The 54,827-nt window shown below is 60.9% G+C and carries 56 protein-coding genes, 1 other RNA gene and 2 pseudogenes (2 of these 59 cut by a window edge); 22 read left to right on the top strand and 37 right to left on the bottom strand.

Features of this window, described 5'->3' with window-relative positions:
- The 6 genes and pseudogenes from KGB28_RS07755 to KGB28_RS07730 form a co-directional block, all read right to left on the bottom strand.
- On the bottom strand, nt 1-3 hold the beginning of the coding sequence (locus KGB28_RS07755; protein ID WP_223443907.1) for an extracellular solute-binding protein. Its footprint begins 1,002 nt before the window's first position; the window shows 3 of its 1,005 coding nt (coding positions 1-3); the start codon lies at nt 1-3; its stop codon lies off the left edge, out of view.
- A gap of 248 nt (nt 4-251) precedes the next feature.
- Nucleotides 252-1,469 (bottom strand): 2-octaprenyl-3-methyl-6-methoxy-1,4-benzoquinol hydroxylase, encoded by a 1,218-nt coding sequence (locus KGB28_RS07750; protein WP_223443936.1) that lies wholly within the window; start codon nt 1,467-1,469, stop codon nt 252-254.
- Between the two features lie 9 nt (nt 1,470-1,478).
- Nucleotides 1,479-1,602: pseudogene (locus KGB28_RS07745) on the bottom strand (tetrameric acyl-CoA thioesterase); the annotation flags it as partial.
- Nucleotides 1,603-1,629: 27 nt separating this feature from the next.
- Nucleotides 1,630-2,817: a 2-octaprenyl-6-methoxyphenyl hydroxylase gene (gene ubiH / locus KGB28_RS07740; RefSeq protein ID WP_223443905.1), complete on the bottom strand. Its 1,188-nt coding sequence runs from the start codon at nt 2,815-2,817 to the stop codon at nt 1,630-1,632.
- Nucleotides 2,814-4,148, bottom strand: coding sequence for a Xaa-Pro aminopeptidase (gene pepP / locus KGB28_RS07735; protein WP_150724960.1), 1,335 nt, complete (start codon nt 4,146-4,148; stop codon nt 2,814-2,816). Before pepP ends, ubiH begins: the two co-directional genes overlap by 4 nt.
- 27 nt (nt 4,149-4,175) lie before the next feature.
- Nucleotides 4,176-4,733 carry a YecA family protein gene (locus KGB28_RS07730; protein WP_150724959.1) on the bottom strand — a complete coding sequence of 186 codons (558 nt, stop codon included), beginning with the start codon at nt 4,731-4,733 and terminating at the stop codon, nt 4,176-4,178.
- Nucleotides 4,734-4,945: 212 nt separating this feature from the next.
- On the opposite strand from KGB28_RS07730, the gene KGB28_RS07720 reads away from it, so the two are divergent.
- The 4 genes from KGB28_RS07720 to KGB28_RS07705 all read left to right on the top strand — a co-directional run bounded on the left by KGB28_RS07720 (nt 4,946) and on the right by KGB28_RS07705 (nt 6,370).
- On the top strand, nt 4,946-5,155 hold the full coding sequence (locus KGB28_RS07720) for a TIGR02449 family protein (protein ID WP_007982902.1): 210 nt from the start codon (nt 4,946-4,948) through the stop codon (nt 5,153-5,155).
- Entirely contained in the window at nt 5,152-5,469 is a 318-nt protein-coding gene (locus KGB28_RS07715; RefSeq protein ID WP_223443904.1) for a cell division protein ZapA, read from the top strand. Before KGB28_RS07720 ends, KGB28_RS07715 begins: the two co-directional genes overlap by 4 nt.
- 30 nt (nt 5,470-5,499) lie before the next feature.
- A non-coding RNA gene (gene ssrS, locus KGB28_RS07710) (6S RNA) lies at nt 5,500-5,678 on the top strand.
- A gap of 86 nt (nt 5,679-5,764) precedes the next feature.
- On the top strand, nt 5,765-6,370 hold the full coding sequence (locus tag KGB28_RS07705; protein ID WP_150724958.1) for a 5-formyltetrahydrofolate cyclo-ligase: 606 nt from the start codon (nt 5,765-5,767) through the stop codon (nt 6,368-6,370).
- Between the two features lie 35 nt (nt 6,371-6,405).
- On the opposite strand, the gene KGB28_RS07700 is transcribed toward KGB28_RS07705, so the two are convergent.
- Nucleotides 6,406-6,561 (bottom strand): hypothetical protein, encoded by a 156-nt coding sequence (locus KGB28_RS07700; protein ID WP_007982896.1) that lies wholly within the window; start codon nt 6,559-6,561, stop codon nt 6,406-6,408.
- A gap of 195 nt (nt 6,562-6,756) precedes the next feature.
- Here KGB28_RS07700 and KGB28_RS07695 point away from each other — a divergent pair, with 195 nt between their 5' ends.
- The gene (locus tag KGB28_RS07695) at nt 6,757-7,209 is read left to right on the top strand and encodes an EVE domain-containing protein (protein WP_223443903.1); all 453 of its coding nucleotides are present in this window, start codon (nt 6,757-6,759) and stop codon (nt 7,207-7,209) included.
- Nucleotides 7,210-7,351: 142 nt separating this feature from the next.
- On the opposite strand, the gene KGB28_RS07690 is transcribed toward KGB28_RS07695, so the two are convergent.
- Nucleotides 7,352-7,759: a flagellar basal body-associated protein FliL gene (locus tag KGB28_RS07690; protein WP_032829534.1), complete on the bottom strand. Its 408-nt coding sequence runs from the start codon at nt 7,757-7,759 to the stop codon at nt 7,352-7,354.
- A gap of 150 nt (nt 7,760-7,909) precedes the next feature.
- Between KGB28_RS07690 and KGB28_RS07685 the strand changes: the two genes are divergently transcribed.
- Nucleotides 7,910-8,887: an NADPH:quinone oxidoreductase family protein gene (locus tag KGB28_RS07685; protein ID WP_223443902.1), complete on the top strand. Its 978-nt coding sequence runs from the start codon at nt 7,910-7,912 to the stop codon at nt 8,885-8,887.
- Nucleotides 8,888-8,933: 46 nt separating this feature from the next.
- Here the strand turns inward: KGB28_RS07685 and KGB28_RS07680 are convergent, their stop codons facing one another.
- Nucleotides 8,934-9,530 carry an energy transducer TonB gene (locus KGB28_RS07680; RefSeq protein WP_317853293.1) on the bottom strand — a complete coding sequence of 199 codons (597 nt, stop codon included), beginning with the start codon at nt 9,528-9,530 and terminating at the stop codon, nt 8,934-8,936.
- A gap of 344 nt (nt 9,531-9,874) precedes the next feature.
- On the opposite strand from KGB28_RS07680, the gene glpT reads away from it, so the two are divergent.
- A complete protein-coding gene (gene glpT / locus KGB28_RS07675; RefSeq protein ID WP_223443899.1) occupies nt 9,875-11,224 on the top strand; it encodes a glycerol-3-phosphate transporter in 1,350 nt (449 codons plus the stop codon).
- On the opposite strand, the gene KGB28_RS07670 is transcribed toward glpT, so the two are convergent.
- The 7 genes from KGB28_RS07670 to KGB28_RS07640 all read right to left on the bottom strand — a co-directional run bounded on the left by KGB28_RS07670 (nt 11,200) and on the right by KGB28_RS07640 (nt 19,551).
- Nucleotides 11,200-11,868 carry a gamma-glutamylcyclotransferase gene (locus tag KGB28_RS07670; RefSeq protein ID WP_223443898.1) on the bottom strand — a complete coding sequence of 223 codons (669 nt, stop codon included), beginning with the start codon at nt 11,866-11,868 and terminating at the stop codon, nt 11,200-11,202. The two genes, glpT and KGB28_RS07670, sit on opposite strands and share 25 nt — an antisense overlap.
- A 320-nt stretch (nt 11,869-12,188) precedes the next feature.
- Entirely contained in the window at nt 12,189-13,157 is a 969-nt protein-coding gene (locus tag KGB28_RS07665) for a CDP-6-deoxy-delta-3,4-glucoseen reductase (protein ID WP_223443894.1), read from the bottom strand.
- Nucleotides 13,157-14,623, bottom strand: coding sequence for a 4-hydroxy-3-polyprenylbenzoate decarboxylase (gene ubiD / locus KGB28_RS07660; RefSeq protein ID WP_008048693.1), 1,467 nt, complete (start codon nt 14,621-14,623; stop codon nt 13,157-13,159). Before ubiD ends, KGB28_RS07665 begins: the two co-directional genes overlap by 1 nt.
- A 69-nt stretch (nt 14,624-14,692) precedes the next feature.
- Nucleotides 14,693-16,690, bottom strand: coding sequence for an acyltransferase family protein (locus KGB28_RS07655; RefSeq protein ID WP_223443892.1), 1,998 nt, complete (start codon nt 16,688-16,690; stop codon nt 14,693-14,695).
- Between the two features lie 196 nt (nt 16,691-16,886).
- A complete protein-coding gene (gene rho / locus KGB28_RS07650) occupies nt 16,887-18,146 on the bottom strand; it encodes a transcription termination factor Rho (RefSeq protein ID WP_046039047.1) in 1,260 nt (419 codons plus the stop codon).
- Between the two features lie 247 nt (nt 18,147-18,393).
- Complete coding sequence (gene trxA, locus KGB28_RS07645) at nt 18,394-18,723, bottom strand: thioredoxin TrxA (protein ID WP_003206727.1); 330 nt, start codon at nt 18,721-18,723, stop codon at nt 18,394-18,396.
- A gap of 120 nt (nt 18,724-18,843) precedes the next feature.
- Nucleotides 18,844-19,551: a FadR/GntR family transcriptional regulator gene (locus KGB28_RS07640; RefSeq protein ID WP_046039540.1), complete on the bottom strand. Its 708-nt coding sequence runs from the start codon at nt 19,549-19,551 to the stop codon at nt 18,844-18,846.
- Between the two features lie 256 nt (nt 19,552-19,807).
- On the opposite strand from KGB28_RS07640, the gene KGB28_RS07635 reads away from it, so the two are divergent.
- The 5 genes from KGB28_RS07635 to ppx all read left to right on the top strand — a co-directional run bounded on the left by KGB28_RS07635 (nt 19,808) and on the right by ppx (nt 24,374).
- Nucleotides 19,808-20,593, top strand: coding sequence for a transporter substrate-binding domain-containing protein (locus KGB28_RS07635; protein WP_008048680.1), 786 nt, complete (start codon nt 19,808-19,810; stop codon nt 20,591-20,593).
- Between the two features lie 22 nt (nt 20,594-20,615).
- A complete protein-coding gene (locus KGB28_RS07630) occupies nt 20,616-21,284 on the top strand; it encodes an amino acid ABC transporter permease (RefSeq protein WP_095945540.1) in 669 nt (222 codons plus the stop codon).
- A complete protein-coding gene (locus tag KGB28_RS07625; RefSeq protein ID WP_223443890.1) occupies nt 21,281-21,931 on the top strand; it encodes an amino acid ABC transporter permease in 651 nt (216 codons plus the stop codon). Before KGB28_RS07630 ends, KGB28_RS07625 begins: the two co-directional genes overlap by 4 nt.
- Nucleotides 21,918-22,655, top strand: a complete 738-nt coding sequence (locus tag KGB28_RS07620; RefSeq protein ID WP_223443888.1) for an amino acid ABC transporter ATP-binding protein — start codon at nt 21,918-21,920, stop codon at nt 22,653-22,655. The genes KGB28_RS07625 and KGB28_RS07620 overlap by 14 nt, the downstream gene beginning before the upstream one ends.
- Before the next feature lie 216 nt (nt 22,656-22,871).
- Complete coding sequence (ppx, locus tag KGB28_RS07615; protein ID WP_223443886.1) at nt 22,872-24,374, top strand: exopolyphosphatase; 1,503 nt, start codon at nt 22,872-22,874, stop codon at nt 24,372-24,374.
- 179 nt (nt 24,375-24,553) lie between these two features.
- On the opposite strand, the gene ppk1 is transcribed toward ppx, so the two are convergent.
- Together ppk1 and hemB are read right to left on the bottom strand one after the other, a co-directional pair.
- Nucleotides 24,554-26,782: a polyphosphate kinase 1 gene (gene ppk1 / locus KGB28_RS07610; RefSeq protein WP_223443885.1), complete on the bottom strand. Its 2,229-nt coding sequence runs from the start codon at nt 26,780-26,782 to the stop codon at nt 24,554-24,556.
- A gap of 18 nt (nt 26,783-26,800) precedes the next feature.
- Nucleotides 26,801-27,814 carry a porphobilinogen synthase gene (hemB, locus tag KGB28_RS07605; protein WP_223443883.1) on the bottom strand — a complete coding sequence of 338 codons (1,014 nt, stop codon included), beginning with the start codon at nt 27,812-27,814 and terminating at the stop codon, nt 26,801-26,803.
- A gap of 208 nt (nt 27,815-28,022) precedes the next feature.
- On the opposite strand from hemB, the gene KGB28_RS07600 reads away from it, so the two are divergent.
- Complete coding sequence (locus KGB28_RS07600; protein WP_150757487.1) at nt 28,023-28,655, top strand: DedA family protein; 633 nt, start codon at nt 28,023-28,025, stop codon at nt 28,653-28,655.
- Here KGB28_RS07600 and KGB28_RS07595 read toward each other — a convergent pair.
- On the bottom strand, nt 28,636-29,871 hold the full coding sequence (locus KGB28_RS07595; RefSeq protein ID WP_223443881.1) for a sterol desaturase family protein: 1,236 nt from the start codon (nt 29,869-29,871) through the stop codon (nt 28,636-28,638). The genes KGB28_RS07600 and KGB28_RS07595 overlap by 20 nt on opposite strands.
- 115 nt (nt 29,872-29,986) lie before the next feature.
- Between KGB28_RS07595 and elbB the strand changes: the two genes are divergently transcribed.
- Complete coding sequence (gene elbB / locus KGB28_RS07590; protein WP_008048662.1) at nt 29,987-30,655, top strand: isoprenoid biosynthesis glyoxalase ElbB; 669 nt, start codon at nt 29,987-29,989, stop codon at nt 30,653-30,655.
- A gap of 119 nt (nt 30,656-30,774) precedes the next feature.
- On the opposite strand, the gene KGB28_RS07585 is transcribed toward elbB, so the two are convergent.
- The 5 genes from KGB28_RS07585 to KGB28_RS07565 form a co-directional block, all read right to left on the bottom strand.
- Nucleotides 30,775-31,230, bottom strand: coding sequence for a YaiI/YqxD family protein (locus tag KGB28_RS07585; RefSeq protein ID WP_223443879.1), 456 nt, complete (start codon nt 31,228-31,230; stop codon nt 30,775-30,777).
- Nucleotides 31,231-31,336: 106 nt separating this feature from the next.
- Nucleotides 31,337-33,235, bottom strand: a complete 1,899-nt coding sequence (locus KGB28_RS07580) for a cytochrome c/FTR1 family iron permease (protein ID WP_223443877.1) — start codon at nt 33,233-33,235, stop codon at nt 31,337-31,339.
- A gap of 140 nt (nt 33,236-33,375) precedes the next feature.
- Nucleotides 33,376-34,008 carry a homoserine/homoserine lactone efflux protein gene (rhtB, locus tag KGB28_RS07575; RefSeq protein ID WP_223443875.1) on the bottom strand — a complete coding sequence of 211 codons (633 nt, stop codon included), beginning with the start codon at nt 34,006-34,008 and terminating at the stop codon, nt 33,376-33,378.
- 237 nt (nt 34,009-34,245) lie between these two features.
- Complete coding sequence (locus KGB28_RS07570; protein ID WP_223443873.1) at nt 34,246-34,827, bottom strand: mechanosensitive ion channel family protein; 582 nt, start codon at nt 34,825-34,827, stop codon at nt 34,246-34,248.
- Nucleotides 34,827-36,737: an ATP-binding cassette domain-containing protein gene (locus KGB28_RS07565; protein ID WP_223443871.1), complete on the bottom strand. Its 1,911-nt coding sequence runs from the start codon at nt 36,735-36,737 to the stop codon at nt 34,827-34,829. The genes KGB28_RS07570 and KGB28_RS07565 overlap by 1 nt, the downstream gene beginning before the upstream one ends.
- 50 nt (nt 36,738-36,787) lie before the next feature.
- Between KGB28_RS07565 and KGB28_RS07560 the strand changes: the two genes are divergently transcribed.
- Complete coding sequence (locus tag KGB28_RS07560; RefSeq protein ID WP_223443862.1) at nt 36,788-37,252, top strand: TIGR02444 family protein; 465 nt, start codon at nt 36,788-36,790, stop codon at nt 37,250-37,252.
- Here KGB28_RS07560 and KGB28_RS07555 read toward each other — a convergent pair.
- Nucleotides 37,249-38,367: an AlgP family protein gene (locus KGB28_RS07555; RefSeq protein ID WP_223443860.1), complete on the bottom strand. Its 1,119-nt coding sequence runs from the start codon at nt 38,365-38,367 to the stop codon at nt 37,249-37,251. The two genes, KGB28_RS07560 and KGB28_RS07555, sit on opposite strands and share 4 nt — an antisense overlap.
- 192 nt (nt 38,368-38,559) lie before the next feature.
- Here KGB28_RS07555 and KGB28_RS07550 point away from each other — a divergent pair, with 192 nt between their 5' ends.
- Nucleotides 38,560-39,225: an FKBP-type peptidyl-prolyl cis-trans isomerase gene (locus KGB28_RS07550; protein WP_223443858.1), complete on the top strand. Its 666-nt coding sequence runs from the start codon at nt 38,560-38,562 to the stop codon at nt 39,223-39,225.
- Between the two features lie 60 nt (nt 39,226-39,285).
- On the opposite strand, the gene rsd is transcribed toward KGB28_RS07550, so the two are convergent.
- From rsd to KGB28_RS31780, 8 genes and pseudogenes are all read right to left on the bottom strand, one after another.
- Entirely contained in the window at nt 39,286-39,744 is a 459-nt protein-coding gene (gene rsd / locus KGB28_RS07545; protein WP_223443856.1) for a sigma D regulator, read from the bottom strand.
- Between the two features lie 177 nt (nt 39,745-39,921).
- The gene (locus tag KGB28_RS07540) at nt 39,922-40,473 is read right to left on the bottom strand and encodes a disulfide bond formation protein B (protein ID WP_223443855.1); all 552 of its coding nucleotides are present in this window, start codon (nt 40,471-40,473) and stop codon (nt 39,922-39,924) included.
- A gap of 266 nt (nt 40,474-40,739) precedes the next feature.
- Nucleotides 40,740-41,978: a heme biosynthesis protein HemY gene (locus KGB28_RS07535; RefSeq protein ID WP_223443853.1), complete on the bottom strand. Its 1,239-nt coding sequence runs from the start codon at nt 41,976-41,978 to the stop codon at nt 40,740-40,742.
- Complete coding sequence (locus tag KGB28_RS07530) at nt 41,975-43,138, bottom strand: uroporphyrinogen-III C-methyltransferase (RefSeq protein WP_223443851.1); 1,164 nt, start codon at nt 43,136-43,138, stop codon at nt 41,975-41,977. Before KGB28_RS07530 ends, KGB28_RS07535 begins: the two co-directional genes overlap by 4 nt.
- A gap of 16 nt (nt 43,139-43,154) precedes the next feature.
- Nucleotides 43,155-43,922: a uroporphyrinogen-III synthase gene (locus tag KGB28_RS07525; protein WP_223443849.1), complete on the bottom strand. Its 768-nt coding sequence runs from the start codon at nt 43,920-43,922 to the stop codon at nt 43,155-43,157.
- Nucleotides 43,919-44,860 (bottom strand): hydroxymethylbilane synthase, encoded by a 942-nt coding sequence (gene hemC, locus KGB28_RS07520; RefSeq protein WP_223443846.1) that lies wholly within the window; start codon nt 44,858-44,860, stop codon nt 43,919-43,921. The genes KGB28_RS07525 and hemC overlap by 4 nt, the downstream gene beginning before the upstream one ends.
- Nucleotides 44,861-44,998: 138 nt before the next feature.
- Complete coding sequence (locus KGB28_RS07515) at nt 44,999-45,745, bottom strand: LytR/AlgR family response regulator transcription factor (protein ID WP_150724927.1); 747 nt, start codon at nt 45,743-45,745, stop codon at nt 44,999-45,001.
- Nucleotides 45,742-45,864: pseudogene (locus KGB28_RS31780) on the bottom strand (sensor histidine kinase); the annotation flags it as partial. The pseudogene KGB28_RS31780 and the gene KGB28_RS07515, both read right to left, overlap by 4 nt.
- A gap of 341 nt (nt 45,865-46,205) precedes the next feature.
- On the opposite strand from KGB28_RS31780, the gene argH reads away from it, so the two are divergent.
- The gene (gene argH, locus KGB28_RS07510; RefSeq protein WP_150724926.1) at nt 46,206-47,600 is read left to right on the top strand and encodes an argininosuccinate lyase; all 1,395 of its coding nucleotides are present in this window, start codon (nt 46,206-46,208) and stop codon (nt 47,598-47,600) included.
- A gap of 99 nt (nt 47,601-47,699) precedes the next feature.
- Here argH and KGB28_RS07505 read toward each other — a convergent pair whose 3' ends face one another.
- Nucleotides 47,700-48,359, bottom strand: a complete 660-nt coding sequence (locus KGB28_RS07505; RefSeq protein ID WP_223443842.1) for a glutathione S-transferase family protein — start codon at nt 48,357-48,359, stop codon at nt 47,700-47,702.
- A gap of 124 nt (nt 48,360-48,483) precedes the next feature.
- Here KGB28_RS07505 and KGB28_RS07500 point away from each other — a divergent pair, with 124 nt between their 5' ends.
- The 3 genes from KGB28_RS07500 to KGB28_RS07490 all read left to right on the top strand — a co-directional run bounded on the left by KGB28_RS07500 (nt 48,484) and on the right by KGB28_RS07490 (nt 52,286).
- The gene (locus tag KGB28_RS07500) at nt 48,484-48,768 is read left to right on the top strand and encodes a hypothetical protein (protein WP_046039010.1); all 285 of its coding nucleotides are present in this window, start codon (nt 48,484-48,486) and stop codon (nt 48,766-48,768) included.
- 235 nt (nt 48,769-49,003) lie between these two features.
- Entirely contained in the window at nt 49,004-49,249 is a 246-nt protein-coding gene (locus tag KGB28_RS07495) for a TIGR02647 family protein (protein WP_150724924.1), read from the top strand.
- A 193-nt stretch (nt 49,250-49,442) separates the two neighbouring features.
- Complete coding sequence (locus tag KGB28_RS07490) at nt 49,443-52,286, top strand: class I adenylate cyclase (protein WP_223443840.1); 2,844 nt, start codon at nt 49,443-49,445, stop codon at nt 52,284-52,286.
- A gap of 7 nt (nt 52,287-52,293) precedes the next feature.
- Here the strand turns inward: KGB28_RS07490 and rnk are convergent, their stop codons facing one another.
- The 3 genes from rnk to cyaY form a co-directional block, all read right to left on the bottom strand.
- Entirely contained in the window at nt 52,294-52,704 is a 411-nt protein-coding gene (gene rnk / locus KGB28_RS07485; RefSeq protein WP_008050852.1) for a nucleoside diphosphate kinase regulator, read from the bottom strand.
- Between the two features lie 281 nt (nt 52,705-52,985).
- On the bottom strand, nt 52,986-53,204 hold the full coding sequence (locus tag KGB28_RS07480) for a DUF1289 domain-containing protein (RefSeq protein WP_080925278.1): 219 nt from the start codon (nt 53,202-53,204) through the stop codon (nt 52,986-52,988).
- A 4-nt stretch (nt 53,205-53,208) separates the two neighbouring features.
- Nucleotides 53,209-53,541, bottom strand: coding sequence for an iron donor protein CyaY (gene cyaY / locus KGB28_RS07475; RefSeq protein ID WP_008050853.1), 333 nt, complete (start codon nt 53,539-53,541; stop codon nt 53,209-53,211).
- Nucleotides 53,542-53,837: 296 nt separating this feature from the next.
- On the opposite strand from cyaY, the gene lptM reads away from it, so the two are divergent.
- Together lptM and lysA are read left to right on the top strand one after the other, a co-directional pair.
- A complete protein-coding gene (gene lptM, locus KGB28_RS07465; protein WP_223443838.1) occupies nt 53,838-54,014 on the top strand; it encodes an LPS translocon maturation chaperone LptM in 177 nt (58 codons plus the stop codon).
- A 12-nt stretch (nt 54,015-54,026) separates the two neighbouring features.
- On the top strand, nt 54,027-54,827 hold the 5' portion of the coding sequence (lysA, locus tag KGB28_RS07460) for a diaminopimelate decarboxylase (protein ID WP_223443836.1). The gene runs 447 nt beyond the window's last position; 801 of the gene's 1,248 nt are visible here — the first part of the coding sequence; it begins with the start codon at nt 54,027-54,029; its stop codon lies beyond the right edge, outside the window.

The following is a 54,827-nucleotide window of genomic DNA, read 5'->3' as shown; positions in this document are numbered from 1 at the left end:
CATGGGAGCGGTCTCTCGATTGAAAAATGAGGACAAATGATAAGGACTCACATTTAGCTTCTCAATCGAACCTGGCAGCGGAGGAGTTACCAGATGTTGCTTGAGCTGGAATATGAGGTGACTGGGCTGCCGCCATCGCGAGCAAGCTCGCTCCCACAGGGTTCTCCAGCGTTCACACAAATTGCATTAACACCTGAATTCCTGTGGGAGCGAGCTTGCTCGCGATGGGGCCTTTAACCTCAACAAAAATCTCAGGGCTTGGCAAGCGTCGGCAAATCCCCGGTCAACCCCAGCGCTTCACGCACGAACAGCGCCTTGGCTTCCGGCATTTTCTCGACCATTTTCAACCCGGTATTACGTAACCAGCGCACCGGCAACGGATCGGCCTGGAACAATCGCTCGAAGCCTTCCATCGCCGCCATCAGCGCCAGGTTGTGGGGCATGCGTCGACGCTCGTAACGGCTGAGGACCTTCACATCCGCCAGGCGTTCGCCACGTGTTGCCGCTTGCAGCAACACTTCGGCCAGCACGGCGGCATCGAGGAATCCGAGATTCACTCCCTGCCCGGCCAACGGGTGAATGGTGTGGGCGGCATCACCGATCAATGCCAGGCCTTCAGCCACATAACGCTTGGCATGCCGCTGGCGCAGAGGCACACACAGGCGCGGATCGGCGCTCAGTACCTCGCCGAGCCGACCTTCAAAGGCCCGCTCCAGTTCCTTGCAGAAACCTTGCTCATCCATCGCCATCAGGCGTTCGGCTTCGCCGGGTGTGGTCGACCAGACGATCGAACACCAATCCTGTTGGCCGTCGCGCTCAAGAGGCAGGAACGCCAACGGACCGTTATCGGTGAAGCGCTGCCAGGCCGTCATCTGATGCGGTTTGGCGCAACGCACGCTGGTGACGATGGCATGGTGCAGATAATCCCATTCGCGAGTCGCCACACCGGCCAGGCGTCGCACCGCCGAGTTGGCGCCATCCGCCGCGATCACCAGCGGCGCGCGCAAGGTGCGGCCGTCGGCCAGGGTCAGCAGCCAGTCATCGCCGGAGCGGCGCATCTGCTCCAGGCGAGCATTGGCCAGCAACCCCAAGTCGCAATCGTGCAGGCGTTCGAGCAAGGCATCCTGGACGACGCGGTTCTCGACGATATGCCCCAGCACCTCGGCATGCACGCTGGCCGCTGAGAAGTTGATTTGCCCGGTGCCGCTGCCATCCCAGACCTGCATGTCGGTGTAGGGGCTGCTGCGCCGCCCGGCGATGCCGTCCCACACACCCAGGCGCTCGAGAATCCGCTGGCTGGCGGCCGACAAGGCGCTCACCCGCGGCTCAAACGCAGCCTGCGCGTTGAACGGTTTGACGCTCATGGGGCTGCCGTCCAGCAGCAGGACTTCCAGCCCGCTGTCCTGCAACGCCAGCGCCAGGGCGCTGCCGACCATTCCGGCCCCGACAATCAGCAGATCTGCGCGCATTTCCATGCTTTAAGCCTGTCTCTCTTGCGGCTTGAGCCGCACGTAAAGGGTTTTCCCGACTCGCGCCACCAGGTGGCAGGAGCCGTCATGAATGTCGAACCTGCAATTGCGGCAGATATTTTTTATCAATCGCGCCTTGCCGAATCGGCGGATCAGCCAGTTACGCATCCGGTCGCGTACCCAACCCCATCGCCTGCCGGGCAAACCAGCGTTTGGCCGGTGGCAGCAGATCGAGGCCGAGCAAGCCGATGTTGCGCCCCAGGGACACCAGCGGCTGGGTGCTGCCGAACAGGCGCGTGACCTGATCGGAGAAGCCCACGGTGAGGTCCTGATCGAGACGCTGGCGTTCGCGATAGGCCTGCAACGTGGCTAAGTCGCCCAATGGTTTGTCGCTGGCGAGCAAGGCATCGGCAAGGGCTTGGGTATCGCGCAGGGACAGGTTGAACCCCTGGCCGGCAATCGGATGCAGGCTGTGCGCCGCGTTGCCGAGAATCGCCAGATGCGGGCGCACCTGTTCTTCGGCCTCGACCAGTGTCAGCGGATACAGATGCCGCGCACCGACCTGTTTCAATGTGCCGAGGCGATAACCGAACACACCCTGCAACTCGCTGAGGAAGCTGCGCTCATCGAGGGCCGCCAGGCGTTGCGCGTCCATGCCCAGGCGGGTCCAGACCAGTGCGCAGCGATTATCCGGAAGCGGCAGTAACGCCATCGGGCCTTCGTCGGTGAAACGCTCGAAGGCCATGCCGTTGTGGGCTTCGCTTGGGGTGATGTTGGCGATCAGCGCGCTCTGGTTGTACGGACGCTTGCGGATGCCGATCCCCAGTTGTTCGCGCAGGCCGGAGCGGCCGCCATCGGCGAGCACCGCGAGGTCGCATTCCAGGGTGGTTTCATCGTTCAGGGTCAGGCGGTAGCCATCGGTCAAGGGCTCCATGCGGGTGACTTCCGCCGGACAACGCCAACTGATCACGTCCTTGTCCAGGCCTTGCCACAGGCATTGGCCGAGCCAAGCGTTTTCAACGACATAACCCAGCGCTGGAACACCCTCCTCCATCGCCGACAACCGCGCCGTCGAGAACCGACCACGGTCGGAAACATGAATCTGCTTGATCGGCTCGGCGCGGCGCGAGACTTCCTGCCAGACGCCCAGCCGTTGATAGATTTGCCGCGAGCCGAAGGAAAGCGCCGAAGAACGGGCATCGTAACTCGGTTGATAGCTGTCGCCAGGGGCGAACGGCTCGATCAGCACGATCTTCCAGCCTCGGGCCTTGGCGCCGGCCTGAAGCGCCAGTGCCAGGCTTGCACCAACCAGCCCGCCACCGATGATTGCCAGGTTGACTCGACTCATGCTGCCTGTGTCCGCGCGGCGGCCATCAGGGCCTCGATCTCGGCGACGGTTTTCGGCACGCCGTTCGTCAATATTTCACAGCCAGTTTTGGTGACCACTACGTCGTCCTCGATGCGCACGCCAATGCCGCGCCATTTCTTCGCAACATTCTGGTTGTCCGGGGCGATATAGATCCCCGGCTCCACGGTCAGCGCCATGCCGACTTCCAGCACACGCCACTCGCCGCCGACCTTGTATTCGCCGACGTCATGCACATCCATGCCCAGCCAATGGCCGGCGCGGTGCATGTAAAACGCCTTGTAGGCTTCGCTGGCGATCAGTTCGTCAACGTCGCCCCGCAGCAGCCCCAGCTTGACCAGCCCGGCCGTGATGACCCGGACCGTGGCCTCATGCGCCTGATTCCAGTGCTTGTTCGGGGCGATTTCGGCAAAGGCGGCTTCCTGGGAGGCCAGCACCAATTCGTAAATCGCTTTCTGTTCCGCTGAATACTTGCCGCTGACCGGAAAGGTCCGGGTGATGTCACTGGCGTAGCAGTCGATCTCGCAACCCGCGTCGATCAACACCAGATCACCGTCCTTGAGCAGCGCGTCATTCTGCTGGTAATGCAGGATGCAGCTGTTGCGCCCCGCCGCGACGATCGACCCGTAGGCCGGCATCTTCGCCCCGCCCTTGCGAAATTCGTAATCGAGCTCGGCTTCCAGGCTGAATTCGTGCAACCCGGCGCGACAGGCCTGCATTGCCCGTACGTGCGCCTGGGCGGAAATCCGCGCCGCCTCGCGCATCACTTTCACTTCTGCCGCCGATTTATACAGGCGCATGTCGTGCAGCAGATGATCCAGGGCAACGAATTCGTTCGGCGGCTGGGCACCGAGGTTGGCCTTGGAGCGGATCACGTTGATCCACTCCATCAGGTGGCGGTCGAATTCGGGGTTGCTGCCCATGGCCGAATACACCCGGTCACGGCCTTCGATCAGGCCCGGCAGGATGTCGTCGATATCAGTGATCGGAAAGGCGTCGTCGGCACCGAAATCGCGGATCGCGCCTTCCTGCCCGGCACGCAGGCCATCCCACAGCTCGCGCTCGGCGTTGCGTTCACGGCAGAACAGGATGTATTCGCCATGCACACGCCCCGGCATCAGCACCAGTACGGCCTGGGGCTCGGGAAACCCGCTGAGGTACTGGAAGTCGCTGTCCTGGCGGTAGACGTGCTCGACGTCGCGGTTACGAATGGCCACCGCGGCGGCGGGCAGGATGGCGATGCTGTTGGGTTCCATCTGCGCCATCAGGGCCTTGCGGCGACGGCTGTATTCCGATTTCGGGATATGGATCATGGGCAGATGGTTTTCCCTGTCTTACGATTAGTGCAAAGACGGTTTGGCCGCGGCCGGCACGTCTTTTTTTGTCTCGGAGAACAGCAGCAGCGGTGCGACGCGCAGGTACTCCATGACTTCCATGTAGTCGCTTTCGCCGTCTTCGGACTCCTCCAGCGCGTCTTGCACCTGGGAAATGGCCGCCAGATCCTGCAGCACTTCGGTGGCCTCGGTGCTCAGGGTGCTGCTGTCACGGCAGTTCAGGCCGAAGCCGCTGAGGAATCCCTGGCACCACTCGCCCAGTGCGGCGGCACGCTCGGTGAGCGGGGCGTCGTCGGTCGGCAAAAGCAGAACGACGGTCACGTCATCGCCGGTGAGCTCGCCTTTTACCATCGCTTGCAGGCCGATCAGGGCGTTGCGAACGTTGTCCTGCGGCTCGCTTTCGAGCAATTCGGCAGCGTCGATCAGCCAGCCTTCGGCGTCGAAACCGGCGCCAGCGCAACTGCGGCCGAGCAACAGGCCGTGCAGTTCAGCGGGCGAGACGTTGTGACCGCTGGAAGTCAGCAGGGTGGCGAAGCCTTGGTACGGGGAATTCTGAATGGTCATGGGCAGCTAGGCGCCAGACGGCGCTATGTCTAGAATGAAGGCCTTGTATCCTACATCGACTACCCCTGTAGGAGCGAGCTTGCTCGCGATGGTCGTCAACGATAACGCTGGGTACCTGACACCCTGCGGCGTTCTCAAGTTCATCGCGAGCAAGCTCGCTCCTACAGTGGTCCGCCCACTACCTCCCGTCAGACAAGAACTCAGTGGACACAATGGAAGACACCGACCTGCAAGCGCTGATGGCCAGACTCGAGCTGCTGATTACCCGAGTCGAGCAACTTAAGAGTCAAAATGGACTCTTACTAGCTCAGGAAAAGACCTGGCGCGAGGAACGCGCGCACCTCATTGAAAAAAACGAAATCGCCCGGCGTAAGGTCGAATCGATGATTTCGCGCCTCAAGGCCCTGGAGCAAGACTCATGAGTTCAAGCAATAGCGTCACCGTGCAGATCCTCGACAAAGAATATTCGATCATCTGCCCTCAGGAAGAGCGCAGTAATCTGGTCAGCGCAGCCCGTTATCTGGACGGCAAGATGCGCGAGATCCGCAGCAGCGGCAAAGTCATCGGCGCCGACCGTATCGCCGTGATGGCCGCGCTGAACATCACCCACGACCTGCTGCACAAGGAAGAACGCCCGGATATCCAGGCCGGCGGATCGACCCGCGAACAGGTGCGTGACCTGCTCGATCGCGTCGATCTGGCGCTCGCCACCGATCCGGACGTCACCAAAGGCTGATTCGCGTCGCCGCTTGCGGTATAATCCCCTCACTCCCTGGGGTGCTTGCCAGTTGGCGATGTCCCTGAGCCGATTTGCTATACCCTGGAGGTTGCACGTTGGGCTGGTGTGCATGTCCGCTAGACGGAAAGCCTTAAAGCCTACTGCATCTTCCACCTTGAACTTTCGGGTTCAAGGGCTAAGTCGACAGCGGCACATTCGGGGAGCCTGATTCCAGTCCAATGCCGGTTTTGATACCGGCATTGGCGTTTTTACGGGTACGCTTCACGTATCCGCATTGTTGAAGCCCGAATACATGACCGAACCTGCGCTGCTCCCCCGCCCGCAACTTCGACGCATGCTGCGCAAGGCCCGCCGCGCACTGACACCCAGTCAGCAGCGCCAGGCCGCTCGCGGGCTGTACAAGCAATTGGCCCAGCAACCGCTGTTCCGCCGCGCCAGACACATCTCGCTCTACCTGCCGACCGACGGTGAGATCGATCCGCACCTGTTGCTGCGCGCCGCGCAACGCCGGGGCAAAGCCACCTATCTGCCGGTGCTGAGCGCCTGGCCGCGAACCAAAATGGTGTTCCAGCGCATCCGTCCCGGGGAAAAACTCAAACCCAACCGCTTCCGCATTCTTGAACCAAGGCACAACCTCGCCCGGCAACGTAAAGTCTGGGCGCTGGATCTGGTGCTTTTACCTTTGGTGGGATTTGACGATGTCGGTGGACGCCTGGGGATGGGCGGTGGCTTCTACGACCGGAGCCTGGCCTACCTGGCGCGACGAAACGACTGGCGCAAGCCGACGCTGCTGGGGCTGGCCCATGAATGTCAGAAGGTGGCGCGATTGGCTCAGGCAAGCTGGGATGTGCCGCTGCAAGGAACGGTGACGGACAAGGCCTGGTATTACGCAGGCTAGGCGCCACTTCGATCAGTGGCGCCGAGGCAACAGGATCAGCGCTTGAAGGCTGTGGACTGTTGCTGCAATTGGGCGAGTTCGACCGGCGCATCGGTCTTGTTGGCCCACAGGCTTTGGGCATAGCCAGTGGTCACGACGCCAAGGCCAAACAAAATGACCAAAATCCATAGTAAATCCGGTTTGCGTTTCATCGATTGCCCCCCAAAGGCACATCAACACGATGACAGCAGCGGTTTCCGTTTGTAGGCCGTGCAGCAGCGTCAAGCTTTAAAGGCCGGCATTTTGCGACAACGTGAACCGCTGCGCAAATGCTGACGCCAACCGACTGTCGGTTTGTCATAAAATCGCCGACAAGCTGCCCAATCACCACGCAAGGAGCAAAAGACATGGCCTACTGGCTGATGAAATCCGAGCCCGACGAACTCTCGATCAAGGGGCTGGAAAAGCTCGGCAAAACGCGCTGGGACGGGGTTCGCAACTATCAGGCACGCAACTTCCTGCGGGCCATGGCAGTGGGTGATGAGTTCTTTTTCTATCATTCCAGCTGCCCTGAGCCGGGCATCGCCGGAATCGGCAAGATTGTCGAAGCCGCGTATCCGGACCCGACGGCGCTGGAGCCGCAGAGCCATTATTTTGACCCGAAGGCCACCCCGGACAAAAACGCCTGGAGTGCGATCGATGTCGCGCATGTCGAGACGTTTGCCCGGGTGCTGAAACTCGATTACCTGAAGCAGCAGACGGCGCTGGCCGAGTTGCCGCTGGTGCAGAAAGGCTCGCGGTTGTCGGTGATGCCGGTGACGGCGGAGCAGTGGGCGGCGGTGATTGCCTTAAAGCCTTGAGTCATTTGTTGCCTGTACCGGCCTCTTCGCGAGCAAGCCCGCTCCCACAAGGTTCTGTGGCGAACATTTGATTGTATTTCAACACAAATCCACAGTGGGAGCGGGCTTGCCCGCGAAGAGGCCGGCCCTGACAGTAGAAGAATTACTGAATGATCAGGTTGTTAAACAACAAATCCTCAACCACCGGCTTGCCGGTTTCATCGTTCATCACCTGCTGGGTCTGCTTCAACGCTTCCTGACGCAGCTTTTCCTTGGCCTCGACGTTGTTCATCGTCTCGGTGGTCTGCTGGGCGAACAGCGCGACCAATTGATTGCGGATCAACGGCTCATTGGCCTTCACCGCTTTGGCGGCCTCGTCACCGGTCACCCGCAACGCCACATCGGCCTTGTAGACCTTCAGTTTCGGCGTGCCGTCCAGCCCGTAGTTACCCACGAACGGCGGGCTCAGGGTGATGTAACTGACCTTCGGAGCTGCATCTTCTTTGGCTTCTTCGGCCACCGCTGCCACAGGCAAAGACAGGGCCAGCATCAACATGATCCACGCTTTCAAAATTCGCTCCTTATCCGGTTTGCGGCCTGGCATAACGACCCGCCGCGCAAGCACAAGCTTATGGCTGACTATCAGGGCCGGGCATGCTCGTTGACCCATCGACCCACACACCTACACTTATCGGCCATCACTCCCAAAGGAATAGCCCTGATGAAAGCCGTGCTGTGCAAAGCCTTCGGCCCTGCCGAATCGCTGGTGCTGGAAGACGTCGCCAGTCCTGTCGCGAAGAAGAACGAAATCCTGCTGGACGTGCACGCCGCCGGGGTGAATTTCCCCGACACGTTGATCATCGAGGGCAAATACCAGTTCAAGCCGCCCTTCCCGTTTTCGCCGGGTGGTGAAGCGGCCGGCGTGGTCAGCGCAGTGGGCGAAAAGGTCAGCCACTTGAAAGTCGGAGACCGAGTCATGGCCCTGACCGGCTGGGGCAGCTTTGCCGAGCAGGTTGCCGTGCCGGGCTACAACGTGTTGCCAATCCCGCCGTCCATGGACTTCAACACTGCCGCCGCCTTCAGCATGACTTACGGCACCTCGATGCATGCCCTCAAGCAGCGCGGCAACCTGCAACCGGGTGAAACCCTGCTGGTCCTCGGTGCGTCCGGCGGTGTCGGCCTGGCGGCGGTGGAAATCGGCAAAGCCATGGGCGCCCGGGTGATCGCCGCGGCCAGCAGCGCAGAGAAACTCGCCGTGGCCAAGGCCGCCGGCGCCGACGAACTGATCAACTACAGCGAAACCAGCCTGAAGGACGAAATCAAGCGCCTGACCGACGGCCAGGGTGCCGACGTGATCTACGACCCGGTGGGCGGCGACCTGTTCGACCTGGCGATCCGCGCCATCGCCTGGAACGGCCGCCTGCTGGTGGTCGGCTTCGCCAGCGGACGCATTCCCGAACTGCCGGTCAACCTGGCCTTGCTCAAGGGCGCGGCAGTGCTCGGCGTGTTCTGGGGCTCGTTCGCCCAACGCCAGCCGCAAGACAACGCGGCGAACTTCCAGCAGTTGTTTACCTGGTTTGCCGAGGGCAAGTTGAAACCGCTGGTGTCGCAGGTGTATCCGCTGAGTAATTCAGCCCAAGCCATCAATGATCTTGGCCAGCGCAAGGCGGTCGGGAAAGTGGTGGTGCAGGTTCGCTGAATCTCTCTGCAAAAAGCGCGGCCATTTAGCCGCGCTTTTTTTGCCGTCAAAGCAACACCCGAATCTCCTCCGGCAAAAACCGCACATACCGGCTCGCCGGATGTGCGTTACAGCGCTGCACAATCGAAGGGACGCTGGCATTGAGCTTGGCAATCAGCGCCAGACGCTTCTCTTCCGGCAATTGCGTCGGTGAAAGCGAGTGGGTCAGGTAACTGCGGGGCCAGCTGAAAACCGGCAGGTCCACCCACGAGGAAGTGGCGATGTTCAACGATGCCCGTGCGATAGCGCTGCATTTCAGACGCTCCAATTCCTTGTTGACGTGGAAGGGATGTTCTCTGTCCAGCCTGTATTCCATAGGTGCGACCACGATGATTTGCGCAGGCTGATCCTTGGTAATTGTCCACGGCTTGAATCGCCATTGGTTGACTGCGGCCAATGACGCCTCTTCGAGTTCGGGATGTGCACTTTGCGCAATCACGGTATTACTGACTGATCCATCGGCCTTCACAGTCATGCTGACACGCACCATGCCGGTGACACCCGCCCGATGCAGCGCCACCGGATAAACCGGCTTGGGATTATTCTCGGGTATCAGGAACACTTCCCCGGCCCTGACATCCAGGGACGCCACCAACACCACCATGCATACCCACCACCGCATGTCCCTCTCCCTTCGCCTGCAACGCCAGACCTGGCAACGGCACAAAGGTTAAAGCGCTGGGTCATTCGGCATAACGCCATGACTTCTGCTTTAAACGAAGGACCTTTCCTAAAGACCTGCCCTATTTCAGGCACATCAAGCGCCTGCTAACCAAACAGGTAACGCTTCCTACAACGCCCCTCACTTACATCTGAGCGACACGTTCATAAAGGAACGCGCGATATCCAACATTTCCGCTGTTTTGCCGATGAGAACCGGTGCTATTTTCGGTAACGAAACTGTAACATTCGTATCCGCAGTCAAAACAAGAAATCTGGAGCTCTTGAATGTTTGCTTTCTTTCGTCCTGCCGCACATCAGGCTCCATTGCCTGAAGAAAAAATAGACAGCACCTACCGACGCCTGCGCTGGCAGATTTTCGCCGGCATCTTCATTGGCTATGCCGGTTACTACCTGCTGCGCAAGAACTTCTCCCTGGCCATGCCGTACCTGATCGACGAGGGCTACTCCCGTGGTCAGCTGGGCCTGGCGATGTCCGCCATCGCGATTGCCTATGGTCTGTCGAAGTTCCTCATGGGCCTGGTGTCCGACCGTTCCAACCCGCGCTTCTTCCTGCCGTTCGGCCTGCTGGTGTCGGCTGGGGTGATGTTCGTTTTCGGTTTCGCGCCCTGGGCGACGTCCAGCGTGACCATGATGTTCATTCTGCTGTTCATCAACGGCTGGGCCCAGGGCATGGGTTGGCCGCCGAGTGGCCGGACCATGGTGCACTGGTGGTCGCAGAAGGAACGTGGCGGCGTGGTGTCCGTGTGGAACGTGGCGCACAACGTCGGCGGCGGCCTGATCGGCCCGTTGTTCCTGCTCGGCATGGGCCTGTTCAATGACTGGCACGCCGCGTTCTACGTGCCGGCAGCCGTGGCGCTGGCAGTAGCGGTGTTTGCCTTTGTGACCATGCGCGACACCCCGCAATCGGTTGGCCTGCCGCCGATCGAGCAATACAAGAACGACTACCCGGAAGGCTACGACGCCAGCCACGAAGAGGAATTCAGCGCCAAGGAAATCTTCGTCAAATACGTGCTGCGCAACAAAATGCTCTGGTACATCGCCCTGGCCAACGTCTTTGTCTATCTGCTGCGCTACGGCGTGCTGGACTGGGCGCCGACCTACCTCAAGGAAGCCAAGGGTTTCACCGTGGATAAAACCTCGTGGGCGTACTTCTTCTACGAGTGGGCAGGTATTCCGGGCACGCTGCTGTGCGGCTGGATGTCGGACAAGATCTTCCGTGGCAACCGTGGCCTGACCGGCATGGTGTTCATGGCGCTGGTGACGGTCGCGACGCTGGTTTACTGGCTCAACCCGGCCGGCAATCCGATGGTCGACATGATCGCGCTGCTTTCCATTGGCTTCCTGATCTACGGCCCGGTGATGCTGATCGGCCTGCAGGCGCTGGAACTGGCACCGAAGAAAGCTGCCGGTACGGCGGCGGGCTTTACCGGTCTGTTCGGTTACTTGGGCGGTTCGGTCGCGGCCAGTGCAGCGATGGGCTACACCGTGGACCATTTCGGCTGGGACGGCGGTTTCGTGTTGCTGGTCGGCGCCTGCCTGCTGGCGATGGCCTTCCTGGCCCCGACGCTACGGCACAAACAAATCGCCAGTCAGGGCCGCGAAGCACTCGCTTGATCGGCCGTTGATTTACAGCGCTTGAGTCGCGCCTCCAGATTCCGGTCTGGCATGGCGTGGCTGCGCAGGGCGTGCGCGGTCTGCTCGACATAGTCGCGAGTGGTGCCGTAGCGCCCGCAGGCGTTTTCGAACACATGGCTCAGCACATGGTCCGGCAAGTTGCCGGCATAGCTGGGCAGATGTCGCTCCAGAACGAATCCCAATGCCTGAACCTGGCTGCCATCTTCGAGACGGCAGTTGAGCCAGTGCGGGCGGTAGGAAGGGAAAGGCATCTCGCGCTGCCAAAGTGCGTACAGCGAGGCTTCGAGTTGCTCTTCGGGCAAGCGATAGGCGAAACCGCTGCAAGAACCGCCGCGATCCAGGCCAAACACCAGGCCGGGCATTTCCGGTGTGCCACGATGTTCGTGGGACCACAGGTACAACCCGCGATGATAGCCATGCACCCGGCCGCGAACTCGCTCAACCGCCGTGCATTCAGGGCGCCAGATCAGCGAACCATACGCAAACAACCAGACCGGCCCACCCTTGTGGCGCGCCATGGTCGACTGCATCGAGCTGAGCAATTGTTCGTGCGTGAGCTGCGGCCCCAGATCGAGCCGCGGAGGATAAGCCAGATTCAAAAAAGCAGATTCAATGGCGCTCATGGCGAATAGCGTTCAGCTCCCCGCGGGTGAAGAATTACTTAATAGAACGCACAGCTGTAACAATAAGGCACATAAGTTTTAAGGCAATTTGAATGCCATGGCACCGGACTTATTTAAATGCCTGAATGACATATAACCTACCGACATTTATAGAAGTTTATAAATGCCGATTGGCTATATATAGAGTTATAAACCTGTAGGAGCGAGCTTGCTCGCGATGCACTCAAGGTCAACGCGCTCCTCCAGACTGCAAGCGTTATCGTTGACCTCCATCGCGAGCAAGCTCGCTCCTACAGGGGGAGCAGCATCAGGATCCAGGCTCAAGAGCGCGGTGCGTAGGCAAACACATCGGCACGCATCTGGTGAGCGTCCATCCCCGCTTCCACCAGCGCATCCAGCGTGCCGTAGACCATGGCCGGAGAGCCACTGGCGTACACATGCAGCGGCTTGAGGTCAGGGAAGTCTTCACAGACCGCCTCATGCAACATGCCGCACCGCCCTTCCCAGCCGCATTGATCGCTGACGACCTTGTGCAGGAACAGGTTGGGCAGCTTCAGCCATTCGTCCCAATGTTCGATTTGATAAAAATCTTCAGGACGACGCACGCCCCAATACAGATGCACCGGATGCTTGAAACCCGAGGCCCGGCAATGCTCGATCAGACTGTGGATCTGGCCCATGCCGGTACCAGCGGCGATCAGCACGAGAGAACCGTCCGGCAACTCCTCCAGGTGGGTATCGCCAAACGGCAACTCGACCCGCACCATGCTGTTGCGCTGGAGCTGTTCGATCAGGCTCAGCGCACTGGATTCGCGCGCCAGTACGTGGATTTCCAGGTCGCGCCCCGCATGCGGGGCCGAGGCGAGGGAGAAGGCGGACTTTTCGCCGTTCTCGCGCTCGATCATCAGGTACTGGCCGGCGTGGTAGCGCGGTGGTTTGCCGGCCGGAGCCCGCAGACGCACGCGCCAGGTGTCGCCGCCCACCTCCTTGCACTCAATGACCTGACACGACACGCTGCGCACCGGCAGTTCTCCCAGCGCGAGCACACCATCCCACAGCACGATGCAGTCTTCCAGCGGCTCCGCTATGCAAGTGTAGAACTCGCCATGGTCACGCACATTGCCGGCCTGCTCGACCCGGCCTTCCACCAGCAACGCCGCGCACACGTGGCAATTGCCGTTGCGGCAGCTTTGCGGGCATTCGTAGCCCAGACGTCGTGCGCCATCGAGAATCCGCTCGCCGGGCAATATCTCAAGCACTGCTCCGGAGGGCTGCAAGGTTACACGCATCAATCTATTCCTAACTGATTCCAGATGGCATCGATCCGCTGGGTCACGGCATCGTCCTTGACGATGACTCGACCCCATTCGCGGGTAGTTTCACCCGGCCATTTATGCGTGGCATCGAGGCCCATTTTCGACCCCAAGCCGGAAACCGGCGAGGCGAAGTCGAGGTAGTCGATCGGCGTGTTGTCGATCATCACCGTGTCGCGCTTGGGGTCCATGCGCGTGGTGATGGCCCAGATCACGTCGTTCCAGTCCCGGGCGTTGATATCGTCGTCGGTGACAATAACGAACTTGGTGTACATGAACTGTCGCAAAAACGACCAGACACCCAGCATTACCCGCTTGGCATGGCCTGGATACGACTTTTTCATGGTCACGATGGCCATGCGGTACGAGCAGCCTTCGGGCGGCAGGTAGAAATCGGTGATCTCCGGGAACTGCTTCTGCAGGATCGGCACGAACACTTCGTTCAACGCCACGCCGAGGATCGCCGGCTCATCCGGCGGACGGCCGGTGTAGGTGCTGTGGTAGATCGGCTTGATCCGGTGGGTGATGCGCTCGACGGTGAACACCGGGAAGCTATCGACTTCGTTGTAGTAACCGGTGTGGTCGCCGTACGGACCTTCATCGGCCATCTCGCCCGGATGGATCACGCCTTCGAGGATGATTTCGGCGGTGGCCGGCACTTGCAGGTCGTTGCCCCGGCACTTCACCAACTCGGTGCGGTTACCGCGCAGGAGGCCTGCGAAGGCATATTCGGAAAGGCTGTCAGGCACCGGGGTCACGGCACCAAGGATGGTCGCCGGGTCAGCGCCCAGGGCCACGGAAACCGGGAACGGCTGGCCCGGGTGCTTTTCGCACCACTCGCGGTAATCCAGCGCGCCGCCACGGTGGCTCAGCCAGCGCATGATGACCTTGTTGCGGCCAATCACCTGCTGACGATAGATGCCGAGGTTCTGGCGATCCTTGTTCGGGCCTTTGGTGACGGTCAGGCCCCAGGTGATCAAAGGACCGACGTCGCCCGGCCAGCAGGTCTGCACCGGCAACATGGCCAGGTCGACGTCGTCGCCTTCGATGACCACTTCCTGGCACACCGCGTCCTTGACGACTTTCGGCGCCATCGAAATGATCTTGCGGAATATCGGTAGCTTGGACCAGGCATCCTTCAAGCCTTTCGGCGGCTCGGGTTCCTTGAGGAACGCCAGCAGCTTGCCGATCTCGCGCAGCTCGCTGACCGACTCGGCACCCATGCCCATGGCGACCCGCTCGGGGGTACCGAACAGGTTGCCGAGCACCGGGATGTCATAGCCTGTCGGCTTTTCGAACAACAGCGCCGGGCCTTTGGCACGCAGCGTGCGATCACACACCTCGGTCATCTCCAGCACTGGAGAGACGGGGATCTGGATGCGTTTCAACTCTCCGCGCTGCTCAAGCTGCTGCACGAAATCCCGAAGATCCTTGAATTTCATTGATGATGGCACCCGAAAAATAGGCGTACATCCTACCTGCTCTGCCGGCCGCTGGCAGCTTATCGCTGCTTATCTGGATGCATTCACCTGCGGTTTCCCCGGGTTTGCCCTGGCTTGCAGACTGACAAACAGCGGTTCGAGGATCGGCGCCACCCACCGCGCTCCCACCTCCGAGAGGTGATTGTCATCGGTGTACAACGAGTAGCCGCCGCGTTCGGCGCGGCACAGGCCACTCGCATCACATAGCCTCGGCGCCGGATCCACCACCTGTACCGCCGGATCTTGCGCCAGTTGTGCGAACAATTGACTGATGAATGCCTGGCGCTTGTGATGCTCTGCGAGCGCCAGCCCAACATCGTCGACCGGACGGTCCAGCATTGCCAGACGGGTGAGGCGATACGGCGGGCTGAAGGCCTGCAACGGCACCTCTTTTACCAGCCACACCCGATGCCCGCCGGCACGCAATTGCGCGACCCGGGTACGCAAGCCATCGGCCAGACGTTGTTCGGCACTAGCGCGGTCGTAATGCCCGTCAGCGCTTTTCAGAGCGTGATCCAGATCACCTTTGCCATCGCCGTAGAGGTACAGGCTCCAGTGCGCGACCAACACCACATCGCTGACAGCTTGCGGCTTCAAGGCCTGTTCAAGGCGCCGATTGAACCGCGCACAACGCGCATCGTGCTCCAGGCCTTCGACAGGCAAACAACCAGCAGAACTGGCAAGCATCACGTTGACACCATGGGCCTTGGCCCCCTCGTCGAAAACCGGAATCAACGCCGTGGCATGACTATCGCCCCAGACAAGCGCTGGGGGCAGGCGGTTTTGCACGCCATAACGGCAGAACAACTTGTCATCCGGCGTCTTGTCATCGGCCAGGCAGGCCATCAGTTCCGGCCGCCATTCGCGAGCCTTGGCGTATTGCAGGGCCTGGTCAGACAGACGCCACGGCAAGCCGTCGGTCCAGCGCAAGGTCTGCCCGGCCAGGCCGAGCACCAGGACACCGCAGGCACCGGCCAGCAAAATCTGCCGGCGCCCGGCGAGCAGGCGACGCTCACGAAACGGGGTCTCGACGAATTTCCAGGACAGATAACCCAGCAACAGCGTCAGCAAAATCAACCCGGTACTGTCGACAGCACTCGGTTCACCGACGCTGGCATAGCTGGAGAATACGAACACCGGCCAGTGCCACAAGTACCAGGAATAAGAAATCAGGCCGAGGCCGACCATTATCCGACTGCTCAAAAACTGACCAACCCAGGTTTCACGATGACCATTGGCCAGAATCAGCAGCACCACGCCAAGCACCGGCAGCAACGCCGCAACGCCCGGGAATGGCGTGGCCTTGTCATAACCGAACACCGCCAACAGGATCAACAGCATGCCGAGCAGGCTCAGCCACTGCGCCGCCATCGGCTTGAGACGCCACCCATGCCTGGGCGCGACCGCCAGCATCGCACCGGCCAACAGCTCCCACGCACGCATAGGCAACAGGAAGAAGGCTTTTTCCGGATGATGGGCGACGGCCCACACACTCAAGCCAAAGGACAGCAGCAATACGCCGAACAGTGCCAGTCGCCAATGCTTGAGACGGCTCGACAGCAGTGTCAGCAGCAACGGGAAGACGATGTAAAACTGCTCCTCCACCGCCAGCGACCAGGTGTGCAGCAGGGGTTTAAGATCGGAGGCGATATCGAAATAGCCGTCCTGGCGCATGAACAGGATGTTGGACACGAACATCACCTGGTAACGCACCGAACGCCCCAGCTCTTCGTAATCCTTCGGCGCCAGCAACAGCCAGCCGACCGCCAGCACCGCGATGATCATCGCGAACAACGCCGGCAAAATCCGCCGCGCACGCCGGGCCCAGAAATCGACGAAGCTGAATTGCCCGGCCTGACGCTGATTCCAGATGATCGACGTGATCAGGAAACCGGAAATCACGAAAAACACGTCCACGCCGACAAAGCCGCCGGTAAACCCCGGAACGCCAAAATGAAACAGCACGACAGCGATCACCGCCACTGCGCGCAAGCCGTCGATATCCCTTCGATAAGCCAGTGAGCTCATAAACATAAAACCAGTCAGATCGTTGTTTTCAGCGCGCTTGAGCATCACCCCCGGAGATGACTGCTAACGCGGCTGGTTGAAGTGCTAACCAACTGACCTTGGCCAATCAAAAACCTCCCATGGCCTGGGCAAAAAATGCGGGCAAAAAAAATGGCGCCCCACCGGGGCGCCATTCTCTTGAACTCAACGGGCGATGTTACTTGCGCTTCATCGACAGGAAGAATTCGTCGTTGGTCTTGGTCGTTTTCAGCTTGTCGACCAGGAACTCGATGGCAGCCACTTCATCCATCGGGTGCAGCAGCTTGCGCAGAATCCACATGCGCTGCAGCTCGTCGTCGGCAGTCAGCAACTCTTCGCGGCGGGTGCCGGAACGGTTGATGTTGATGGCCGGGAAGACGCGCTTTTCAGCGATACGGCGATCCAGCGGCAGTTCCATGTTGCCGGTGCCTTTGAATTCCTCGTAGATCACTTCGTCCATCTTCGAGCCGGTTTCAACCAGCGCGGTGGCGATGATGGTCAGCGAGCCGCCTTCTTCGATGTTCCGCGCAGCACCGAAGAAACGCTTCGGTTTCTCCAGGGCGTGGGCATCGACACCACCGGTGAGCACTTTGCCGGAGCTCGGGATCACGGTGTTGTAGGCGCGAGCCAGACGAGTGATGGAGTCGAGCAGGATCACCACGTCTTTCTTGTGCTCGACCAGGCGCTTGGCCTTCTCGATCACCATTTCGGCAACCTGCACGTGGCGGGTTGGCGGCTCGTCGAACGTCGAGGCAACCACTTCGCCGCGCACGGTGCGCTGCATTTCGGTTACTTCTTCCGGACGTTCGTCGATCAGCAGCACGATCAGGTGAACTTCAGGGTTGTTGCGCGCGATGTTCGCGGCAATGTTCTGCAGCATGATCGTCTTGCCCGCTTTCGGCGGTGCAACGATCAGACCGCGCTGGCCTTTACCGATCGGGGCGCACAGGTCGATGACACGACCGGTCAAGTCTTCGGTGGAACCGTTACCGGCTTCCATTTTCATGCGCACGGTCGGGAACAGCGGGGTCAGGTTCTCGAAGAGAATCTTGTTTTTCGCGTTTTCCGGACGGTCGTAGTTGATCGTGTCGACCTTGAGCAGCGCGAAATAACGCTCGCCTTCCTTTGGAGGGCGGATCTTGCCAACGATGGTGTCACCGGTGCGCAAGTTGAAACGACGGATCTGGCTCGGCGAGACGTAGATATCGTCTGGGCCGGCGAGATAGGAAGCGTCAGCGGAGCGCAGGAAGCCGAAGCCGTCCTGGAGAATCTCCAGCACGCCATCACCGGAGATTTCCTCACCGCTTTTCGCGTGCTTCTTGAGCAGGGAGAAAATCACGTCCTGCTTGCGCGAACGGGCCATATTTTCTATGCCCATCTGTTCGGCCAATTCGAGCAGTTCGGTAATCGGCTTTTGCTTGAGTTCAGTCAGATTCATATAGGAATGACGTAATCATTTATGGAGGGGGGAAATTAAGCTTTTGGCTTAATGAGGCCGCGCCGCGGAGAAGGCGACAGGATCGCGTACTTATTCGAAAAGGAGTGCGTCGGCGACGGCTAGCAGGGGGCAATGGAGAAACCAGTGCGGGGCCGAATGTACCACCTGAGTTTAGGAGCGTCTAGCCCTGAATACGCAAAAAGCCCCGCTATTTGCGGGGCTTTTTCAGGATACTTTGCAGCGACGCTTAGATGTTGGCGTCGAGGAAGGCAGCCAGTTGCGACTTCGACAGTGCGCCGACCTTGGTCGCTTCAACGTTGCCGTTCTTGAACAGCATCAGGGTCGGGATACCGCGCACGCCGTGCTTGGCCGGGGTTTCCTGGTTTTCGTCGATGTTCAGCTTGGCAACGGTCAGCTTGCCTTTGTAGGTCTCGGCAATTTCGTCCAGAACCGGAGCGATCATTTTGCAAGGGCCGCACCATTCAGCCCAGTAGTCGACCAGTACAGCGCCTTCGGCCTTGAGTACGTCGGCCTCGAAGCTAGCGTCGCTAACGTGTTTGATAAGATCGCTGCTCATGGAATTCTCCAGGTTGTAAGCAAAAAAACGTGGCCCATCATAGCTGCCCTTCCCTCGTTCAGGAAGGTGCAGATGATTGAGTCTCGCTATGGTGATTCATGAGTTTGGGTATAGCTCAGGTCATGAAGTGACGGGAGCGATGAACGCGATTCCGGTGCGCAATGCGGCATTGCGTACGTGCTCTTGCATGGCCTTTTGCGCGGCGCCAGACGCTCGGCGAGCCAGCGCACGAAGGATTTTGCGGTGTTCCTGCCAGGTTTCCATGGCCCGCTCGACCCGGATGAACGGTAGCTTCTGGCTCTCCAGGAAGATGTCGGCGCTGGCGGTCAGGATGCTCAGCATCGCCTGATTGCCGCTGGCCAGCAGGATACGGCGGTGGAATTCGAAATCCAGGCGGGCCGCGGCTTCGAAGTCGCCGGACTTCAGTTCGTTGCGCATGGCGGCGACATTGTCTTCCAGCACATCGAGTTCGTCGGTACTCAAGGTTACGGCCGCCAACCCCGCAGCAAAACCTTCCAGCGCATAGCGCAACTGAAAGATGTCCAGCGGTGAAGCCTGCGCCGCGAACGGCCAGCCCGGCGCCGCATCGCCTCGCGGCAACTCCACAGGCGATTGCACGAACACGCCTTTGCCCGGCTGGATGCTGATGACGCCCAGCGCACTCAGCGATGACAACGCCTCGCGCAACGACGCCCGACTAACCCCCAATTGCACCGCCAGGTCCCGTTGCGAGGGCAAGGCATCCCCCGGCCCGAAGCCCTGTTCGGTAATCAGTTTGCGGATGGCTTGCAGCGCCACTTCAGGTACGGCGCGGGAGATCGAGTTCATGGTTTTCCAGACGAACCAGGCCAATGTGCGCTCAGTTGTAAAGCTATTCGCGACGCCCGGCAAGTCGTGCCCCATGGGGGTTCGATGATTTTCACGGCTGCGCCATCGGGGTGCGAAACGCAGCCTGACTGTTCAGACCAGTAAGACCGTGCGACGCCAGCAAAACCGCGCTCTGGCGCCCCCAAAACCCTATGTTGGCATGGCCCATGCTCTGTCGATCCGCAGAAATCACTTATTGCCGATCCGGAGATTTGCCATGACCCAGCGTTACAGCGCCCTCCTCGCAGCCTTGTTTGCCAGCCTGATGCTGAGCCAGGCACCCGCCCACGCCGACGGTCTGGAGGATGTGGTCAAGCGCGGCGTCCTCAAGGTCGCCGTGCCCCAGGACTTCCCGCCCTTCGGCTCGGTCGGCCCGGACATGAAACCCCGCGGCCTCGACATCGACACCGCGAAACTGCTGGCCGACCAGCTCAAGGTCAAACTCGAACTGACCCCGGTCAACAGCACCAACCGCATCCCGTTCCTCACCACCGGCAAGGTCGACCTGGTGATCTCCAGCCTCGGCAAGAACCCGGAGCGCGAAAAAGTCATCGACTTCTCCCGCGCCTACGCGCCGTTCTACCTCGCCGTGTTCGGTCCGCCAGACGCTGACATCAAAGGCCTGGACGATCTCAAGGGCAAGACCATCAGCGTCACCCGTGGCGCCATCGAAGACATCGAGCTGACCAAGGTCGCCCCCGAAGGCGTGACCATCAAGCGTTTCGAAGACAACAACTCGACCATTGCCGCGTACCTGGCCGGGCAAGTCGACCTGATCGCCAGCGGCAACGTGGTGATGGTCGCGATCAGCGAGAAGAGCCCGAAACGCGTGCCGGCGTTGAAAGTGAAGCTCAAGGATTCGCCGGTCTACGTCGGCGTCAACAAGAACGAGCCGGCGCTGCTGGACAAGGTCAACCAGATCCTCGTGACCGCCAAGAGTGACGGCGCGCTGGAAAAGAACGCCCTGACCTGGCTGAAAGAACCGCTGCCGGCCGATCTCTGATTCGGCGCGCTGGAGACGTTTTATGGCTTATCAGTTCGATTTCCTGCCGGTGGTGAACAACACCGACCTGTTGTTGCGCGGTGCGTTGTTCACCCTTGAGCTGACCGCCATCGGCGCTTTGCTCGGCGTGGGGCTGGGCATCGTCGGGGCGCTGGTGCGGGCGTGGAACATCCGGCCTTTCGCGGGGATTTTCGCGGTCTACGTCGAGTTGATCCGCAACACGCCATTCCTGGTGCAGTTGTTTTTCATCTTCTTCGGCTTGCCGTCCCTGGGCGTGCAGATTTCCGAATGGCAGGCGGCGGTGCTGGCGATGGTCATCAACCTCGGCGCCTATTCCACCGAGATCATCCGCGCCGGCATCCAGGCGATCCCCCGGGGTCAGCTGGAGGCTGCGGCGGCACTGGCGATGACGCGCTTCGAAGCGTTCCGTCATGTGGTGCTGCTGCCGGCATTGGGCAAAGTCTGGCCGGCCCTGAGCAGCCAGATCATCATCGTCATGCTCGGTTCGGCAGTCTGCTCGCAGATCGCCACCGAAGAGCTGAGCTTCGCTGCCAACTTCATTCAATCGCGCAACTTCCGCGCTTTTGAAACCTACGCCCTGACCACACTGCTGTACCTGTGCATGGCGCTGCTGATCCGCCAGTTGCTGAACTGGATCGGCCACCGCTTCATTGCAAGGAGCAGCCGATGAGCGACTTCACCTTCTGGGACATCGTGCGCAACCTGCTCACGGGCCTGCAATGGACGCTGGCGCTGTCGCTGGTGGCGTTCATTGGCGGCGGGCTGATCGGCTTGCTGATCATGGTCATGCGCATCTCGAAAAAACCCCTGCCGCGCAGTTTCGCCCGCACCTACATCGAACTGTTTCAGGGCACACCGCTATTGATGCAGCTGTTCCTGGTGTTTTTTGGCGTGGCGTTGGCCGGGATAGAGATTTCGCCGTGGATGGCGGCGGCGATTGCACTGACGTTGTTCACCAGCGCTTATCTGGCGGAGATCTGGCGCGGTTGCGTCGATTCGATTCCCAACGGTCAGTGGGAGGCCTCATCGAGCCTGGCGCTGAACCCACTGGAGCAACTGCGCTACGTGATCCTGCCGCAGGCCCTGCGCATTGCCGTGGCGCCGACGGTGGGGTTTTCGGTGCAAGTGGTCAAAGGCACCGCCGTCACCTCGATCATCGGCTTCACCGAACTGACCAAGACCGGCGGCATGCTCGCCAACGCCACCTTCGAACCCTTCATGGTCTACGGCCTCGTCGCCCTCGGCTACTTCCTGCTGTGCTACCCCTTGTCGCTCAGTGCGCACTACCTGGAAAGGAGACTGCATGCCTCTGCTTAGAATTTCCGCCCTGCATAAATACTACGGCGATCACCATGTGCTCAAAGGCATCGACCTGAGCATCGAGGAAGGCCAGGTGGTGGCGATCATCGGTCGCAGCGGCTCGGGCAAGTCCACCCTGCTGCGCACCCTCAACGGCCTGGAGTCGATCAACGACGGCGTGATCGAAGTCGACGGCGAGTACCTCGACGCCGCCCGCGCCGATCTGCGCAGCCTGCGGCAGAAAGTCGGCATGGTGTTCCAGCAGTTCAACCTGTTCCCGCACCTGACCGTCGGCGAAAACGTCATGCTCGCGCCGCAAGTGGTGCAGAAAGTACCGAAAGCCAAGGCCACCGAACTGGCGCGGCAGATGCTGGAAAGAGTCGGGCTGGGGGAAAAGTTCGATGCCTTCCCTGATCGGCTGTCCGGCGGGCAGCAACAGCGGGTGGCGATTGCCCGGGCACTGGCGATGTCGCCGAAGGTTTTGCTGTGCGACGAAATCACCTCGGCCCTGGACCCGGAACTGGTCAATGAAGTGCTGAGCGTGGTCCGGCAACTGGCCAGGGAGGGCATGACGCTGATCATGGTCACCCACGAAATGCGCTTCGCCCGGGAGGTTGGGGATAAGTTGGTGTTCATGCACCAGGGCAAGGTGCATGAGGTTGGGGATCCGAAAGCACTGTTCGCCAACCCGCAGACGGCGGAGCTGGCGAATTTCATCGGGACGGTTGAGGCGGCGGGCTGACAGAGCTTCAGCGCCAGCGAGGCCGTCATCGTCGGAACGCCGCCCGGACCAAGCTCGCTCCCACATGGGGCCTGCGCCGGTCGCAGGATTAGAGGCAACCTTGGAACCCTGTGGGAGCGAGCTTGCTCGCGATTGACCGCGAAGCGGTCACCTACGCGTTGGCGGCAGCCTTTGATCGTGGCACGATGTCGAGGTTATCGACCGAGACCCCTGACCATGCCGCAATCCCAAGCCAAGAATCTGTCCCTGATCGCCGCAATCGACCTGGGCTCCAACAGCTTTCACATGGTCGTGGCCAAGTCCCAGAACGACGAGATCCGAATTCTCGAGCGTCTCGGGGAGAAGGTTCAGCTGGCCGCTGGCATCGACGAAGAACGCCATCTCAACGAAGAATCGATGCAGCGCGGGCTCGACTGCCTCAAGCGCTTCGCCCAACTGATCAGCGGTATGCCCACCGGCGCCGTTCGCATCGTCGGCACCAACGCCTTGCGTGAAGCCCGCAACCGCGCCGAATTCATCCATCGCGCCGAAGAAATTCTCGGTCACCCGGTGGAAGTCATTTCCGGCCGTGAAGAAGCGCGCCTGATCTACCTCGGCGTGTCCCACACCCTCGCCGACACCCCGGGCAAGCGCCTGGTGGCCGACATCGGCGGCGGCAGTACCGAATTCATCATTGGCCAGCGCTTCGAACCGCTGCTGCGCGAAAGCCTGCAGATGGGCTGCGTCAGCTACACCCAGCGCTATTTCAAGGACGGCAAGATCACCCCGGCCCGTTACGCCCAGGCATACACCGCGGCACGGCTGGAGATCATGAGCATCGAACACGCCCTGCACCGCCTGACCTGGGATGAAGCCATCGGCTCCTCGGGCACCATCCGCGCCATCGGTCTGGCGCTGAAGGCTGGCGGCCACGGCACCGGCGAGGTCAACGCCGAAGGCCTGGCCTGGCTCAAGCGCAAACTGATCAAGATGGGCGACGTCGAAAAAATCGATTTCGAAGGCATCAAACCGGATCGCCGGACGATTTTCCCGGCGGGTCTGGCGATCCTCGAAGCGATCTTCGACGCCCTCGAACTGCAACGCATGGATCACTGCGAAGGCGCCCTGCGCGAAGGCGTGCTCTATGACCTGCTGGGCCGCCATCATCACGAAGACGTGCGCGAACGCACCCTCACTTCGCTGATGGAGCGCTACCACGTCGATCAGGAACAGGCGGCACGGGTCGAGCGCAAGGCGCTGCATGCATTCGATCAGGTGGCCGAGGACTGGGATCTGGAAGACGGCGTCTGGCGCGAACTGCTCGGCTGGGCGGCCAAGGTCCATGAAGTGGGCCTGGACATCGCTCACTACCAGTACCACAAGCACGGCGCCTACCTGATCGAGCATTCGGACCTCGCCGGGTTCTCCCGCGAAGACCAGTTGATGCTCGCGCTGCTGGTACGCGGTCACCGCCGCAACATTCCCAAGGACAGGTTCGCCGATTTCGGCGACGACGGCATCAAGCTGATTCGCCTGTGCGCGCTGCTGCGCTTTGCGATCCTGTTCCACCACATCCGTGGCACCCAGCAAATGCCCCAGGTGGAATTGAACGCCAATGGCAACCACCTGGAAGTGGTGTTCCCGGAAAACTGGCTGGACGAAAACCAGCTGACTCAGGCCGACTTCGAAATTGAAGCGCAATGGCTGACCCGGGTCGACATCGTGTTGACCGCTCGCTGAAATTGAAAAAGGCCTTCTTCGGAAGGCCTTTTTTTGTCTGCGATTCTGCAAACGCCAACTAACCCTGTGGGAGCGAGCTTGCTCCGGGCGGCGATCCGACGATGACGGTGTGTCAGGCAACAATGTGTTGATTGACCGTCCGCTATCGCGAGCAAGCTCGCTCCCACAGGTTGCTGGCGTTAACGAACCGCCAGGATCGGGCTGCCCAAACGCTCCAGCAATGTCGCCTGGGCGCTGCGCGGGTTCTGGTTGCCGGTCGGCGTGTTACGGATGTAACGACCGTCCGACTGCAGGCTCCAACTGTGGGTGTTATCGGTCAGATACAACTCCAGCTCTTTCTTGACCCGCATGATCAGCTTCTTGCCTTCCACCGGGAAGCAAGTCTCGACGCGCTTGTCGAGGTTGCGTTCCATCCAGTCGGCACTGGACAGATACATCTGCTCGTCGCCACCGTTGAGGAAGTAGAAGACCCGGGTGTGTTCCAGGAAGCGGCCAATGATCGAACGCACGTGGATGTTGTGGGAAACCCCGGCAATGCCCGGCCGCAGGCAGCACATGCCACGCACCACCAGATCGATACGCACACCTGACTGGCTGGCCTTGTACAACGCGCGGATGATCTTCGGATCGGTCAGCGAGTTGAACTTGGCGATGATGTGCGCCGGTTTGCCGTCGAGGGCGAACTGGGTCTCCCGGGCAATCATGTCGAGCATGCCCTTTTTCAGAGTGAACGGCGCGTGCAGCAGCTTCTTCATGCGCAGCGTTTTACCCATGCCGATCAACTGGCTGAACAGTTTGCCGACGTCTTCGCACAAGGCGTCGTCGGAGGTCAGCAGGCTGTAGTCGGTATACAGGCGGGCGTTGCCGGCGTGGTAGTTACCGGTGCCGAGGTGCGCGTAACGCACGATCTCTCCGGCCTCGCGACGCAGGATCAGCATCATCTTGGCGTGGGTCTTGAAGCCGACCACACCGTAGATCACCACCGCACCGGCCGCTTGCAGACGGCTGGCCAGCTGCAGGTTGGATTCCTCGTCGAACCGCGCGCGCAATTCGATCACTGCCGTGACCTCCTTGCCGTTACGCGCCGCATCCACCAGCGCATCGACGATTTCCGAGTTGGCGCCGGAACGGTACAGGGTCTGGCGCACCGCCAACACGTGCGGGTCCTTGGCGGCCTGGCGCAGCAGGTCGACCACCGGGGTGAACGACTCGAACGGGTGCAGCAGCAGGATGTCCTGCTTGCTGATCACGCTGAAGATGTTCTCGCTGTTCTGCAGCAGTTTCGGAATCTGCGGGGTGAACGGCAGGTATTGCAGCTCGCGCTGGCTGTCCAGGCCGGTGATGCTGAACAGCCGCGTCAGGTTCACCGGACCGTTGACCTGATACAACTCCGTCTCGCTCAGGTTGAATTGCTTGAGCAGGTAGTCGGACAGGTGTTTCGGGCACGTGTCGGCCACTTCCAGACGCACTGCATCGCCATAGCGACGGGAGAACAATTCGCCGCGCAAGGCGCGGGCCAGGTCTTCGACGTCTTCGGAGTCCAGCGCCAGGTCAGCGTTCCGGGTCAGGCGGAACTGGTAGCAGCCCTTGACCTTCATGCCCTGGAACAGGTCATCGGCGTGAGCGTGAATCATCGACGACAGGAATACATAGTTGTCGCCAGCGCCACCGACTTCTTCCGGCACCTTGATGATCCGCGGCAGCAGGCGTGGCGCCGGGATGATCGCCAGACCGGAATCGCGACCAAAGGCGTCGATGCCTTCGAGCTCGACGATGAAGTTCAGGCTCTTGTTCACCAGCAACGGGAACGGGTGCGTCGGGTCGAGGCCGATCGGGGTGATGATCGGTGCGATCTCGTCGCGGAAATAGCGGCGGACCCAGGTCTTGAGCTTGGTCGTCCAGTTACGGCGACGGATGAAGCGGACCTGATGTTTTTCCAGCTCCGGCAACAGAATGTCGTTGAGGATCGCGTACTGGCGATCGACGTGACCGTGGACCAGTTCGCTGATGCGCGCCAGCGCCTGATGCGGTTGCAGACCATCGGCGCCGGCCTGTTCACGGGCGAAGGTGATCTGCTTCTTGAGGCCGGCGACGCGAATCTCGAAGAACTCGTCCAGGTTGCTGGAAAAGATCAACAGAAACTTCAGCCGCTCCAGCAATGGGTAGGACTCGTCCAGCGCCTGCTCCAGCACGCGGATGTTGAACTGCAGTTGCGAGAGCTCGCGGTGGATGTACAGGCTGCTGTCATCCAGGCCGGGAATGGCCAGCGCTGGCGCTGGCGCTGTCGCGGCGGTTTCGACGACCGCCGCGGGCGGAGCTGGCTCCAGCTCCGGCGGGGTCTCGTCGACTTGCTCCACCACAGGTTGAGCGTCTTTTACGGCAACTTCAGTGAGTACTTCGGTATTCATCGAATGTTCCTGGGAGGGCTATTTTTGCTCTCGTAACAATTGAGCGGCACGAACGGCAAAGTACGTCAGGATGCCATCAGCCCCTGCACGTTTGAAAGCGGTCAGGGACTCGAGGATAACCCCTTCGCTCAACCAGCCATTCTGGATCGCCGCCATGTGCATGGCGTATTCGCCGCTGACTTGATAAACAAACGTCGGCACTTTGAATTCTTCTTTTACCCGGCACAGGATGTCCAGGTACGGCATGCCTGGCTTGACCATGACCATGTCTGCACCTTCTGACAAGTCCGCCGCCACTTCGTGCAGGGCTTCGTTGCTGTTGGCCGGGTCCATCTGATAGGAGGCCTTGTTGGCCTTGCCCAGGTTCAGCGCCGAACCGACCGCATCGCGGAACGGGCCGTAATAGGCGCTGGCGTACTTGGCCGAGTAGGCCATGATCCGCACGTTGACGTGACCGGCCACTTCGAGGGCTTCGCGGATCGCCTGGATGCGACCGTCCATCATGTCCGACGGCGCCACGACCTGAGCGCCGGCTTCGGCGTGGGACAGGGCTTGCCTGACCAGTGCGTCGACGGTGATGTCGTTCTGCACGTAGCCTTCTTCATCAAGAATGCCGTCCTGGCCGTGGGTGGTGAACGGGTCCAGGGCAACGTCGGTGATCACGCCCAACTCAGGGAATCGCGCACGCAGCGCACGGGTCGCGCGTTGGGCGATACCTTGCGGGTTCCACGCTTCGGCGGCGTCCAGCGACTTGAGTTCCGCGGGTGTCACCGGGAACAGCGCCAGCGCCGGAATCCCCAGTTCGACCCACTTGGCTGCTTCTTCCAGCAACAGGTCGATGGTCAGGCGTTCAACGCCCGGCATCGAAGCCACCGCTTCGCGACGGTTTTCACCGTCCAGCACGAATACCGGCAGGATCAGGTCATCGACGCTCAGGACGTTTTCACGGACCAGGCGACGCGAGAAGTCGTCACGACGATTGCGGCGCAGGCGGGTTGCGGGGAACAAGCGATTGGCGGGGGTAAAGCTCACGGCAGACTCCTGAGCCCGCGCTTACGGGCGAGCGTGACAGTTATAAGCGGCCATTATGACGAACGTATTACAATTGTGTGCACCCCTGTGACAGGTAGCCGCATTCCATTGTCGTTGTAGGAAATGTTCACGTCGAGACACATTTGGACACTTTCCTGAATGTGTCCGAAGGGTTAGGCTGCGCGTTCATTTCGCCAGCACCCAGACAATGCTCCAACAATTTCTGCATGACTTCGGCTACTTTGCCCTTTTTCTAGGCACGTTCTTCGAAGGCGAAACCATCCTGGTACTCGCGGGCTTCCTCGCGTTCCGTGGATACATGGACATCAACCTGGTGGTGGTCGTGGCCTTCTTCGGCAGCTATGCCGGCGACCAGCTGTGGTATTTCCTTGGACGCAAGCACGGCCGCAAACTGCTGGCGCGCAAACCCCGCTGGCAGATGATGGGTGACCGGGCACTGGAACACATTCGCAAGCACCCGGACATCTGGGTACTGAGTTTCCGCTTCGTCTACGGTTTGCGCACGGTCATGCCGGTGGCCATTGGGCTGTCGGGCTATCCGCCGGGCCGTTACCTGCTGCTCAACGGCATTGGCGCAGCGATCTGGGCCACAGCCCTGGCGGCCGCCGCGTACCATTTCGGCGCAGTGCTCGAAGGCATGCTCGGCAGTGTGAAGAAGTATGAACTCTGGGTGCTCGGTGCGCTGCTGGTCCTGGGCTTCGTGCTGTGGCTGCGTCGGCGCTTCAAGAATGCCCGCCTGGCCAAACAGGTCTACGCCGACGAACAAGCCCTGAAAGCTACGCGGACCAGCACCGAAGGCCCTACGACGCCAACCGAGTGATGCGGTTTCTGCAACAGTAGAGACCGATGCCGCTCAACAGACTGTAGCTGAGCAGGCCGACCCAGCCCACCGCGCCGGCCGGCCACAGCCCCATCATCGGGGCCAGCCATACCAATGGCAGATTCGACGCCAGCCGCAGCAGCTCCAGCTTCAACGCCCACGGGCGATTCTCCAGGGCCACGCCCAGCACAAACAGACCGAACGCCAGCGCTCCCCAGCCCAACACCAGGGCGGCGACTGGCAGCTTCGATTCAAGACTCATCAAGTAACTGCCCAGCGCGATGTAGACGCAGAACTGCAAGAGGACGTAGAGCTGCTGACGCCCGTCCAGCGCCACCTCGAATTTGCGAAAATGACTCAGGTCCGGCTTTTTCATCGGGTATCTGGCCGCCACGTCCGCCGGGCGCCAGCCAGTGCGCATGAACCAGATCCGCAGCTTGTCCCAGGTGCTTTCGGCACGCCGCGCATCTGCCCACAACTGCGCGTAGAACTGCACGTTCGCCCACACGGGGTTCCAGCTCGCCAGTGGCGTGGTCACGCCGAAGATCACCGGTTCGTTGTCGTCCTCTTCCTGAAACGAGCCGAACAGGCGGTCCCAAATAATGAACACGCCGCCGTAGTTGCGATCCATGTAGAGAGCGTTCTGCGCATGGTGAGCCCGATGATTGGACGGCGTGACAAAGAACCATTCGAACCAGCCAAGCTTGGGAATGTGCCGCGTGTGCACCCAGAACTGGTACAGCAGGCTCAGCGCCGCGACGCTGACGAACACCAGCAGCGGTATGCCGAACACCGCCATCGGCAGATAGAAGATCCAGCTCAACAGGAATCCGGTACTGGTCTGGCGCAACGCCGTGGACAGGTTGTAGTCCTCGCTCTGGTGATGCACCGAATGGGCGGCCCAGAGGATGTTGCGCTCGTGGCCCATGCGGTGCAGCCAGTAGTAGCAGAAATCGTAGAAGACAAAGGCAAACACCCAGGTCCAGACGCTGTCGGCCGACAGCTCGAACAGTGCCAGGTGCTTGAGAGCGAAGGCATAGGTCACCAGCCCCACACCCTTGGTCAACAGACCCGTGGTGGTCGACAGCACGCCGGTACTGATGCTGTTGATCGCGTCCGCCACCCGATAATTGCTTACCCCGCGCCAACGGTCGGCCAGCAGCTCGACGGCGATCAGCACAAAGAAAAACGGCACCGCATACAGAATGAAGTCCATGACGCGCCCTGATCGGAATCTTGAGGACAGATGCTATGTGCAGCGGTGAATTAACCCTATGGCAACGCAGGACAAATTAGTGGACATTTAACGCCATGAATCTGGAGAAAAGCCCATGAGCAAAAAAGTTGCAGTGATCCTTTCCGGTTGTGGCGTGTACGACGGCGCCGAGCTCCACGAGAGCGTCATCACCCTGCTACGCCTGGACCAGCGCGGTGCCCAGGTGCAGTGTTTCGCACCGAACATCGCGCAGTTGCATGTGATCAACCACCTGACCGGCGAAGAAATGCCCGAATCGCGCAACGTGCTGGTGGAGTCGGCGCGGATTGCCCGGGGCAACATCAAGGATATCCGAGACGCGAACGTCGATGAGTTCGATGCGCTGATCGTGCCCGGCGGCTTCGGCTCGGCCAAGAACCTGTCCAGCTTCGCCATCGAAGGCGCCGGCTGCACCGTTCAACCGGATGTTCTGGCACTGACCGAAGCATTTGCCGAGGCCGGCAAACCAGTGGGGTTGATGTGCATCTCCCCTGCCCTGGCGGCAAAGATCTACGGACCTGGCGTCACCTGCACCATTGGCAACGACACCGACACCGCTGCCGCGATGAACAAGATGGGCGCGACCCATACCGATTGCGCGGTCAGTGACATCGTCGAGGACAAGGCGCGCAAACTGGTGAGCACACCGGCTTACATGCTGGCGCAATCGATCAGTGAAGCGGCGTCCGGCATCAACAAACTCGTGGACCGCGTGCTCGAACTGACCCACGAAAACGACGCCTGACACGGTTCAAGAATGTGGGAGCGGGCTTGCTCGCGAAAGCGGTGTGACAGCCAACATTAATGTTGAATGTACTGGCCCATTCGCGAGCAAGCCCGCTCCCACAGGGTTCTTGGCAAAGGTCAGGCTTTGCGTGTGAGCCGGGTCAAAATCCGGTCCAGCGCATTGGCAAACGCCTGCTTCTCACGGTCGCCAAACGGCGCCGGTCCACCACCCATTTGCCCCTGTTCGCGCAAATCCGTGAACAGGTTGCGAACCGCCAGCCGCTCGCCCATGTTCTGCGCGTCAAACTCCTTGCCCCGTGGGTCGAGCGCTGCCACGCCCTTCTTCACCAGACGATCGGCCAGCGGCACATCGCTGCAGATCACCAGCTCACCGGGCACCGCGTGTTCCACCAGATAATCGTCCGCAGCATCCGGTCCGCTCGGCACCACGATCAGCTTGACCAGTGCCAGCCCCGGTTTGGTCTGCGGCTGCCCGGCCACCAGCACCACTTCGAACTGGCGCTTGAGGGCGAACTTCACCACCAGATCCTTGGCTGCCCGCGGGCAGGCGTCGGCATCGATCCACACACGCATCAAATATTCCCCATCCAAAAAAATCGCGAGCAGGCTCGCTCCCAAAGGTTATACCCAATCCTGTGGGAGCGGGCTTGCCCGCGAATGTGAGCGCAGCGAATGCTTTTCAGGAAACCTGCACCCGCTGCCTCTCAACCACCCGGCTACGACCATACAACACGACAATCGCAATGATCGCCACAGCCTGGGCGCTCAGCGAATACGCATCGGCATGGATCCCCAGCCATTCGAAATCAAAGAACGGCACCGGCCGCGTGCCGAATATCCCGGCTTCCTGCAGCGCTTTCACGCCATGCCCGGCAAACACCACCGACAAGGCGCACAGCAGACCGGCGTTGATGCTGAAGAACAGCGCCAGCGGCAGCTTCGCCGAGCCGCGCAAAATCACCCAGGCCAGGCCGACCAGCAGCACCAGCGCCGTGGCCCCACCGGCCAGCACCGCGTTGTGCCCCGCGGGCCCTGCCTGCAACCACAGGGTTTCGTAGAACAGAATCACTTCGAACAGCTCGCGATACACCGAGAAGAACGCCAGGGTCGCAAAACCGAAACGCCCGCCGCCGCCCACCAGGCTGGTCTTGATGTAATCCTGCCAGGCCGCCGCGTGACGACGGTCATGCATCCACACGCCCAGCCACAGCACCATGACGCTGGCAAACAACGCCGTCGCGCCTTCCAGCAACTCGCGTTGTGAACCGCTGACATCAATCACATAGGCTGCCAGCGCCCAGGTGCCCAGCCCCGCCACAAACGCCAGGCCCCAGCCGACGTTAACGCTGCGCACGGCCGCCTGTTGATCCGTGTTACGCAGGAAAGCAAGGATCGCCGCCAGCACCAGAATCGCTTCCAGACCTTCGCGCAGCAGAATCAGCAGGCCGGAAATGTAACTCAGCGACCAGCTCAAACCCTCGTTGCCCAACAGGCCGGCCGATGCCTTCAACTTGTCCTTGGCCACGTCCAGGCGCTGCTCGACCTCGCTCACCGGCAAGCCGTCCTGCAACGACTGACGGTAGGCCATCAGGGATTTTTCAGTGTCTTTACGCACGTTGGCGTCAATGTTATCCAGCGAGCTCTCAACCAGCTCGAAGCCTTCCAGATACGCCGCTACCGATAAGTCATAAGCCTGATCATGCTCACCGGCACGATACGCCGCGATGCTCTTGTCCAGAGTGGCTGCGGTGTAGTCGAGCAGCTGCGCCGGGCCACGCTTGACCTGCGGCGGTTGCGCCCGCTGGGAACGGAAGGTCGCGGCGGCTTGCAGGCCTTCGGCGGCCTGTACTTCGGCCGGGGTCTGACGAGCCAGGTCGGCGATGTTGTAGGTCTTTTCAGCCTTGGCCGTCGCCGGGTCAACACTGAAGCTGGCGATATAGCTGGCCAGGTCCCAACGCTGACGATCATCCAGCTGATCGGCGAAGGCTGGCATGTCGGTGCCTTCGACCCCGAGGCCCAGGGTGTTGTAGATCGCGTAGAGACTCAGGTGATCCAGACGCGCGTTATCGCGCAGATTGGCCGGTGGCGGCGTCAGACCGACACCTGCCGGGCCATCACCCGCCCCGGCATCACCATGGCACACCGAGCAATGCTGGGCGTACAGCGGCGCCCCACGGGTCGGGTCCGGGGTAATGATCGGGGCCTGGCTGACTTCATAGGCCACGGCCAGCTTCGCCCCGAGCTGCCGCGCCTGGCGGATAACGTCAGCGCCGTCCTGACGCGCAGCAATCGCGTTACGCAGTGCGCTGATGCCCTGCTCCAGCCCGGCCTTTTCCGGTTTGGCTGGCATGGCGGCCACCAAACCTTGCAGGGCCTGGACGAACTCCAGTTGCTCGCGATATTCGGATTCGTTGACGACCTTGCCTGCCTGCACCGCTTGCGGGTAATCCGCACCAATGTAGTCGAGTAAATGCAGGGCTTGCGGTGCGCCTTCCACCGTGTCGGCCAGCAGGTTCAAGCTGCACAAGGCAAACACTGGCGCTATCAGCCAGGCCAGGAAACGGGACGGGGCAATCATGAATGAATCTCAATTGGAAACACGAAGTAACATATTGTTCCCTCCCAATCACTTTCACTCAAGCTTTGTTGTGGTTTGCAGGCATACCCCAAATGAAAAAGGCGACCTGAAAAGGTCGCCTTTTTTGTACCTGAGGGTTGTTAAACCGCCGCTTTACGCAAGGTCGCCATGAATGCCGCGGCACCAATGAACAGCCCGGCAAAAGTACGGTTCATGCGTTTCTGCTGCTTGGGTGTGCGCAGCAGGCGCAGCACCTTCGAGGCCAATCCGGTATAGCCGGCCATGACGATCAGATCCACGCATATCATCGTCACACCAATGATCACGTACTGGATCAACAGCGGCGCATGCGGGTCAATGAACTGCGGCAACACCGCCAGCATGAACACCAGCGCCTTTGGGTTGCTGATGTTCACCAGAAAACCACGGAACACCAGGGCCATCGGCTTGCCGATCTGGCGTACTGCCGCGTCATCGCTCATATCGCTGGGCAGCGCACGCCATTGTTTGATCGCGAGGTAAACCAGGTAGGCTACACCGAACCATTTGATCGCGTAGAAAGCGGTGGCCGACGCAGTAAGAATCGCGCCAACACCGGCGCCGACAATCGCGATCTGCACCGCCAGGCCCAATTGCAAGCCCAGGGCGTTCCAGTAGCCGCGCCAGAAGCCGTATTGCAGACCGCTGGACATCGACGCAATGGCGCCGGCACCGGGGGACAGGCTGATCACCCAGCAGGCGGCAAAAAACGCCAGCCATGTTTGAAGCTCCATTGCACACCTCGACTCAGACTCGTGACAGACGTCTAAGCTAATGCGGCTTGGGTTGGATGACTATCGATTTTTTACAGGATGTGTCGGTGGCCGACCAGCGTTTGCGGCTTGAGGGCCTCTTCGCGAGCAAGCCCGCTCCCACATTAGGCCCGTGTCGTTCACAAGATTTGTGGCCACTAAAGATCAACTGTGGGAGCGAGCCTGCTCGCGAAAGCAATCTGTCAGGCAACAGAAGGCTTACTTTTCAAACCCGCTGGAAGGAAACACATCCGTCCCGCGCCAGCGCCGCACCGAACGCTGGAAGAACAAACTATTGGGCACTTGCACCATGGCGCTGCCAGTGCCGAGTTCTTCGGTCTCGATCAGCGTGGTGTAAAGGAGATTGATCGCCACCACCCGGCCTTTGACGCCGGGCTTGTCGGTGGTGTCCACCAACTCGACCACATCACCGAGGCGGAACGGGCCGACGGTAAAGATCAGAATCGCGCACAGCAGGTTCGAGAGCACGCTCCACATGGCGAAAAACGCCACCGCCGCGACTGCGACGAAACCCGATAGCGCGGTCCAGAGCACCGTGGCCGAAACCCCGAGGCGCTCCAGCACGAAAATCAACGCACTGCCCATGATCAGCCAGCGCAGGCCCCCGCGCAGCGGCATCAGCAACTGCGGCGGAAACGGGTAGCGCTCACCGAGACGAGTCAGGCATTTGGCAACAAAGCGCTGGGCGATGTAACCGGCCAACAGAATCAGCAGGATTTGCACGCCAAGCCAGATCGGCTCGACCCACACCGCCGGCAGCGGCAGCTTGAAGGCGTCCATCAGGACAGTGCCTCCAGCTCCGCCTGCATGCCTTCCAGCAATTCCAGGGCTTCCATCCACGCTTCCTCCAGCTGCGCCTCACGTACCTTCAGCTTGGCCTGTTCGGCCAGCAGATCACGCAATTCGTTCTTGCGCGCCTGCTCGTAGATGTCGCTGTCGCCGAGGCTGGCATCGATCTTCGCCAGTTTTTCGTGGAGCTTGCCCAGCTCGGCTTCAAGCTTGTCAGCTTCGCGCTTGTGCGGTGCCAGTTGCTGGCGCAACGCAGCAGCAGCCTGACGCTGGGCTTTCTTGTCGGTCTTGTCCGGGTTGACCGGCGTGTTGCTGACCGGGGCGTTGCGCTGGCGATACTCCACCAGCCAGCGGGTGTAGTCCTCCAGGTCGCCGTCGAATTCCTCGACCTTGCCGTCCGCCACCAGATAGAAGTTGTCGGTGGTGCTTTTGAGCAAGTGGCGATCGTGAGAGACCACCAGTACCGCACCACTGAATTCCTGCAGGGCCATGGTCAGCGCCAGGCGCATTTCCAGGTCCAGGTGGTTGGTCGGTTCGTCGAGCAGCAACAGGTTCGGTCGATCCCAGGCGATCAAGGCCAACGCCAGGCGCGCTTTCTCGCCACCGGAGAAATTCAGTACCGGTTCGTCGATTCGCGCACCACGGAAGTCGAAACCGCCGAGGAAGTCGCGCAGGGCTTGCTCGCGCTCGGTAGGCGCCAGGCGCTGCAAGTGCAGCAACGGGCTGGCCTTGGAGTCCAGAGAATCGAGTTGATGCTGGGCGAAGTAACCGACCACGGTGTTCTCGCCACGGGTCAAGCGGCCGGCCAGCGGCGAGAGTTCACCCGCCAGGTTCTTGATCAAGGTCGACTTGCCGGCACCGTTCGGGCCGAGCAAGCCGATCCGTGCACCCGGGGTCAGTTGCAGTTTGACCTTCTCCAGCACGGCTTTGTCGCCGTAACCCAGGCGGGCATCGGACAGGTCGATCAGCGGGCTGGAAATTTTCTGCGATTCACGGAAAACGAAATCGAACGGCGAGTCGACGTGGGCAGCGGTCAGCTCTTCCATCCGCTCCAGTGCCTTGATCCGGCTCTGGGCCTGACGGGCCTTGGTGGCCTGGGCCTTGAAGCGGGCGATGTAGCTTTCCATGTGCGCACGTTGCACCTGCTGCTTCTCGTACGCCTGCTGTTGCTGGGCCAGGCGTTCGGCACGGGCGCGCTCGAAAGCACTGTAGCCACCGCGGTACAGGGTGATCTTGCGCTGATCGACGTGGGCCACGTGATCGACCACGGCATCGAGGAAATCCCGGTCGTGGGAAATCAGCATCAAGGTGCCGGGATAACTTTTGAGCCACTCTTCGAGCCAGATGATGGCGTCGAGGTCGAGGTGGTTGGTCGGTTCGTCGAGCAGCAGCAGGTCCGATGGGCACATCAAGGCCTGCGCCAGGTTCAGGCGCATCCGCCAGCCGCCGGAGAAATCCCCGACCTGGCGATCCATCTGCTCGTTGGTGAACCCAAGGCCGGCCAGCAACTTGCGCGCCCGGGCGTCGGCGGTGTAACCGTCGGCGCTGTCGAGTTCCGAGTGCAGGCGGGCCTGAGCGGCACCGTCATGGGCCGCCTCGGCTACCGCCAGGTCGCGTTGCACCTGGCGCAGGCGCAAGTCGCCATCGAGCACGTAGTCGACCGCCAGGCGCTCGAGGGTGTCGACCTCCTGGCGCATGTGGGCGATACGCCAGTCTGCCGGCAGGAAGCAATCACCCGAGTCCGGGTGCAGTTCGCCCCGAAGCAAGGCGAACAGGCTCGATTTGCCGGCGCCGTTGGCACCGATGAGGCCGGCTTTCTGGCCGGCGTGCAGCGTCAGCTCGGCGTCTTCTAGCAGACGTTGCGGGCCACGCTGTAAAGTCAGGTTCTGAAGTCGAATCATAATGGCGGCGGAGTCTACCAGCTTCGCTCGCAACTGGCGCGAGTAGCACTATGTCCTCTGACCTGTGGAGCTTTTCCCTGAGCACTTACGCCCATCCGGGCGTTGAGCAGGCTTGCCTGCAATTGCAGTCGGCGGGGGTCAATGTGTGCCTGTTGCTGTGTGGTGCGTGGCTGGGACAACGAGGCGTTGCCTGCGATGAGCAGCGCTTACAGCAACTACGCAGCGTGGCTGTCGCCTGGGACACCGATGTCGTGCGGCCGTTACGCACCTTGCGCGCGCAGTGGAAAGCCGCGGCCATGGAAGACGCCGATTTGCATACCTTGCGTGAACAAGTGAAGGCACTGGAGTTGGAAGCCGAACGGCATCTGTTATTGCGGCTGGAGAGAGCGGCGCAGAGTTGGCCGCAAAATGCCGCGACCGATCTATCGGCCTGGCTGGAAGGTGCGACGGCTGAAGCCGCCCACCTGCACCGCGACGCGCTGCATCAGCTGCGCGTCGCGGTAACCGGCACTTAGGAAGCGCTGGCTGGGGTGGTTACAACACTCGAAGTTACGGCCGCCGTTGGCGCTGGCGCGGCTGTCGAGGTAGTTGCTGCCGGAGCAGGTGCTGCTGGCGCAGCCGGAGCGACTGGCTTGGCAACCGGTGCGGTGGCTGGCTTGGCGGCAACCGGCTTTTTCACTGCAGGTTTGGCCGCTGGTTTTGCAGCAGGTTTTGCAGCAACCGGTTTGGCGGCAACTGGCTTGGCAGCGGCTGGTTTGGCGGCAACGGCTGGTTTCGCTGCAGCTGGTCTTGCGGCTGGTTTAGCAGCAGGTTTGGCTGCCGCTTTTACAGCAGGTTTTGCCGCTGGTTTGGCTGCCGGTTTAGCTGCCGGTTTTGCAGCGACGGGTTTTGCAGCAGGCTTCGCCGCAGCGGTGCGGGCAGCTGGTTTAGCGGCCGGTTTTGTAGCTGGTTTTGCAGCCGGTTTAGCGGCGGCGGTTTTAGCCACGGCTGGTTTGGCAGCAGCGGTTCTTGCAGCGGCAGGTCGTGCGGCAGCTGGTTTGGCAGCCGTGGTTTTAGCCGCAGGTTTTGCAGCGCTGGCAGCAGCCGGTTTTCTCGCAACCGGTTTGGCTGCGGCAGTTTTAGCGACTGGTTTGGCAGCTGCCGGTTTTGCAGCGGCAGGTTTGGCCGGTGCTTTTGCAGCAGCCGGTTTGGCAGCGGCTTTCTTCGCAGGTGCCGCAGCAGGCTTGGCCGCACGCAAGGACAACACCTTGCCGACAGCCTCTTGTACACGACCGACGCCCTGGGCCAGTTTCAGGCTTTCCTGAGCATCGCGCTTGAGTTGCAGAATGTAGCCGCGGGTTTCCGATTGACGATCCTTGAGGGCATCGAGCAGCCCCTCAAGATCGCCCACTACGCCCTTGGCCTTGGCTTGCGCCTTGGCTTTTCCGGCCGCCGCAGCGTCCTGCAATTTGGTGCGGGACTTGTGCAGTTTTTCTTGCGCTTTTCCGCGCTGCTTTTCCAGCTTGGCGAGCAATTTTTCAGCATCAGCCAAGGCTTCGGAACAAGCGGTTTCCAGATGCTCGAGCAAGCTGCCCGAGAGTTGTTGGAGCAGGTGCAATGGAGTGTTTACTGGCTTCTTGGTGGCCGACATGGTTTACCTCCTGGCTGAAGTGAGTGCGGCTCATACTAGACCTCTGCTGCAACCGCCGCTAGGGCATGTTGACACTATCGAAAGCGCTACGTTGCAAAGGATTGAAAAACTTCTGCCGCGGCGCAAAAGCAGTTCACCGTTGTGCGCATTCCCGCTGGCATAATCGCCCGCATTTCAGGTCGGAGAGTGCTCATGTCGCGCTACCTTTTTTTATCGCTGTGCGTGTTTTTTCCAGTGGCTCAAGCCGCTGCAACAACGCAGGAAAATGAAGCCCACGACCTCGCTTACAGCCTGGGTGCAAGCCTTGGCGAACGCTTGCGCCAGGAGGCTCCCGGGCTGCAACTCCAGGCACTGGTCGAAGGATTGCAGCAGGCCTATCAGGGCAAACCGCTGGTGCTGAAGGACGAACAGATCCAGCAGATATTGACCGAGCATGAAGCCCGGATCGCCATGCAGTCAGCCGAGCCGCAAAGCGAAATGGCACTGGAAAAAGAACAGCGTTTTCTCGCCACGGAGAAAGCCAGACCCGGCGTGCGCGAACTGGCTGATGGCGTGTTGCTGACCGAGTTGACGCCAGGCACTGGCGCCAAGGCCGGACCGAACGGCAAGGTGCAGGTGCTGTACATCGGTCGCTTGCCCGACGGCACGGTGTTCGATCAGAACAGTCAGCCACAATGGTTCAGTCTCGACAGCGTGATCGCCGGATGGCGTAGCGCGCTGCAAAACATGCCAGTCGGGGCGAAGTGGCGACTGGTGATTCCATCGGCTCAGGCCTATGGCGCCGATGGTGCCGGTGACGTGATCGCACCGTTCACTCCACTGGTGTTCGAAGTCGAATTGCGCGGCGCTACCGGCTGACGACGCAAACGAAAAACGGCGTGCCTTGGCACGCCGTTTCGGGATCTTGCAGGAAGTGCTTCAGGCCTGGACCGAATCGGTTTCCTTGTGGGCGGTGTGCAGCACTTCGATCAGGCAGTCTTCCAGTTCAAAGCGCTCATGCAACAGTCCGCCGAGTGTCTTGAACTCTTCGGCGACACACTTTCCTGCGTCACACAGGTCATTGAAGGCGAGCAGCTTTTCGGTGATGACGTCGATACGCGGGTAGATCGTCTCGGCGAGCTCCAGGCCACGCTTGTCGTTGAAGGCCTTGGCCTCCCCCGTCAGCTGCTCGTAGATCTCGAAGTGCCCGGCCGATACATAATCGACCAGCACGCCGCAGAATTCCTGCAAGGGCTTGCGGTTCTCACCCAGCGCCTCAGGCTTTGCGCCGAGAGCGTCATAGGCCCCGATCAGTTCGTGTCGTTCCTGCAACCAGCGATCGATCAGCAGGTGCACTCCGCCCCAGCGTTCCTGAGCATTCTGACAACTTTCGAGCATGGTGATCTCTCTTCCCTTGTGGGTCAGCTGCTCTATGCCCGTTCGCCTCTTGTAACGTCAGTGGGCGGTCAGGCAGAGCGTCATCGAGCAACATAATTCCAATGACACGTGCGGGCCAGATTATGCCCGCACGACACTGGCTTCAAGGTACGCAGGCGATAAAGTTCATACAAGTGTTTAATCGCCCGCAAAGGCCCGGTGCGACGACTCGCCGCTGAGTGGTCGCTGATAGCTGGTCCAGACCAGTCGCAATGACTGGTAAACGGCCAGAATCATCATCGCGACGAAGAACAGCAGGCTCCACTCGGTGAGACTCAGATCGAACAGCGTCCAGGAAATTTCCACACAATCGGCAGCGCCCTTGAACATTTGCCGTACGACCGATAGCCACGGAGAACTGGCCAACAGGTCCGCCAGACGGGTCGAGCACGTCGCTGCCTGTTCCACCGGAAGACTTTGCAGCAGGACCTGTCGCCACGCTGTGATGGTACCGGCCAGGCTGCAACAAAGACTGAGCAGCCAATACAGAACGTTGCCAATGCGACCGGGGCCATGGACCGAAGCCATCAGGCAGACACCGGTAAAGAGCGCCAGGCAAAACCGTTGCACAAGACACAAGCCGCAAGGCCGCAGGCCGACTGCATATTCCAGGTAGTAGGAAACACCCATCGCCAGGGCACCCGCAATGAAAGCCATGAAAAACAAGGAGCGTGAGCAGGCCAAAGACATGGCTTTTCCGTAAAAGTGGTGACAGACCATTACGGTAGAGGAAAGCGCGACGGCCTTTCAAGGCAAGTGCCCACAGAGACTTCAGCGCAGGTGTAGGGAAATCCCGACGCAGGCGAGAGGATAAAATGTAGTCCTCTGTAGGACTTTGCCTGCGACGAAATTTTGCGACTGAATTTCAACTAATCATCGCACTGCGGCGAGGGCGATTGCTCCCTCGTCGCAAGTCATCACTCAGACGCCGGAGGTCGGCGCCAGCGAGGGGGGGATCAAGCGCGGACTGCCACCGGCAGAGGGGCCGCGAGCAAGCGTTCATCCAACAACCCCAGGCCTTCCTGAAACAGCTGGTTGCTGCGCTCGGTATCGCCCATTTGCGCCAGCAAGCGTGCCAGTTCCGCACAGGCTTCCGGATTGCGTTGTACACGCAGGCTGCTTTCCAGATAGTCCCGGGCCTTGCCCCACAAACTGTTTTGCAGGCAAAGACGACCCAGTGTCAGTAGCAGGCCCGGATCGGCCGGATGGTCCTTGAGCCAGCCTTCGGCGGCCTGCAACTGGCGGGTCGGATCATTGCCGCGAACCAGTCCGTAGAGACGCGCCAGATGACTGTCGTAGCCGCGTTTGAGAGCAGTGCGCAGCACTTCTTCGGCCTCGACCTGAGCTCCCAGTTGCCGCAGTTGTTCGGCATACGCGAGCACCAGTTGCGGCTCCTGACGCTGTGCCGAGGTCAGTTGTTGCCAGGCACGTTCGAGCGATTGCTGCCCCACCGTTCCGTCTTCTTCCCGTTGCGCCGCCAGGGACAGGTTCGCCCCCCAGGCCCGACGCTCCAGATCGGCGAGTTCGGCCGCCGGCAGGATTTTGTCCTTGCGCAGCTCCGGCAGCAGGCGAATCACTGCCGACCAGTCACCACGCTGCGCAAGCAGGCGCTGCAACTGACGCAGGGTCTGTGCGTTATGAGGATGGCGTTCACGCATGGCTTGCAGGGTGGCCAGGGCGCCTTCGGTATCACCGCGATCGGCCTGCAACTGGGCGTGGCTCAAGGCGATCGCCAACTCGGCCTGAGGCTGTCGCTCCAGGGCGCGCTCCAGCAAGTTGTCGCTTTCTTCGTAATTGCCGAGTTCGTTCGCGGCACGGGCAGCGCCGAGGTAGTAAAGCAGCGGCTGGCGTTCGGCTTCGGCAGCCCGATGCAAGTGCCGTTGCGCGCTGGCCCAGCGACCTTCGGCCAGGTCCAGCTGACCGTGCTCTATCGCCACCTGCACCCGACGGCTGCGGTTACGTCGCGACCAAGGATTGACCACGCCACTGGAAGCCATCACCAGTTCGACCAGCGACTTGATGCCCCAGACCACCAGCCAGAGCACAGCCACCAGCGCCAAAGTAGCCCACAGGCTCGACTCATAGCGGAAGGTCTTGTAGGCAATCAGCACGTAACCGGAGTGTTCGGCAATCGCCAGCCCCAGCGCAGCGGCAGCGGCGATCACGAGGAACATGATCACATAGAGGCGTCTCATGGCGTGGCCTCCGGCGCGGCGTTCGCGGCAGGCCTGGCCAGTGGCTTGACCGAATCCTCGGCGTTGACGTTGCGCCGCTCCAGATACCCCTGCACCGCGCTCAGAGTTCCGGTCATATCCGGCGTGACTACGGTAACGGGTTGCTTGCTCAACTCGGCGACCTGCTCAAGCATGACTTTGCTTTGCGCGTTGTCCGGGTTGAAGTTGCCCTTGAGGATGTCCCGCGCTTCGTCCAACACCTGGGAGTAAACCGCCGCCTGGCCATTGAGTGCGGCCCACTGCGCTTGCTCCAGCGCCAGGCTCAGGGCCAGGCGTACCTGACTCAGGCTCTGGCCGGCCAGCAATGGGCGAACGTTTTTGTCGGCATTGAAATCGATACGGATGTAGCGCGAAATCTGATCCCACCATTGCGCCCAGCGGCTGGCACCGTCGCCATCGGCAGTCAGGCCCAGCAACGAATCGCCACGGTCCTTGTACTCCGGCGCCAGCTCGGTGAGGCTAGCCACTTGATCGCGCAGCGCGCCCAGACGCAGGAACAGCCCGGTGCGATCAGGTTGTTCGGTGCTGCGCAAGGCGATCAGGGTCTTGGCCACCTGCTCGCGAGCGGCAAAGGAACCCGGGTCGTTCTGCTCGCGCAGTATCTCGTCGGCACCCTGGACCAGTGCCTGGGCGCTGCTGATGTCCTGCAAGGCGGACAGTCGCAGACTGGCCAGACGCAGCAAGTGCTCGGCCTCGGCCAGACGCCAGTCCTTGCGACTGGCGCCAAGTACGGTTTCCAGCCGTTGGTTCAAACGCTGCTGATCACCTTGCAGCTGAATCACCAGACGACTGCGTGCTTCCAATTCATCGGCGGGAGGCAATTGCGCCAGGCGTGCACTCAGGCGCTCTTCATTGAGCTTGAGGCTTTGTGCCTGGTCATTCAGCGCCTGCACCTGGCTCAGTTGCTGCTGATTATTGGCCTGCAGGTGACGCACCTGCCAGACACCCCAACCGCCCACCGCGACACCGGCCGCACCCAACAGCAGCGCGATGATTGCCAGACCATTGCCTCGACGCTGCTCGGCAGCAGGTGGCGGCGGCGGCATTTCATCAACAGGAGCATCAACAGGTGCATCAAGCACAGGTCGCACGTCATCTTTAGGCAAGGCTGTTTCGCTCACGTATCCATCCTTTGCATTAGAAAACGGGTACGGGATGCTCCCGTAACGCCGTCAGCAAGGCCGCGGCACTGGCGCCGCGACAATCCACAACTGTTTTAGCCCCGGCGGCACGCGCCAGCTCGGCAACCCTGGGGCTCGGTACAAACAACGGCAACCGCGCCAACTGCGGCCAGGCATCGCCGGCCAGTTGATGCAGGTGCTCAAAACCTTGCCCACTGCTGACCACCAGCCCGTTCAGGCGTTCCGCCCGGATCCGTTCCGGCAACGCAGTCGGCGGGTAATTCGGTAATGCCCGGCGGTACAGCTCCAGATACTCGACACTAGCACCAAGCTCACGCAAACGCTCAGCCAGCAACTCGCGCCCGCCCTCCCCACGCAGGATCAGCACTCGCGCATCGGGTTGTGCGATAGCCTCGCGCAGTCGGGAAAGTTCGAGCAAGGCTTCACTGTCATCGCCTTCTGCCGGGAAGCTCACATCCAGCCCGTGATCCTCGAGGATCTGCGCAGTCGCCGCGCCGACGCTGAACCACTTCACACCAGGCGGTGTTGGCCAATATCGCTCGAGCAGGTCGACGCCGATCCGGGCTGCCGGCTTGCTGACCACGATGACGGCGCAGAACTGATCCAGCGCCTGAATCACCTGGCGCATTGTGTCAGTGGCCGCAATGGGCATGATGTCCAAAAGCGGCAGACTGTTACTGAATATCCCCTGCTCAGCCAAAAGACTGCTCAGCGCCGCCGCTTCTTCGGCGGGACGCGTCAGCAGCAAGCGCCAGCCGATCACTCGTGACCAGCCTCGCCATAGACCGCTTTGAGGATGGCGTCGGCCCCTTGGCTGAGCAGGTCTTCGGCGACTCGCACACCCAGCGCCTCGGCGTCGCCGCGAGGGGCGCGGGCTTGTGCGCTGAGCAGCAGGCCACCGCCTGGATCGCCCACCAATCCGCGCAACCAGACCTGCTCACCCTCCAGCACGGCGTAGCAGGCAATCGGCACCTGGCAGCCGCCATTGAGGTGCTTGTTGAGGGCACGTTCGGCGGTCACGCGGGTGGCGGTGTCCTGGTGATGCAGGGGCGCCAGCAACGCATGGATTTCAATGTCAGCGCTGCGGCATTCGATACCCACTGCGCCCTGGCCACCGGCCGGAAGGCTGTCGTCGACGCTGATGGCCGAGGTGATGCGATCTTCAAAGCCCAGGCGGATCAGGCCGGCAGCGGCGAGGATGATGGCGTCGTATTCGCCGGCATCGAGCTTGGCCAGGCGAGTGTTGACGTTGCCGCGCAGGAAGCGGATTTCCAGGTCCGGACGACGGGTCAGTAGTTGAGCCTGGCGGCGCAGGCTGGAGGTGCCGACGATGCTGCCCTGGGGCAACTCATCCAGGCTGGTGTAGGTGTTGGAAACGAAGGCATCGCGCGGGTCTTCCCGCTCGCAGATGCAGAACAGACCGAGGCCTTCGGGGAAGTCCATCGGCACGTCCTTCATGGAGTGCACGGCAATGTCGGCTTCATTTTCCAGCAGCGCGGTTTCGAGTTCCTTGACGAACAGGCCCTTGCCGCCGATTTTCGACAGCGGTGAGTCAAGCAGCTTGTCACCACGGCTGACCATGGGGACGAGAGTCACCAGCAGGCCCGGATGGGCTGCTTCAAGACGGGCTTTGACGTATTCGGCCTGCCACAGGGCGAGAGCGCTTTTGCGGGTGGCGATGCGGATCTGGCGAGAGGACATGGATCAATCCGTACTGAATAGATATGACGGATAATAACAGCTCAGCCAAATCCACTTTGACTTGTATCAGATACTACTCGGCCTCCCTGGCCCCGGATGTCCGGCAATCGGGTGTGAAATTGGCCTGCGAACAGCTGTTTAAAGCTGTTGCATCATTTTGCGTACCCCAGCCACATGACGCCGGCTGACGATCAGCGCATCACCATTGAGACCTTTGAGGAACAGCTGAAAATGCCCCAAGGGTGTGCGCTGCAGTCGCTCGATACGCTCGCGAGCGACCAGGGCATTGCGATGGATACGCACGAAACGGTCACCGAATTCGTCTTCGAGGGCCTTGAGCGGCTCATCGAGCAGCACTTCGCCGCTTTCGTGGCGCAAGGTCACGTATTTGTGGTCGGCAATGAAATACACCACCTGATCCAGCGGAATCAGCTCGATCCCTTTACGGGTTCGGGCGCTGATATGGCTGCGTGGGCCGTTGCCGCTTTCGGCAGCAGGGCGGGTCAGGGCGGCGAGCTGGGCACGATTGGGGCGCTCGGCTCTCTTTAATGCGTCATGTAATTGTTCAGTTCTCACAGGTTTCACCAGATAGCCTACGGCGCTGGCCTGTAAGGCTTCCACGGCAAATTCATCGGGCCCGGCGCAGAACACCACGGCGGGCGGAGTTTCGCGTTCGCACAACCGCGCAGCCACTTGCAGGCCATCCAGGCCGGGCATGCGGATATCGAGCAGCACGATATCCGGTTTGTGGCTGTCGATCAGTGCCAACGCCTCTTCGCCATTCGTGGCACTAGGCTCCAGGACACTGTATCCCTCGAGTTCGCCAACCATTCGGCTCAGGCGCTCGCGGACCAAGGGTTCGTCATCAACGATCAGGACATTCATATTGCGCTGGATTCCTGCGTGAGTCTCGCACAAGGATAGCGTAGACAGGTGAAGTGACGTCCGTCACCGCGATCCACGCTAAGACTAGCGCGAGCGTCAAAAAGTGCCGCTGGTCCGGCGGCTAAATTTTCATCTGCCGGGCGATTGGCGGTCCAGGTCCGCATTGGCGACACATCGCCACAGGGTTTGCTGATACGCAATATGAACACCCCACTCTTCTTATAGCCAGCGGCTGCACCGAGAAGTGCGCTGATCCTACTGTCCAACTGTAGACGGTTGCCGGGACGATATAGCTCAATTGGAAAATATCGTTCGGCAAAAATACGCGGGTCTTACCCGGGCCAGGGCTCTCCCCCCCAAAAAAACGTATCGACCAGTGTCAGCGACAGGATTGGCAACCCTGTTATTATCCGCGCCAGCGTTCCACGCCTTCTTACCTCAAGCCGATACGAGCGAATTCATGAGCACTGACAAGACCAATCAGTCCTGGGGCGGCCGCTTCAGTGAACCCGTCGACGCCTTCGTCGCCCGCTTCACCGCCTCCGTCACCTTCGACCAGCGCCTGTATCGCCACGACATCATGGGCTCGATCGCCCACGCCACCATGCTGGCCAAGGTCGGCGTGCTGACCGATGCCGAGCGCGACAGCATCATCGATGGCCTGAACACCATCCAGGGTGAAATCGAAGCCGGCCAATTCGACTGGCGCATCGACCTCGAAGACGTCCACATGAACATCGAGGCGCGTCTGACCGACCGCATCGGCGTGACCGGTAAAAAGCTGCACACCGGCCGCAGTCGTAACGATCAGGTCGCCACCGACATCCGTCTGTGGCTGCGTGACGAGATCGACCTGATCCTGGCCGAAATCACCCGCCTGCAAAAAGGCCTGCTTGAGCAGGCCGAGCGCGAAGCCGGCAGCATCATGCCGGGGTTCACCCACCTGCAGACCGCACAGCCGGTGACGTTCGGACACCACATGCTGGCCTGGTTCGAAATGCTCAGCCGCGACTACGAACGCCTGGTCGACTGCCGCAAGCGCACCAACCGCATGCCGCTGGGCAGCGCGGCGCTGGCCGGTACCACCTACCCGATCGATCGCGAATACACCGCCCAACTCCTGGGCTTCGACGCAGTTGGCGGCAATTCGCTGGACAACGTCTCCGATCGTGATTTCGCCATCGAATTCTGCTCGGCGGCCAGCATCGCGATGATGCACCTGTCGCGGTTCTCCGAAGAGCTGGTGCTGTGGACCAGCGCGCAGTTCCAGTTCATCGATCTGCCCGACCGTTTCTGCACCGGCAGCTCGATCATGCCGCAAAAGAAAAACCCGGACGTACCGGAGCTCGTGCGTGGCAAGACCGGTCGCGTATTCGGCGCACTGATGGGCCTGCTGACCCTGATGAAAGGCCAGCCCCTGGCCTACAACAAGGACAACCAGGAAGACAAGGAACCGCTGTTCGATGCCGCCGATACCCTGCGCGACTCGCTGCGGGCCTTTGCCGACATGATTCCGGCGATCAAGCCCAAGCACGCGATGATGCGCGAAGCGGCCCTGCGCGGTTTCTCCACCGCCACCGACCTGGCCGACTACCTGGTGCGTCGCGGCCTGCCATTCCGTGATTGCCACGAAATCGTTGGCCATGCCGTGAAGTACGGCGTGGACAGCGGCAAGGACCTGGCGGAAATGAGCCTGGAAGAACTGCGCAAGTTCAGCGACCAGATCGATCAGGACGTGTTCGCCGTGCTGACCCTGGAAGGCTCGGTCAATGCCCGTAACCACATCGGCGGCACCGCGCCGGCGCAGGTGAAGGCTGCCGTGGCTCGCGGCCAGGCGTTGCTCGCCAGCCGCTAAATCGCCAAAAGCTTCGCGAGCAGGCTCGCTCCCACAGGGTTTACGCAATCTTGTGGGAGCGGGCTTGCCCGCGATGACTGACTTCAAAACCCCACAGAACTACTTCTTGGCAGCAATCATCGCCATGAACGCTGGCATAGCCGCTTCCCGGTCTGCCGCCACGCGCTGCACGTTCGGGTTACCCCCCAACCGCTCCAGCAACGCCTTGGCCTTTGGCATCTCGGCTAACAGATCGATGCCAAACAACTTCTTGGCGACCCCGCACGCCAGCGGCACGCTGAACAGAAAATACAGATCCGCCACGCTCAAGCTGTCGCCAGCCACGTAAGGGCTGAATTTGGCGTGCCGGCCCAGCGCCGCCATCCCCAGCAACAATTCGGCTTTGGTTTTTTCCTTGATCGCTTCCGGCAGGGTCATGCCGAAAAAGGCTTCGGGGTAGCAGGCCCGGCCTGGCAATTCGATGTACAGCTCAATTTCCCTGGCCAGTGCCAACACCTGCGCGCGCTCGAACGGATCGCTCGGCAGCAGCGGCGTGCCTTTCTGGCTTTGCTCGATGTATTCGAGGATCACGCTGGTTTCATTGATGAAGCCCTGCTCTACCTGCAGCACCGGGACCTTTCCGCGCGGACTGATGGCCAGTGCCTCGGGGCTGGTGCCAGCGTAAAACGGTACTTCTTCGAAGGGTAGGCCTTTTTCCAGCAGCGCCAGTTTGACCATGTTGTAGTAGTTACTGACGGAGAATCCATAAAGCTTGATCATCACAAAGCCTCCAGGCCATGCGGGGTGGGCAGTGCCTGTTTATAGAACGCTCAAGGCTATCTTGCCAGCAGCATCACGCCGCTGAATGCGGGTAAACTGGCCGCCTTTCCCTGAGGAGCCTGCCATGAGCGAGCCAACCGATATCGACAACGACGAAGAAGAGTTCGCCGAAAGCACCCTGATCCAGGCCATCGAAAACCAGATCGAAAGCGACAACCCGCCAGCCGCCAAGGCGACGTTCAACAAGCTGACGCTGGTGGGTTACGAGCGGGAAGAAATCCTCAACCTGATGGCTCACGTATTGGCAGTGGAAATCGACGCGATCCTCGAAGAAGACCGCGCGTTCAACACCGAATGGTACGAAGCTGCGCTGCGCGCATTGCCCGAGTTGCCGCCGGAAAAGCAGTAAGACCCACCCCTTCCCTGTAGGAGCAGCCGGTCGACGCTCGATCGCTCGCGAAAAACCCGAGAGCGCCGCGGGGCATCAGGTTTCCAGCGTTATCGTTGACGACCTTCGCGAGCAATCGAGCGTCGACCGGCTGCTCCTACAAAGAAAAAACCCTGTCGCGAGTACTGGACATGCCGGACAAGCGGGTTCACCTTAGGGGCGCTGTCGTCCAATTCCTAGAAAGTCTGGAGTCCTTATGTCGCTTACCCCTGAGTTGGTTGCCGAACTGGAAATCCTCGCACTCTTCAACCTGGACAGTTCCCAGGAAGGTTTGAAAATTCATCAGACCGCTGCCCCAAAAGCCATTGCCGCTGCCAAACGCCTATTTGAAAAAGATCTGATCGACCAGCCTGATGGCGGCTATCTGACCAGCCTGGGTCGTGACGCCGCGCAAAATGTGCAAACCGTGCTCACCATTCTGAGAGCCGAAGAAACAGCCTGAATTCCCCCGCATCGCCCACGGAAACCCCTGCTGAAGGATTTCCGTGGGCGCATTCCGATGCCCGTTGTAGCCCGCGCGATAGAAATCTGACGCCAGAAAAACAAAATCAGCTTAAAAGTCCCGTGACCCAGGCGCTAAACTCCCCCTCACCTGAGCCCCCACGTCCGAGCCCTGCGAGCCGGTTTGAGCTGACATGACGCGCACCCATGAAATCCGCCCCGATCTGGACGAGGGAATCGACCGCAAGGTTCTCAGCCAGCTGCGCGCACGCTTCCTGAAACTCAACGAAGGACGCATGGCTCGCGCCATGGAAGGGTTGTCTACCCGCCAGCAAGGGGTCCTGACCTTGCTGCCGCTGTTTTTCCACGTCAACCATCCGCTGTTGCCCGGCTACGTTTCTGGCAGTACGCCGGCCGGGCTGTCGAATTTCGAGCCGGATGCCAATGTCCTCGCTGAAGCCCAGCGCCTGACCCGCTCGTTTTCCTACAAGCCGCGCCACGGCAGTAACCCGCCGAGACCGATTCACGGACTGTTCCTGATGGGCAGCCTCGGCACCCTGGCGCAGGCCGACCAGAGCGACATGGATGTGTGGGTCTGCCATGGGCCGGACCTGACCGAGAACGAACTCGCCGAGCTGCGCAAAAAATGCCAGTTGCTGGAAGCCTGGGCCGCCAGCCAAGGCGCCGAAGCGCATTTTTTCCTCATTGACCCGAGCCGTTTCGTCCGTGGCGAGCGCGATACCCAGCTGAGTTCGGAGGATTGCGGCACCACCCAGCACTACCTGTTGCTGGACGAGTTTTACCGCACCGCGATCTGGCTCGCCGGACGTACACCGATCTGGTGGCTGGTGCCGGTCTACGAGGAGTCGAGCTACGACCGTTACACCCACACCTTGATTTCCAAACGCTTCATCCGTGCCGATGAAACCCTCGACCTCGGCAACCTGGCCTACATCCCGCCCGGCGAATTTATCGGTGCCGGGCTCTGGCAGTTGTTCAAGGGCATCGAGTCGCCCTACAAGTCGGTACTCAAGCTGCTGCTGACCGAGGTTTACGCAAGTGAGCACCCCAGGGTCCATTGCCTGAGCCTGCGCTTCAAGCAAGCGGTGTTCGCCAACCGGCTCGACCTCGACGAACTGGATCCGTACGTCGTGGTGTACCGGCGCATCGAGGAATACCTGATCGCCCGCAACGAACCGGAACGGCTGGAGCTGGTGCGTCGCGCGCTGTACCTGAAGGTCAATCGCAAACTCACCGGCAACAACCGCACCCAGAGCTGGCAGCGCTCTTTGCTCGAACGCCTGGCCCACGAGTGGCACTGGGACCAGCGCCAACTGGCCCTGCTCGACAGCCGCAGCCAGTGGAAAGTCCGCCAGGTCAGCTCTGAGCGGCGGGCACTGGTCAACGAGCTGAACTACAGCTACCGCTTTCTCACCCAGTTTGCCCGTCACGAACAAACGGCCAGCCGCATCAACAAGCGCGACCTCAGTGTCCTCGGCCGGCGCCTGTACGCCGCTTTCGAGCGCAAGGCCGGCAAAGTCGAATTCATCAACCCCGGCATCGCCCCGGACCTGGCTGAAGACACCCTGACGCTGGTGTACGCCCCGAACAAGAAAGAACCGGGGCAAGGCCAGTGGGGCTTGTACAACGGCAGCCTGACGGCACTGGAGTGGGAGCATTTCGCGCCGATCAAACGCAGCCGTCACTTGCTCGAACTGCTGACCTGGTGCCACCGCAATGGCGTGATCGACAGCAGTACCCGCCTGGCCTTGCACCCCGGCACCAGCGACTTGAGCGAATTCGAACTGTTCAACTTGCTCGGCAGCCTGCAACAGACCATCGCCCTGCCCTTGCCCACCGTCGCCGAAGAACCTCTGTTGCGCGCCAGCGTGCCGAGTGAAGTGCTGATCCTGGTGAATGTCGGCATCGATCCGCTCAAGCATCATCGCGACCTGAACATCCTCATGACCACCGAGCGCACCGACTCCCTGAGCTACGCCGGCGTCCGGGAAAATCTGGTGCTGACCCTGGACCAGGTCACGCTCAATAGCTGGAACGAAGTGCTGGTCGGCCGCTACCACGGCCCCCATGCCCTGCTCGACTGCATCCGCGATTACCTCAACAACCTGCCGGCCGGGCCGCAACAACCGAAGCTGAGGGTGCGTTGCTTCTGCCATAACCGCGCGCAGTTCATTGCCCAACGGGTCGAGGAAATCCTCGATACCGCGCAGAACCTGCTGCTGAGCCGGCTCAATCATCGCTACCTGATCCAGGTCCAGCAGCACTACCACGTGCTGGAGTTGGCGCCGGGCCAGGCCCAGCACATCGCGCTGGCCACTCTGCCGGCGCTGATCGATTACCTGGGCAAGGAAAAGGCGAGCTACAGCCCGCTTCACCTGGACCCAAAGGCACTGGAAGACCACGACCTCGCGCTATTCCTGCCAACGGGCCAGCCGGACTGCATTCAAGTGTTCTATCGGGTTATCGAAGATCAGGCTGATCTGTACGTGCTCGATGAGTTCAATGCCCTGTGGCAGCAACGCCTGCCCTGGCACGATGAGCAAAGCCTGCTGGTGCCGCTGCAGCGTTTCCTGCAATCGATCCAGTACCGCCGTGATGCCCTGCTGCCGATGGACGCGACCCACCCCTCGAGCCTCGACACCCTGTTTTGCCAGTTGCTGCCGTCAGGCCCTGGCCGGGCGCGCCGCATCGAAGCCCGGCCGGCACCGCAGACGCCGGTGAACAAGCCGTTCTACGACGTGCAGGCGATCGTCGGCAAAGCCGCACCGGGTCAGGTGCAGGTGACGTTGTTTTGCAATCAACGGGAGTTTTCCGAGCTGGAACATGGCGACCAGTTGTTCCGCGTGGTCGCCCGGGAAATCGTCGGGCAGCGCCGGGAAACCGAACGCTACCGCTGCTACATCACCGACCTGGACCTGTCAGGCCTGCTCGGTGAAGGGCAGAGTTCCACCCATCTGTACCTGCGCTACAAAGCTGACCTGGAGCACGCATTGAACGAGGCGCTCGATCAGGCCTGAGGGGATGTCACTCGGGGAACGCGCCGCCATTGGCCGGCTGCGATTCAACTTCCAGCAGCGTCAGTTTCAGGGTCTTGCCGCCCGGAGCCGGCCAATCGATGTGCTGGCCAACCTTCAGGCCGAGCAGCGCGCTGCCCACCGGCGCCAGGATCGAGACCTTGCCTTCGTCGGCGTTCGCATCCTTGGGGTACACCAGGGTCAGGTGGTAGTCCTTGCCACTGCCTTCTTCGCGGCAATGCACTCGGGAATTCATGGTCACGACATCCGCCGGCACTTCATCGTGGCCGACCAGGGTATCGGCGCGATCCAGTTCGGTTTGCAGCGCAATAACGCCCGGCAGCGTGTCGTCCAGGCTGTCGATCAGACGCTCCAGACGCTGGACGTCCAGACGGGTAAGGGTGATGGAAGGTGCGGTCATGATCTGGGCAGACTCCTTTCTTCTGCACGAAAAAAGCAAAACCCCGCCAGAAAAAGGCGGGGTTTTCATCAGCCTCGGTAGGTGGAGGCGTTTCCGGACACTATCACAGCTCAAAAAATATACAAGTCATGGCCAAACAGACGCTATGAACTTGTAGAGAACTCCTGTGGCGAGGGGGCTTGTCGGACCGCCGCACCGCCCCGCTGGGTCGCGCAGCGGCCCTAAATTTTTACGACTGCTGCGCAGCCGAACGGGGGCAAGCCCCCTCGCCACAAAAGCCCTTATGCCAAGGATTTACGGTGGGCAGCCTCGGCGCAAATCACCCGCCGACGCTGATCATCGGCCGAACGCCACTCACGAATATCTTCGACATGGCGAAAGCAGCCCAGGCAGACTTTCTGCTCATCCAGCCGGCAAACTCCGCTGCACGGCGATGGCACCGCCGGGCTGACGTTGCTGTAGAGCGGCTTGGGCGCACGGACAGGCGCAGGCTGGGTCACGATCTCACAGGCCTTCGAAATCGAGCTCGACACCGGCCTGCTGCTGGACGATACGCTCAAGCATTTCACCCAGCTGCTCTTCGCTCTTGTCGCACATCCAGCGCTCGCTTTCTTCGTCGTAGTCGAAGTGGAAACCACCGGACACCGCCGCCAGCCACAGCTGACGCAGCGGCTCCTGGCGACTGAAGATCAACTGGCTGCCGTTCTCGAACTTGACGGTCAGCACACCGGCCGAGCTTTCGAGGTCGATATCCAGGTCGCTCTCGTCAAAGATGTCCTCCAGGGTTTGCTGGGTGGCATCGACAAGGTCATGGAAACGCGCTTCGGACAAACTCATTACGGCAACCTCAAAAAGTGTCTGATCAGGCTCAAGCGCCGCAAGATACGACCGAGCCCCGTCGATTGCAAAGAATAACGACCTGTGGGAGCGGGCTTGCTCGCGAATACGGACTGACATTCAACGTTGATGTCGACTGACACGACGCCTTCGCGAGCAAGCCCGCTCCCACAGGGATTGCGTGATACCGGCCGGCCACGGGCCAAGCCCCGCCGGACGGGCGGTCCGTTGCATAGGCAAGCTGCCGGGTGGCCGGTATACTCCGGCGCAATTAATGCATTTTCAAGGATTTCGCCATGAAGCGCCTGATCTCTTCCTTTGCTGCGCTCCTCGCGGTTGCCTGCCTTGTGTCGGCCTGCGGTCAAAAAGGCCCGCTGTACCTGCCCGATGCAGACCAGGACCCTGTCGAGCAAGCCAAGTCGTCGCAGCAGCAGCCTGCTTCCAAAGCACACAAGCACGACATCTACCAATAATAAGGGAACCTCATGGACGCTTTTAACTACCGTGACGGTGAACTGTTCGCGGAAGGTGTTGCCCTGTCTGCCATCGCCGAGCGCTTTGGTACACCGACCTACGTTTACTCGCGCGCGCACATCGAAGCCCAATACCTGGCTTACGCCGATGCACTGGCCGGCATGCCGCACCTGGTGTGCTTTGCTGTAAAGGCCAACTCCAACCTGGGCGTACTGAATGTCCTGGCGCGTCTGGGCGCCGGTTTCGACATCGTCTCCCGTGGCGAACTGGAACGTGTACTGGCCGCTGGCGGCAGCGCCGACAAGATCGTGTTCTCCGGCGTCGGCAAGACCCGTGACGACATGCGTCGCGCCCTGGAAGTCGGCGTGCACTGCTTCAACGTCGAATCCACCGACGAGCTGGAACGCTTGCAGGTGGTCGCCGCCGAACTGGGCGTTCGCGCGCCGATTTCGCTGCGTGTGAACCCGGACGTCGATGCCGGCACCCACCCGTACATTTCCACCGGTCTCAAAGAGAACAAGTTCGGCATCGCCATCGCCGACGCCGAAGACGTGTACGTGCGTGCCGCGCAGCTGCCGAACCTGGAAGTGGTCGGCGTCGATTGCCACATCGGCTCGCAACTGACCACCCTGCCACCGTTCATCGACGCTCTCGACCGCCTGCTGGGCCTGGTCGATCGCCTCGGCGATTGCGGCATCTACCTGCGCCACATCGATCTCGGTGGCGGCCTGGGCGTGCGATACAAGGACGAGGAGCCGCCACTGGCTGCCGACTACATCAAGGCCGTGCGCGAGCGTCTCGACGGTCGTGAC

The sequence above is a fragment of the Pseudomonas sp. BF-R-19 genome (genome assembly GCF_019956445.1).
In the GTDB taxonomy this organism is placed as follows: Bacteria; Pseudomonadota; Gammaproteobacteria; order Pseudomonadales; family Pseudomonadaceae; genus Aquipseudomonas; species Aquipseudomonas fluorescens_BH.
Note: the sequence above shows the minus strand (reverse complement) of the source record. Positions and strands in the feature narration are given on the sequence as shown.

What these genes read in the sequence shown, in the direction of transcription:
- KGB28_RS07750 (WP_223443936.1), bottom strand. Translation starts at nt 1,469, where the DNA reads ATGCGCGCAGATCTGCTGATTGTCGGGGCCGGAATGGTCGGCAGCGCC.
- ubiH (WP_223443905.1), bottom strand. Translation starts at nt 2,817, where the DNA reads ATGAGTCGAGTCAACCTGGCAATCATCGGTGGCGGGCTGGTTGGTGCA.
- pepP (WP_150724960.1), bottom strand. Translation starts at nt 4,148, where the DNA reads ATGATCCATATCCCGAAATCGGAATACAGCCGTCGCCGCAAGGCCCTG.
- KGB28_RS07730 (WP_150724959.1), bottom strand. Translation starts at nt 4,733, where the DNA reads ATGACCATTCAGAATTCCCCGTACCAAGGCTTCGCCACCCTGCTGACT.
- KGB28_RS07720 (WP_007982902.1), top strand. Translation starts at nt 4,946, where the DNA reads ATGGAAGACACCGACCTGCAAGCGCTGATGGCCAGACTCGAGCTGCTG.
- KGB28_RS07715 (WP_223443904.1), top strand. Translation starts at nt 5,152, where the DNA reads ATGAGTTCAAGCAATAGCGTCACCGTGCAGATCCTCGACAAAGAATAT.
- KGB28_RS07705 (WP_150724958.1), top strand. Translation starts at nt 5,765, where the DNA reads ATGACCGAACCTGCGCTGCTCCCCCGCCCGCAACTTCGACGCATGCTG.
- KGB28_RS07700 (WP_007982896.1), bottom strand. Translation starts at nt 6,561, where the DNA reads ATGAAACGCAAACCGGATTTACTATGGATTTTGGTCATTTTGTTTGGC.
- KGB28_RS07695 (WP_223443903.1), top strand. Translation starts at nt 6,757, where the DNA reads ATGGCCTACTGGCTGATGAAATCCGAGCCCGACGAACTCTCGATCAAG.
- KGB28_RS07685 (WP_223443902.1), top strand. Translation starts at nt 7,910, where the DNA reads ATGAAAGCCGTGCTGTGCAAAGCCTTCGGCCCTGCCGAATCGCTGGTG.
- KGB28_RS07680 (WP_317853293.1), bottom strand. Translation starts at nt 9,530, where the DNA reads ATGGTGGTGTTGGTGGCGTCCCTGGATGTCAGGGCCGGGGAAGTGTTC.
- glpT (WP_223443899.1), top strand. Translation starts at nt 9,875, where the DNA reads ATGTTTGCTTTCTTTCGTCCTGCCGCACATCAGGCTCCATTGCCTGAA.
- KGB28_RS07670 (WP_223443898.1), bottom strand. Translation starts at nt 11,868, where the DNA reads ATGAGCGCCATTGAATCTGCTTTTTTGAATCTGGCTTATCCTCCGCGG.
- KGB28_RS07665 (WP_223443894.1), bottom strand. Translation starts at nt 13,157, where the DNA reads ATGCGTGTAACCTTGCAGCCCTCCGGAGCAGTGCTTGAGATATTGCCC.
- ubiD (WP_008048693.1), bottom strand. Translation starts at nt 14,623, where the DNA reads ATGAAATTCAAGGATCTTCGGGATTTCGTGCAGCAGCTTGAGCAGCGC.
- KGB28_RS07655 (WP_223443892.1), bottom strand. Translation starts at nt 16,690, where the DNA reads ATGAGCTCACTGGCTTATCGAAGGGATATCGACGGCTTGCGCGCAGTG.
- rho (WP_046039047.1), bottom strand. Translation starts at nt 18,146, where the DNA reads ATGAATCTGACTGAACTCAAGCAAAAGCCGATTACCGAACTGCTCGAA.
- trxA (WP_003206727.1), bottom strand. Translation starts at nt 18,723, where the DNA reads ATGAGCAGCGATCTTATCAAACACGTTAGCGACGCTAGCTTCGAGGCC.
- KGB28_RS07640 (WP_046039540.1), bottom strand. Translation starts at nt 19,551, where the DNA reads ATGAACTCGATCTCCCGCGCCGTACCTGAAGTGGCGCTGCAAGCCATC.
- KGB28_RS07635 (WP_008048680.1), top strand. Translation starts at nt 19,808, where the DNA reads ATGACCCAGCGTTACAGCGCCCTCCTCGCAGCCTTGTTTGCCAGCCTG.
- KGB28_RS07630 (WP_095945540.1), top strand. Translation starts at nt 20,616, where the DNA reads ATGGCTTATCAGTTCGATTTCCTGCCGGTGGTGAACAACACCGACCTG.
- KGB28_RS07625 (WP_223443890.1), top strand. Translation starts at nt 21,281, where the DNA reads ATGAGCGACTTCACCTTCTGGGACATCGTGCGCAACCTGCTCACGGGC.
- KGB28_RS07620 (WP_223443888.1), top strand. Translation starts at nt 21,918, where the DNA reads ATGCCTCTGCTTAGAATTTCCGCCCTGCATAAATACTACGGCGATCAC.
- ppx (WP_223443886.1), top strand. Translation starts at nt 22,872, where the DNA reads ATGCCGCAATCCCAAGCCAAGAATCTGTCCCTGATCGCCGCAATCGAC.
- ppk1 (WP_223443885.1), bottom strand. Translation starts at nt 26,782, where the DNA reads ATGAATACCGAAGTACTCACTGAAGTTGCCGTAAAAGACGCTCAACCT.
- KGB28_RS07600 (WP_150757487.1), top strand. Translation starts at nt 28,023, where the DNA reads ATGCTCCAACAATTTCTGCATGACTTCGGCTACTTTGCCCTTTTTCTA.
- KGB28_RS07595 (WP_223443881.1), bottom strand. Translation starts at nt 29,871, where the DNA reads ATGGACTTCATTCTGTATGCGGTGCCGTTTTTCTTTGTGCTGATCGCC.
- elbB (WP_008048662.1), top strand. Translation starts at nt 29,987, where the DNA reads ATGAGCAAAAAAGTTGCAGTGATCCTTTCCGGTTGTGGCGTGTACGAC.
- KGB28_RS07585 (WP_223443879.1), bottom strand. Translation starts at nt 31,230, where the DNA reads ATGCGTGTGTGGATCGATGCCGACGCCTGCCCGCGGGCAGCCAAGGAT.
- KGB28_RS07580 (WP_223443877.1), bottom strand. Translation starts at nt 33,235, where the DNA reads ATGATTGCCCCGTCCCGTTTCCTGGCCTGGCTGATAGCGCCAGTGTTT.
- rhtB (WP_223443875.1), bottom strand. Translation starts at nt 34,008, where the DNA reads ATGGAGCTTCAAACATGGCTGGCGTTTTTTGCCGCCTGCTGGGTGATC.
- KGB28_RS07570 (WP_223443873.1), bottom strand. Translation starts at nt 34,827, where the DNA reads ATGGACGCCTTCAAGCTGCCGCTGCCGGCGGTGTGGGTCGAGCCGATC.
- KGB28_RS07565 (WP_223443871.1), bottom strand. Translation starts at nt 36,737, where the DNA reads ATGATTCGACTTCAGAACCTGACTTTACAGCGTGGCCCGCAACGTCTG.
- KGB28_RS07560 (WP_223443862.1), top strand. Translation starts at nt 36,788, where the DNA reads ATGTCCTCTGACCTGTGGAGCTTTTCCCTGAGCACTTACGCCCATCCG.
- KGB28_RS07555 (WP_223443860.1), bottom strand. Translation starts at nt 38,367, where the DNA reads ATGTCGGCCACCAAGAAGCCAGTAAACACTCCATTGCACCTGCTCCAA.
- KGB28_RS07550 (WP_223443858.1), top strand. Translation starts at nt 38,560, where the DNA reads ATGTCGCGCTACCTTTTTTTATCGCTGTGCGTGTTTTTTCCAGTGGCT.
- rsd (WP_223443856.1), bottom strand. Translation starts at nt 39,744, where the DNA reads ATGCTCGAAAGTTGTCAGAATGCTCAGGAACGCTGGGGCGGAGTGCAC.
- KGB28_RS07540 (WP_223443855.1), bottom strand. Translation starts at nt 40,473, where the DNA reads ATGTCTTTGGCCTGCTCACGCTCCTTGTTTTTCATGGCTTTCATTGCG.
- KGB28_RS07535 (WP_223443853.1), bottom strand. Translation starts at nt 41,978, where the DNA reads ATGAGACGCCTCTATGTGATCATGTTCCTCGTGATCGCCGCTGCCGCT.
- hemC (WP_223443846.1), bottom strand. Translation starts at nt 44,860, where the DNA reads ATGTCCTCTCGCCAGATCCGCATCGCCACCCGCAAAAGCGCTCTCGCC.
- KGB28_RS07515 (WP_150724927.1), bottom strand. Translation starts at nt 45,745, where the DNA reads ATGAATGTCCTGATCGTTGATGACGAACCCTTGGTCCGCGAGCGCCTG.
- argH (WP_150724926.1), top strand. Translation starts at nt 46,206, where the DNA reads ATGAGCACTGACAAGACCAATCAGTCCTGGGGCGGCCGCTTCAGTGAA.
- KGB28_RS07505 (WP_223443842.1), bottom strand. Translation starts at nt 48,359, where the DNA reads ATGATCAAGCTTTATGGATTCTCCGTCAGTAACTACTACAACATGGTC.
- KGB28_RS07500 (WP_046039010.1), top strand. Translation starts at nt 48,484, where the DNA reads ATGAGCGAGCCAACCGATATCGACAACGACGAAGAAGAGTTCGCCGAA.
- KGB28_RS07495 (WP_150724924.1), top strand. Translation starts at nt 49,004, where the DNA reads ATGTCGCTTACCCCTGAGTTGGTTGCCGAACTGGAAATCCTCGCACTC.
- KGB28_RS07490 (WP_223443840.1), top strand. Translation starts at nt 49,443, where the DNA reads ATGACGCGCACCCATGAAATCCGCCCCGATCTGGACGAGGGAATCGAC.
- rnk (WP_008050852.1), bottom strand. Translation starts at nt 52,704, where the DNA reads ATGACCGCACCTTCCATCACCCTTACCCGTCTGGACGTCCAGCGTCTG.
- cyaY (WP_008050853.1), bottom strand. Translation starts at nt 53,541, where the DNA reads ATGAGTTTGTCCGAAGCGCGTTTCCATGACCTTGTCGATGCCACCCAG.
- lptM (WP_223443838.1), top strand. Translation starts at nt 53,838, where the DNA reads ATGAAGCGCCTGATCTCTTCCTTTGCTGCGCTCCTCGCGGTTGCCTGC.